General features: G+C 46.2%; 50 protein-coding genes, 3 tRNA genes and 1 pseudogene (2 of these 54 only partly in view). 27 read left to right on the top strand and 27 right to left on the bottom strand.

Annotated elements, in window-relative coordinates; genetic code table 11:
• Nucleotides 1-834, bottom strand: partial view of a DMT family transporter gene (locus Q335_RS0105915; protein WP_028357840.1) — the 5' portion only. It extends 99 nt beyond the left edge of the window; the window shows 834 of its 933 coding nt (coding positions 1-834); it begins with the start codon at nt 832-834; its stop codon lies off the left edge, out of view.
• An 85-nt stretch (nt 835-919) separates the two neighbouring features.
• On the opposite strand from Q335_RS0105915, the gene Q335_RS0105910 reads away from it, so the two are divergent.
• The 3 genes from Q335_RS0105910 (at nt 920) to bamC (ending at nt 3,681) form a co-directional block, all read left to right on the top strand.
• Nucleotides 920-1,543, top strand: a complete 624-nt coding sequence (locus tag Q335_RS0105910; protein WP_028357839.1) for an L-threonylcarbamoyladenylate synthase — start codon at nt 920-922, stop codon at nt 1,541-1,543.
• Nucleotides 1,544-1,630: 87 nt separating this feature from the next.
• Nucleotides 1,631-2,530, top strand: coding sequence for a 4-hydroxy-tetrahydrodipicolinate synthase (dapA, locus tag Q335_RS0105905; protein ID WP_038369435.1), 900 nt, complete (start codon nt 1,631-1,633; stop codon nt 2,528-2,530).
• Nucleotides 2,531-2,550: 20 nt separating this feature from the next.
• The gene (bamC, locus tag Q335_RS0105900) at nt 2,551-3,681 is read left to right on the top strand and encodes an outer membrane protein assembly factor BamC (protein ID WP_028357837.1); all 1,131 of its coding nucleotides are present in this window, start codon (nt 2,551-2,553) and stop codon (nt 3,679-3,681) included.
• A 115-nt stretch (nt 3,682-3,796) separates the two neighbouring features.
• Here the strand turns inward: bamC and Q335_RS09470 are convergent, their stop codons facing one another.
• Nucleotides 3,797-3,988: a hypothetical protein gene (locus tag Q335_RS09470; RefSeq protein ID WP_038369434.1), complete on the bottom strand. Its 192-nt coding sequence runs from the start codon at nt 3,986-3,988 to the stop codon at nt 3,797-3,799.
• Nucleotides 3,989-4,161: 173 nt separating this feature from the next.
• Between Q335_RS09470 and gdhA the strand changes: the two genes are divergently transcribed.
• Complete coding sequence (gene gdhA / locus Q335_RS0105890) at nt 4,162-5,517, top strand: NADP-specific glutamate dehydrogenase (protein WP_028357836.1); 1,356 nt, start codon at nt 4,162-4,164, stop codon at nt 5,515-5,517.
• Between the two features lie 435 nt (nt 5,518-5,952).
• On the opposite strand, the gene accD is transcribed toward gdhA, so the two are convergent.
• From accD to Q335_RS0105870, 4 genes are all read right to left on the bottom strand, one after another.
• A complete protein-coding gene (gene accD, locus Q335_RS0105885) occupies nt 5,953-6,822 on the bottom strand; it encodes an acetyl-CoA carboxylase, carboxyltransferase subunit beta (protein ID WP_028357835.1) in 870 nt (289 codons plus the stop codon).
• A 9-nt stretch (nt 6,823-6,831) separates the two neighbouring features.
• Nucleotides 6,832-7,659, bottom strand: a complete 828-nt coding sequence (trpA, locus tag Q335_RS0105880; RefSeq protein ID WP_028357834.1) for a tryptophan synthase subunit alpha — start codon at nt 7,657-7,659, stop codon at nt 6,832-6,834.
• A 2-nt stretch (nt 7,660-7,661) separates the two neighbouring features.
• Complete coding sequence (trpB, locus tag Q335_RS0105875) at nt 7,662-8,876, bottom strand: tryptophan synthase subunit beta (RefSeq protein WP_028357833.1); 1,215 nt, start codon at nt 8,874-8,876, stop codon at nt 7,662-7,664.
• 91 nt (nt 8,877-8,967) lie between these two features.
• Complete coding sequence (locus Q335_RS0105870) at nt 8,968-11,304, bottom strand: RelA/SpoT family protein (RefSeq protein ID WP_028357832.1); 2,337 nt, start codon at nt 11,302-11,304, stop codon at nt 8,968-8,970.
• A 68-nt stretch (nt 11,305-11,372) separates the two neighbouring features.
• Between Q335_RS0105870 and Q335_RS0105865 the strand changes: the two genes are divergently transcribed.
• Complete coding sequence (locus tag Q335_RS0105865; protein WP_028357831.1) at nt 11,373-11,870, top strand: flavodoxin family protein; 498 nt, start codon at nt 11,373-11,375, stop codon at nt 11,868-11,870.
• A 15-nt stretch (nt 11,871-11,885) separates the two neighbouring features.
• Here the strand turns inward: Q335_RS0105865 and pncB are convergent, their stop codons facing one another.
• Entirely contained in the window at nt 11,886-13,082 is a 1,197-nt protein-coding gene (gene pncB / locus Q335_RS0105860; RefSeq protein ID WP_028357830.1) for a nicotinate phosphoribosyltransferase, read from the bottom strand.
• Between the two features lie 179 nt (nt 13,083-13,261).
• On the opposite strand from pncB, the gene fdxA reads away from it, so the two are divergent.
• From fdxA to nth, 5 genes and pseudogenes are all read left to right on the top strand, one after another.
• Nucleotides 13,262-13,585, top strand: a complete 324-nt coding sequence (gene fdxA / locus Q335_RS0105855; protein WP_028357829.1) for a ferredoxin FdxA — start codon at nt 13,262-13,264, stop codon at nt 13,583-13,585.
• A 65-nt stretch (nt 13,586-13,650) separates the two neighbouring features.
• Nucleotides 13,651-14,412, top strand: a complete 762-nt coding sequence (locus tag Q335_RS0105850) for a ferredoxin--NADP reductase (RefSeq protein WP_028357828.1) — start codon at nt 13,651-13,653, stop codon at nt 14,410-14,412.
• A 50-nt stretch (nt 14,413-14,462) separates the two neighbouring features.
• Nucleotides 14,463-15,686: pseudogene (locus Q335_RS09465) on the top strand (polyhydroxyalkanoate depolymerase); the annotation flags it as partial.
• Nucleotides 15,687-16,145: 459 nt separating this feature from the next.
• Nucleotides 16,146-16,820: an electron transport complex subunit RsxB gene (rsxB, locus tag Q335_RS0105840; RefSeq protein WP_028357827.1), complete on the top strand. Its 675-nt coding sequence runs from the start codon at nt 16,146-16,148 to the stop codon at nt 16,818-16,820.
• Nucleotides 16,821-16,832: 12 nt separating this feature from the next.
• The gene (nth, locus tag Q335_RS0105835; RefSeq protein WP_028357826.1) at nt 16,833-17,519 is read left to right on the top strand and encodes an endonuclease III; all 687 of its coding nucleotides are present in this window, start codon (nt 16,833-16,835) and stop codon (nt 17,517-17,519) included.
• A gap of 61 nt (nt 17,520-17,580) precedes the next feature.
• Here nth and sstT (Q335_RS0105830) read toward each other — a convergent pair whose 3' ends face one another.
• From sstT (Q335_RS0105830) to clpS, 4 genes are all read right to left on the bottom strand, one after another.
• Nucleotides 17,581-18,795: a serine/threonine transporter SstT gene (gene sstT / locus Q335_RS0105830; RefSeq protein ID WP_038369433.1), complete on the bottom strand. Its 1,215-nt coding sequence runs from the start codon at nt 18,793-18,795 to the stop codon at nt 17,581-17,583.
• A gap of 316 nt (nt 18,796-19,111) precedes the next feature.
• Nucleotides 19,112-20,335 carry a serine/threonine transporter SstT gene (gene sstT, locus Q335_RS0105825; protein ID WP_028357824.1) on the bottom strand — a complete coding sequence of 408 codons (1,224 nt, stop codon included), beginning with the start codon at nt 20,333-20,335 and terminating at the stop codon, nt 19,112-19,114.
• A 115-nt stretch (nt 20,336-20,450) separates the two neighbouring features.
• Nucleotides 20,451-22,865, bottom strand: coding sequence for an ATP-dependent Clp protease ATP-binding subunit ClpA (clpA, locus tag Q335_RS09460; RefSeq protein WP_084493554.1), 2,415 nt, complete (start codon nt 22,863-22,865; stop codon nt 20,451-20,453).
• An 11-nt stretch (nt 22,866-22,876) separates the two neighbouring features.
• A complete protein-coding gene (gene clpS / locus Q335_RS0105815; RefSeq protein ID WP_028357823.1) occupies nt 22,877-23,182 on the bottom strand; it encodes an ATP-dependent Clp protease adapter ClpS in 306 nt (101 codons plus the stop codon).
• A 222-nt stretch (nt 23,183-23,404) separates the two neighbouring features.
• On the opposite strand from clpS, the gene Q335_RS0105810 reads away from it, so the two are divergent.
• The 3 genes from Q335_RS0105810 to Q335_RS0105800 all read left to right on the top strand — a co-directional run bounded on the left by Q335_RS0105810 (nt 23,405) and on the right by Q335_RS0105800 (nt 24,643).
• Complete coding sequence (locus Q335_RS0105810) at nt 23,405-23,638, top strand: cold-shock protein (RefSeq protein WP_028357822.1); 234 nt, start codon at nt 23,405-23,407, stop codon at nt 23,636-23,638.
• Between the two features lie 94 nt (nt 23,639-23,732).
• Nucleotides 23,733-24,281, top strand: coding sequence for a DUF192 domain-containing protein (locus tag Q335_RS10130; protein ID WP_084493553.1), 549 nt, complete (start codon nt 23,733-23,735; stop codon nt 24,279-24,281).
• Entirely contained in the window at nt 24,278-24,643 is a 366-nt protein-coding gene (locus Q335_RS0105800; RefSeq protein ID WP_028357821.1) for a hypothetical protein, read from the top strand. Before Q335_RS10130 ends, Q335_RS0105800 begins: the two co-directional genes overlap by 4 nt.
• A gap of 98 nt (nt 24,644-24,741) precedes the next feature.
• Here the strand turns inward: Q335_RS0105800 and xseA are convergent, their stop codons facing one another.
• The gene (gene xseA, locus Q335_RS0105795) at nt 24,742-26,154 is read right to left on the bottom strand and encodes an exodeoxyribonuclease VII large subunit (RefSeq protein ID WP_028357820.1); all 1,413 of its coding nucleotides are present in this window, start codon (nt 26,152-26,154) and stop codon (nt 24,742-24,744) included.
• Between the two features lie 484 nt (nt 26,155-26,638).
• Here xseA and lpxK point away from each other — a divergent pair, with 484 nt between their 5' ends.
• From lpxK to rpsT, 7 genes are all read left to right on the top strand, one after another.
• Nucleotides 26,639-27,718 carry a tetraacyldisaccharide 4'-kinase gene (gene lpxK, locus Q335_RS0105790; protein WP_028357819.1) on the top strand — a complete coding sequence of 360 codons (1,080 nt, stop codon included), beginning with the start codon at nt 26,639-26,641 and terminating at the stop codon, nt 27,716-27,718.
• Nucleotides 27,719-27,883 (top strand): Trm112 family protein, encoded by a 165-nt coding sequence (locus Q335_RS10340; RefSeq protein ID WP_156929891.1) that lies wholly within the window; start codon nt 27,719-27,721, stop codon nt 27,881-27,883.
• A gap of 9 nt (nt 27,884-27,892) precedes the next feature.
• On the top strand, nt 27,893-28,684 hold the full coding sequence (gene kdsB, locus Q335_RS0105780) for a 3-deoxy-manno-octulosonate cytidylyltransferase (protein WP_028357818.1): 792 nt from the start codon (nt 27,893-27,895) through the stop codon (nt 28,682-28,684).
• Between the two features lie 65 nt (nt 28,685-28,749).
• Complete coding sequence (gene adk, locus Q335_RS0105775) at nt 28,750-29,403, top strand: adenylate kinase (protein ID WP_028357817.1); 654 nt, start codon at nt 28,750-28,752, stop codon at nt 29,401-29,403.
• A gap of 30 nt (nt 29,404-29,433) precedes the next feature.
• Nucleotides 29,434-30,192: a 3-hydroxyacyl-CoA dehydrogenase gene (locus Q335_RS0105770; RefSeq protein WP_028357816.1), complete on the top strand. Its 759-nt coding sequence runs from the start codon at nt 29,434-29,436 to the stop codon at nt 30,190-30,192.
• 50 nt (nt 30,193-30,242) lie between these two features.
• Complete coding sequence (gene murJ, locus Q335_RS0105765; RefSeq protein WP_028357815.1) at nt 30,243-31,859, top strand: murein biosynthesis integral membrane protein MurJ; 1,617 nt, start codon at nt 30,243-30,245, stop codon at nt 31,857-31,859.
• Between the two features lie 503 nt (nt 31,860-32,362).
• A complete protein-coding gene (gene rpsT, locus Q335_RS0105760; protein ID WP_028357814.1) occupies nt 32,363-32,629 on the top strand; it encodes a 30S ribosomal protein S20 in 267 nt (88 codons plus the stop codon).
• A gap of 102 nt (nt 32,630-32,731) precedes the next feature.
• Here rpsT and Q335_RS0105755 read toward each other — a convergent pair whose 3' ends face one another.
• The 5 genes from Q335_RS0105755 to Q335_RS0105735 form a co-directional block, all read right to left on the bottom strand.
• Nucleotides 32,732-33,601: a metal ABC transporter permease gene (locus Q335_RS0105755; RefSeq protein ID WP_028357813.1), complete on the bottom strand. Its 870-nt coding sequence runs from the start codon at nt 33,599-33,601 to the stop codon at nt 32,732-32,734.
• Nucleotides 33,601-34,470, bottom strand: coding sequence for a metal ABC transporter permease (locus tag Q335_RS0105750; protein ID WP_028357812.1), 870 nt, complete (start codon nt 34,468-34,470; stop codon nt 33,601-33,603). Before Q335_RS0105750 ends, Q335_RS0105755 begins: the two co-directional genes overlap by 1 nt.
• Nucleotides 34,471-34,472: 2 nt before the next feature.
• Nucleotides 34,473-35,381: a metal ABC transporter ATP-binding protein gene (locus tag Q335_RS0105745; protein ID WP_051532328.1), complete on the bottom strand. Its 909-nt coding sequence runs from the start codon at nt 35,379-35,381 to the stop codon at nt 34,473-34,475.
• Nucleotides 35,371-36,270 carry a metal ABC transporter substrate-binding protein gene (locus Q335_RS0105740; RefSeq protein WP_028357810.1) on the bottom strand — a complete coding sequence of 300 codons (900 nt, stop codon included), beginning with the start codon at nt 36,268-36,270 and terminating at the stop codon, nt 35,371-35,373. Before Q335_RS0105740 ends, Q335_RS0105745 begins: the two co-directional genes overlap by 11 nt.
• Before the next feature lie 213 nt (nt 36,271-36,483).
• The gene (locus Q335_RS0105735) at nt 36,484-36,780 is read right to left on the bottom strand and encodes a DUF3579 domain-containing protein (protein WP_028357809.1); all 297 of its coding nucleotides are present in this window, start codon (nt 36,778-36,780) and stop codon (nt 36,484-36,486) included.
• Nucleotides 36,781-37,012: 232 nt separating this feature from the next.
• Between Q335_RS0105735 and argF the strand changes: the two genes are divergently transcribed.
• A complete protein-coding gene (argF, locus tag Q335_RS0105730) occupies nt 37,013-37,969 on the top strand; it encodes an ornithine carbamoyltransferase (protein ID WP_028357808.1) in 957 nt (318 codons plus the stop codon).
• 673 nt (nt 37,970-38,642) lie between these two features.
• On the opposite strand, the gene Q335_RS0105725 is transcribed toward argF, so the two are convergent.
• Both Q335_RS0105725 and icd read right to left on the bottom strand, forming a co-directional pair.
• Nucleotides 38,643-38,718: transfer RNA gene (locus Q335_RS0105725), tRNA-Val, on the bottom strand.
• A gap of 541 nt (nt 38,719-39,259) precedes the next feature.
• The gene (icd, locus tag Q335_RS0105715) at nt 39,260-40,516 is read right to left on the bottom strand and encodes an NADP-dependent isocitrate dehydrogenase (protein ID WP_028357807.1); all 1,257 of its coding nucleotides are present in this window, start codon (nt 40,514-40,516) and stop codon (nt 39,260-39,262) included.
• 152 nt (nt 40,517-40,668) lie between these two features.
• On the opposite strand from icd, the gene Q335_RS0105710 reads away from it, so the two are divergent.
• The 4 genes from Q335_RS0105710 to Q335_RS0105695 all read left to right on the top strand — a co-directional run bounded on the left by Q335_RS0105710 (nt 40,669) and on the right by Q335_RS0105695 (nt 44,149).
• Nucleotides 40,669-41,103: a DUF1841 family protein gene (locus tag Q335_RS0105710; RefSeq protein ID WP_028357806.1), complete on the top strand. Its 435-nt coding sequence runs from the start codon at nt 40,669-40,671 to the stop codon at nt 41,101-41,103.
• Nucleotides 41,104-41,159: 56 nt separating this feature from the next.
• Nucleotides 41,160-43,886: a M16 family metallopeptidase gene (locus tag Q335_RS0105705; protein ID WP_028357805.1), complete on the top strand. Its 2,727-nt coding sequence runs from the start codon at nt 41,160-41,162 to the stop codon at nt 43,884-43,886.
• A 68-nt stretch (nt 43,887-43,954) separates the two neighbouring features.
• Nucleotides 43,955-44,042 (top strand) — tRNA-Leu (locus Q335_RS0105700).
• 16 nt (nt 44,043-44,058) lie between these two features.
• A tRNA-Ser gene (locus Q335_RS0105695) sits at nt 44,059-44,149 on the top strand.
• Between the two features lie 129 nt (nt 44,150-44,278).
• Here Q335_RS0105695 and Q335_RS0105690 read toward each other — a convergent pair.
• Nucleotides 44,279-45,613: a short-chain fatty acid transporter gene (locus Q335_RS0105690; protein WP_211248247.1), complete on the bottom strand. Its 1,335-nt coding sequence runs from the start codon at nt 45,611-45,613 to the stop codon at nt 44,279-44,281.
• Nucleotides 45,614-45,815: 202 nt separating this feature from the next.
• Nucleotides 45,816-45,941 carry a hypothetical protein gene (locus Q335_RS10410; protein WP_281172902.1) on the bottom strand — a complete coding sequence of 42 codons (126 nt, stop codon included), beginning with the start codon at nt 45,939-45,941 and terminating at the stop codon, nt 45,816-45,818.
• A 268-nt stretch (nt 45,942-46,209) separates the two neighbouring features.
• On the opposite strand from Q335_RS10410, the gene Q335_RS0105680 reads away from it, so the two are divergent.
• Both Q335_RS0105680 and pntB read left to right on the top strand, forming a co-directional pair.
• A complete protein-coding gene (locus Q335_RS0105680; RefSeq protein WP_028357803.1) occupies nt 46,210-47,754 on the top strand; it encodes a Re/Si-specific NAD(P)(+) transhydrogenase subunit alpha in 1,545 nt (514 codons plus the stop codon).
• Nucleotides 47,755-47,757: 3 nt separating this feature from the next.
• Complete coding sequence (gene pntB, locus Q335_RS0105675) at nt 47,758-49,140, top strand: Re/Si-specific NAD(P)(+) transhydrogenase subunit beta (RefSeq protein WP_028357802.1); 1,383 nt, start codon at nt 47,758-47,760, stop codon at nt 49,138-49,140.
• A gap of 40 nt (nt 49,141-49,180) precedes the next feature.
• Here pntB and narI read toward each other — a convergent pair whose 3' ends face one another.
• The 6 genes from narI to Q335_RS0105645 all read right to left on the bottom strand — a co-directional run.
• The gene (gene narI / locus Q335_RS0105670; RefSeq protein WP_028357801.1) at nt 49,181-49,876 is read right to left on the bottom strand and encodes a respiratory nitrate reductase subunit gamma; all 696 of its coding nucleotides are present in this window, start codon (nt 49,874-49,876) and stop codon (nt 49,181-49,183) included.
• 8 nt (nt 49,877-49,884) lie between these two features.
• Nucleotides 49,885-50,526, bottom strand: a complete 642-nt coding sequence (narJ, locus tag Q335_RS0105665; protein ID WP_038369430.1) for a nitrate reductase molybdenum cofactor assembly chaperone — start codon at nt 50,524-50,526, stop codon at nt 49,885-49,887.
• Nucleotides 50,527-50,534: 8 nt separating this feature from the next.
• A complete protein-coding gene (narH, locus tag Q335_RS0105660; RefSeq protein ID WP_028357799.1) occupies nt 50,535-52,091 on the bottom strand; it encodes a nitrate reductase subunit beta in 1,557 nt (518 codons plus the stop codon).
• An 11-nt stretch (nt 52,092-52,102) separates the two neighbouring features.
• Nucleotides 52,103-55,807 (bottom strand): nitrate reductase subunit alpha, encoded by a 3,705-nt coding sequence (locus tag Q335_RS0105655; RefSeq protein WP_028357798.1) that lies wholly within the window; start codon nt 55,805-55,807, stop codon nt 52,103-52,105.
• Nucleotides 55,808-55,856: 49 nt separating this feature from the next.
• Entirely contained in the window at nt 55,857-57,074 is a 1,218-nt protein-coding gene (locus tag Q335_RS0105650) for an MFS transporter (protein WP_038369429.1), read from the bottom strand.
• 138 nt (nt 57,075-57,212) lie between these two features.
• Nucleotides 57,213-57,671 carry the 3' portion of a response regulator gene (locus Q335_RS0105645; protein WP_028357796.1) on the bottom strand. It continues 192 nt past the right edge of the window, so 459 of the gene's 651 nt are visible here — the last part of the coding sequence; its start codon lies off the right edge, out of view; its stop codon occupies nt 57,213-57,215.

Genomic DNA, 57,671 nt, shown 5'->3' with positions numbered 1-57,671 from the left:
CGGGCTAGAAGCCTCGTGGATGGCAAACCAAGCAATAATGGCGGCCACCACCGGAATTAAGGCAGTAAATGTGGCGGCTCTTGCGGCGCCTAATAGCTCGATCGATTTACTAAAAAAGTATAGCGCCAAAATAGAAGAACCTAGCCCTTGATAGAGGATTTGCACCAGCACTGGCCAGAAGCTGACATTAAAAATATGGGCTCCCTTGACCGCAAAATAAAGCGGTGAAAACAATACCGCCGATAAGACGCCCACAATAGCGGTGGCATGCCAGGCACTCAAGCCATAGCGTTTGACCGTGACGGTGTAATTGCCCCAAATAAAACCACAAATCAAAAAAGGCAAATATAAACTAAAGGAAATTTGCCCTTTAAAGACGTCTTCGAGTGTAATAACAACAATGCCAACAATGATCATTATGGCGCCAAATAATATGGAGGATCTGATCTGCTGACGCAACCACAACACACTAATCAGCAAGGAAAAGAAAATCATGGTGCCTGGTACCAGCGTCGCATATTGCCTGACTGGTTGATCTTGCAGTCCCCAAGCAAGCAATAAAATATAGGGAGCCCCAATGCCCGTAACTAAATAAATATAGCCATACCAAGGGACTTTTTTGTGATTATATTTGAGCAATATTGGCAACATCAGAATGCCAGCCGTGGCAAAGCGTAAAAATGTAATATCCCAAAAGTCCAAACCCGTGCTTGCGTCTTGACCTATATGCGTAATGGTCGGAAACGAGCCCCATATCAGAGCAGAAAGTAGACCACAGACGGTTCCTAACAAGAGATGGCTTTGCTGCTTTGGTTGGGTATGGGTGACAGACATAGGGCGTGATAATTGACAATTATGAGTGAAGATCTACTATAGTAGATAACCTGTGTAAATCCCTATTTTTTCATAGCTTGAAACCATGAGTATTCTTTTTGACCTACATCCAGATAACCCCCAATACCGCTACCTCAAGCAGGCCGCACAACTGCTACAAGATGGTCATGTATTGGCAATACCCACAGACTCTAGCTATGCCTTAGTTTGTCAATTAGATAACAAAGACACGGCCAAAAAACTGCGTACCCTACGCGGTGCCAATGAGCAACATCTACTCACACTGATGTGTAAAGACTTATCGGAAATCGCAAAATACGCCAAGGTGGATAACCAGCAATACCGCCTCCTCAAAGCAGCGACTCCAGGTCCTTGGACGTTTATTTTGCAGGCCACCAAAGATGTCCCTAAGAAGGTCTCCCATCCGTCCCGCAAGACCATTGGGATTCGTATCCCGAACCATAAAGTCGTCTTAAAATTACTCGACGTCTTGGGCGAACCGTTGGTGTCTACCACGTTTATGGCGCCCGATGCCGAACTCCCCTTTACTGAGGCAGGCGAATTTATGGATGACTACAAAAACGACATTGCCGGCATTATCACAGCGGGGCCCTGCCAACCACAGGGCACCACTGTTGTCGATCTGACCAGCTCACCTTACGAAGTAATACGACAAGGTTTAGGCGATCCTCACCGTATCGGTCTCTAAAGGTAACCCCTAGTTCAGTAGTTACAAAAAAATTTTAAAATATCGTGTAAACTGGTCAATTAATTAGTATTTACAGCAGGATTCATTATGGTAGGTCAAGCTAACATTAACTTCAAAGGCAGCATTCCCGCCTTAATTACGCCGATGTTTGCCAATGGGGAGGTTGATTACGATTCATTTCAAGCCCTTATTGATTGGCATATACAAGAGGGTTCAGATGCGCTTGTGATTGCCGGTACCTCCGGCGAATCGCCTACTGTTAGTGTCGAAGAACATATCCACCTTATCAAAGAAGCCGTGGAGTATGCTGCAGGCCGTATCCCTATCATTGCGGGCGTGGGCGCTAATTCCACCAAAGAAGCCATCCACCTCCAAAACAACGCCTACGACGCTGGCGCTCAAGCTGGGCTCTCGGTGTGTCCTTACTACAATAAGCCAACGCAAGAAGGCATGTATCAACACTTCAAGACTATTGCCGAGCACAGCCCCTTACCCACCCTTCTTTATAATGTGCCAGGTCGTACTGTGGCCAATATGTCTAACGACACTATCTTACGTTTGGCAGAGATTCCTAATATCATCGGTATCAAAGAAGCTTCGGGCGATATCGCGCGTTTAGGTGATTTATTTTCCCGCAAGCCTCAGGATTTTCAAGTGATCAGCGGTGATGACCCTACGGCAGCGGCTTTGATTCTGTTAGGGGGTCAAGCCAATATTTCCGTCACGGCCAATGTTGCCCCCAAACTCATGCACCAACTATGCATGGCAGCTAGCCAAGGCGATATCGCCACGGTACAACGTCTCAATAACAAACTTTCTCCCCTAAATTCGGCTTTATTCTGCGAAGCCAACCCTATTCCTGTAAAATTTGCCTTGTACAAAATAGGTAAAACTGCCGAATTAGGCTACCGTTTGCCACTTTGCCAACCTTCCGAGCAAAGTCAGCAAACAATCATCAAAGCCCTTGAAGCAGTTGAATTACTATAAATATCCAAAGGATTTTTTCAATGAGCATGAAATCACGTTTTGCCGTTACTGTGTTAGGCGCGGCAGTTCTATTATCTGCGTGTAGTAGCACCGATGACATCCTTGGCTTTGGCGAAGAGCAAGTCGACTACAAAAGCACCGTTCGTGGCGATCCACTCAGTCTGCCACCGGATCTTTCCAAAGCCCAGATTAATCCGCGTTATGATGCAGGTGCAGTGGCTTCTGCCAATGCGTATGCTCAAGCTAGCAAGGATGCCGCGAAATCGGCCCAAAATAGCTCAGCCGTTTTGCCTGAATCAGGCGATGTACAAGTGCTCAGAAGTGGTTCAGATCGCTGGTTAGTCATTAGCAGGGATCCTAAGTTTGTCTATAACAAAGTGATTGAATTCTGGAATGAGCAAGGGTTTACGATCAACGAGGATAATCCGACTGCCGGTATCGTCAGAACGGACTGGGCCGAAAATCGTGCCAAAATCCCAGGTAACTTTTTACGCCGCGTGGTCGGTTCCCTCATTGACTTGGTCTCTGACAGTGGCGAGCGCGAGCGCTTTACGACGCGTTTAGAGCGCGCGAATGGCAAAACTGAGGTGCACATCAACCATGAACGCATGGTTGAGACCCCTATGGACCGTGACGGTAATGAATTCAAATGGTTACCAGCCAAAGAAGATCCAGGTCTCAATGCCGTTATGATTGCGCGCTTTATGCAATATCTCGGTATCAATCAAGACAAGGCAGCGGATCAAGTGCGTCAAGCCAAGACTGTACAAACCCTACAAGTCTCCAAAAACATTGATTTTGATGCCAGCAAAGACGGCCTAGTTACCTCCATTGCGGCACCAGAAGCTTGGCAACGTGTCGGTAATGCATTACAAGCCGCTGGTTTTACTGTTGTCAACCGTGACCAAAGCAAGGGCACTTACGAAGTGCGTTATCTTGATACCGATAACGGCGTAGTACGCAAGGCCGGCAATATCTTTACCCGTATGTGGGGTAGTAATGGTAACCTCAGTCCAGAGGTCTATACCATTCACGTCCGTAATGACGGTGCCCAAACGGTCATTACAGCAGATAATCTTGCCAAAGAAGATCAGGCTTCAGCCACTTCTACTGCACGCCGTATTTTGCGAGTCGTGGCTGAGAAATTCTAATTCTTAGTCACCTCGATAAACCTGTTACCACGGGTTCACTACAAGACACCCCCAACATGCGATGTGGGGGTGTTTTTTTTGGCTCTTTAAGACACTGAAAAAGTGCTCCACCTAATCACAGTTTGTTATTTGGTTTTTTGGGTTGACGTTTAAGTTCAATGAGTGCAACAACCATGCCTAAGAGCACCACAAATAATAGCGCCATAATAAAAGCGATTAATACATTATTGATAAAGACCCACAACACAAGACTGAGTAATAAAATCGTTACGATAGGTCGCTGCAGTAGTTTTTTTAGGAGTCGCATGGAGGCAAGATAGCTTAGACGTCAAGAAACGGTCATTTTAAGGTAATTTTATGGTAAATATAGATAGCTACTAGTAGAAATCCTAGGAATCATCAATAACAAAAATTTCTGTTCTTTTCTACTATAGTATATTAATGAATGATTATTATTAACCTAGATTTACTGGAAATTCTATGAGCTATTTATCCGACGTATACGAGCGTTTTCAACGCACGAACAAAAACGAAACTGAATTTTGTCAAGCTGCCAAAGAAGTGTTGGATTCCTTAGACATCCTCTTCCAAAAAGAAAACAAATACCAAAAAAACGCCATTCTTGAACGTATTGTAGAGCCTGAACGCTTAATTACTTTCCGTGTGGCATGGTTTGACGATGCCGGCAAAATCCAAGTGAATCGTGGTTTCAGGGTGCAATTTAATTCTACCTTAGGTCCATACAAGGGCGGTTTGCGGTTTCACCCAAGCGTTAGTGCCAGTATTATTAAATTTCTAGGTTTTGAGCAAATCTTCAAAAATGCCCTGACCGGTCTACCTATTGGTGGCGCTAAAGGCGGCAGTGATTTTGATCCTAAGGGCAAATCCGATGCCGAAATCATGCGTTTTTGTCAGGCATTTATGTCCGAACTTTACCGCCATATCGGCGCTTGCATTGACGTCCCCGCTGGCGATATTGGCGTGGGTGGTCGCGAGATTGGTTATCTCTACGGCCAATATAAGCGCTTAACGGGCTTATACGAAGGCGTGCTCACCGGCAAGAAACTCTTGTGGGGCGGTTCACTAGCGCGTACAGAGGCCACTGGCTACGGTTCCGTGTATTTTGCCCAAAATATGCTCAAAGACCGTTATCAAGACTTTGAGGGTAAAACGGCCGTCGTCTCTGGGGCCGGTAATGTGGCTATTTATACCATCGAGAAGCTGCAGCAATTAGGCGCCAAAGCCGTTACATGTAGTGATTCTCGTGGCTTTATTTACGACGAACAAGGAATTGATCTAGCCACCCTCAAAGAGCTCAAAGAAACAGGCACCAACCAAAGCCTAGAGGATTACCTCCAAAAACGCCCACATGCTAAATACACGGCAGTCAAAGACTACCGAGAAGGTCGTAATGAGGTTTGGTCTGTACCTTGCGATATTGCCTTCCCAAGTGCCACCCAAAATGAATTAAACCAAGAAGACGCTAAAGAACTTCTCAAAAATGGCTGCACCCTAATTTCAGAAGGTGCCAATATGCCATCAACACCAGAAGCGGTTGATGTCTTTTTGGATGCGGGCATTATGTATGGGCCAGGCAAAGCGGCCAACGCTGGCGGTGTCGCTGTGAGTCAGCTCGAGATGGCACAAAATGCCTCTATGCTCAGTTGGAGCTTTGATGAAGTCGATAACAAGCTTAAAGAGATTATGGCAAATATTTACCAACAAGCCGCTAGCACCGCTGAAGAGTTCGACAAGAAACACAATCTTGTTGTGGGTGCCAATATTGCGGCCTTCCGCAAAGTGGGAGACGCCATGATTGAGCAAGGGGTTTATTAATATCTGCCTTGCTTAAGTGTTAAAGACATGAAGGGTCTTAGCGCCATTCATGTCTTTAATAGCATTAGTTAACGTTAGTTAACATTTAATTTGCTTAATTTATCTTAACTTACCATCATTTGACTTTATTCTTCCTTTATTTGTCTTTATTTAGCTTTAGTTAGTTATCGCTGGCTTGTAATAGAACATCCCTAACTTTAATGTTGTGAAGTGCTGTGAGCGCCTTAAGACTGTAGATGCCACTTAAGTCGCAACGATAGTTTGGCGATATCACTGCCTATCGAGAATTTTGGGCAAGTCACGGGGTTTTTATGAATACAAGCCCCGCTCCTGCCTTTTGCACAGAATCGTAGCCCATGGTAGCCTGGCCTTTTTCGAGTGCACAAAAAAACCGCTTCTCATAGAAGCGGTTTTTTTCAAATCAATGAGTGACCATTATTGAACATTCTCTAAGTTTTGACGCGTCAAAATACCGATGAGATGAGCAATTTCGCTACGCATATCTTGGCGTTCGACCACCATATCTAGCGCGCCTTTTTCGAGCAAGAATTCGGCACGTTGAAAGCCCTCTGGCAATTGCTCGCGCACAGTCTGCTCAATCACGCGTGGTCCCGCAAAACCAATTAGTGCTTTGGGCTCAGCCATGACGACATCGCCCATAAATGCGAAACTCGCAGACACCCCCCCCATGGTAGGATCAGTAAGCACGCTAATAAACGGTAGGCCGTTTTTGGAGAGGCGCGTTAACATCGCCGTTGTTTTGGCCATTTGCATCAAAGAAAATAAACTCTCTTGCATACGCGCGCCGCCTGACGCAGCGACACATACAAAGGCCGTGCGGTTCTCGATTGCATATTCGACGCCACGTACAAAGCGTTCACCCACCACAGAGCCCATAGAGCCCCCCATGAAACCAAACTCAAAGGCAGCCACAGTCGCCGGCATGGCCATAATATGACCGCTCACGACAACTAAAGCGTCTGTCTCTTCGGTTTTTTTGACGGCTTCAGCGACGCGTTCTGGATATTTGCGAGAATCTTTAAATTTGAGTGGATCGGCTGAACGTAGATCGGCACCAATTTCTACCCTACCCTCTGGGTCAAGTAAATAGTCGATGCGTTGACGAGCGCTTAAGCGCATATGAAAACCGCATTTAGGACATACATGCTGCGTACTATTGAGCTCATCACTATAAAGTGCAGAGTCACATCCAGGACATTTGACCCAAACACCCTCGGGGACGCGACGATTATTGCCTTCAGTTTTGTTAATTCGTGGTGGTAAAATTTTGTCTAACCAGCTCATGATAATCCTTTAACGAATGGTTTCTAGACCCTGACGTATCTCGGCAAGCCAAGCGGCGGCAGCCGCCACGGCCTCATGCTGCACGCCCGTTACGGCAGAGTCACCCACAGCCTGGTGTAAGGTCTGGATTAGCTTACTACCGATCACGACGGCATCGGCACTGGTAGCAATCGATTTGGCGCTAGCAGCATCACGTATACCAAAACCGACACCGACTGGAATATTGCAATAGTGTTTGATGTGTTCAACGCGCTGTTGAACTTCTTCGATATTTAGAGTTGCAGCCCCTGTGACCCCCTTGAGTGAGACATAGTACAGATAACCACTGGCAAGTTGTGCTACTTGTTTGATGCGCTCGTCTGTAGAGGTGGGTGTCAATAAGAAAATAGGCGAAATATCAGCTTGCTGCAGCATCTCTTTGAAGTCGCCATATTCTTCGGGTGGATAGTCTACGACCAGTACGCCATCAACCCCGGCTTGTGCCGCCGCTTGTGCAAACTGCGCTTGTCCCATGGCCTCGATAGAATTCGCGTATCCCATTAAGACCACTGGTGTTTTTTGGTCTTGTTGACGAAACTCTGCTACGACCTGCAACACCCCTTTGAGGGTCATGCCAGCAGCCAGTGCACGCTCACCAGCGGCTTGAATGACGGGGCCATCGGCCATAGGATCACTAAATGGGATCCCTAACTCGAGAATATCAGCCCCAGCCTTGACCAACGCATGCATAAGCGCAATCGTCGTTTCGGCATTAGGGTCACCACAAGAGATATAAGGGATCAGCGCGGCGCGTTGGCCACATGCAGTAAACGCCTCTTGAATGCGTTGAATTGACATGGTTATACCTCGCTATCTAAATCAATATGACTATATTCGGCAACGGTATGCATGTCTTTGTCACCACGACCTGAAAGATTGACTAAGATAATTTGATTGTTAGACAATTGCGGCGCGAGTTCCGCGGCATAGGCCAAGGCATGGGCTGATTCTAGTGCCGGGATGATGCCCTCGAGACGACAACAATCATGGAAGGCTTGGAGCGCCTTATCATCGTTAATCACTTGGTATTCAGCGCGCTGAAGCTCTTTGAGCCAGACATGCTCAGGACCTACGCCAGGGTAATCCAAGCCTGCGGAGATCGAATGCGTGTGCATGACTTGACCATCCTCATCTTGCATGACCATGGTACGGTTGCCGTGTAATACCCCGACCTGACCACGGTTGATTGAAGCTGCATGATACGGAGTATCGATCCCTTGACCGCCGGCCTCAACACCGACCAGTTTGACTTCGGGGTAATCAATGTAAGGATAAAAAATCCCCATGGCATTCGAACCGCCACCTACACAGGCAATCACATAATCCGGTTGTTTACCTGCTTCTTGCGGCATTTGCTCGATACACTCGAGACCAATGATTTTTTGGAAATCACGCACCATTTCAGGGTAAGGTGCTGGACCGGCCACCGTGCCAATAATATAAAAAGTATCATCCACATTGGCGACCCAATCGCGCATAGCTTCATTGAGTGCGTCTTTGAGGGTTTTGGAACCTGATTCTACGGGTACGACCTTGGCGCCTAAAAGACGCATACGATAAACGTTACTGGCTTGACGACGTACATCTTCGCTACCCATATACACGACACACTCAAGTCCATAACGCGCCGCTACGGTCGCTGTGGCCACGCCGTGTTGACCAGCGCCCGTCTCGGCAATAATCCGAGTTTTGCCCATGCGTTTAGCCAATAGAATCTGACCAATACAGTTGTTTACTTTGTGGGCACCGGTATGATTGAGATCCTCACGTTTGAACCAGATTTGTGCACCGCCAAGCTTTTTTGACCAATTTTTGGCGTAATAAACAGGACTTGGACGACCTACAAAATGCTTAAGCTCATAAGCATATTCTCGCTGAAATTCTGGATCGTCCTTGTATTTATTAAAACCTTGGCGCAATTCCTCTATGGCATGTGCCAAAGTCTCTGAAATAAATTTGCCACCATACTGCCCAAAGTGACCCCTCTCATCGGGGTATTGGTATTTGTCTGCCATGTTTATGCCTTCAAGCGTGTTTGTAGTGTGTGCGTCAACTTATGCACTGGTAACGAGTTCGTTATAAAGCTAATCGCTTATTTTACCTAAGTTAGGCACGTTTCGCTGAGATAACGTCAGGAATTTTCAAGATCGAGGCAATAGCTTTGCGTAGTTGCTCACCGTCAGTAATTTCGACGGTAAATTCGAGGTAGGCGGTGGTTTGCTTCGTTTGAGTATGCGTGCCAATCATGTTGATCTTGATCTTAGAAAAAATCTCAATCATATCGCGCAACAAACCTTTGCGATCTTGAGCCACCACCTGAATTTGCACAGGATACACGGTATCGCCTGTATCGCCCCAACTCACTTCGATAATACGCTCTGGATGCTTTTGTTTGAGTACCTTGAGTGCACTACAATTCTGGCGGTGAATAGAAACACCTCGACCACGCGTGACAAAGCCACTAATGGCATCTGGAGGAGCGGGCAAGCAGCATCGCGCCAACTGCGTCATGAGTGAATCGACCCCAACCACTAAGACGCCATTTTTGTTTTGAGTGGTGGGTTTTTGTTGGTTGATTTGCCAGACGTGTTCCTCAACCTCATCGCTCTCTTCTGGGGACTCAGGTTCCTTAAGAACACGCGCAATATTGCGTAAGCTAAATTCGTCTTTTGCTACCGCTACATAAAAATCATCGGTGCGTGCAAAGCCGAGTTTTTCTGCCAGTTGTTCTAAATTAATGGCCGTCTTACCTAGGCGCTGCAATTCTTTTTCGACCTGCTCTTGACCGCTGTTGATGCGCAACTGTAATTCGATGGCATTGAACCAGAGGCGAACTTTGGCGCGTGCTCGTGGACTGCCCAAATAGCCCAACTGCGGATTTAGCCAATCTCGCGAAGGACCTCCCGATTTGGCCGCGACGATTTCGACGGTTTGACCAGTCTTAAGCGGCGTGTTCAGGGCAATAAGGTGGCCATCGACCTTAGCCCCTCGGCATCGATGTCCTAAGTCAGTATGCAGGTAATAGGCAAAATCGAGTGCTGTACTTCCTTCGGGCAATTCCATGACCTTGGCTTGCGGTGTGAGCACGTATATCCGCCCTGCCGATGGTTTCGGCTTGGTGCGTGGCTGTGCTGCTGTCGCCGCCTGAACGGCGGAGTTCCCTGATTCTGCATGACTAGCATTGCTTTGGCTACGATTTTCTGCTTGCTGAATCTGCTTTTCGAGATCGTCTTTACTCTCTACGCCTACTTCTTTGCGCCAAGTTAATAATTGCCGCATCCATGAAATCTGTCGATCATACAAGCTAGAGGCGGTGGTCTGACCACCCTTAGCGCCTGACTCCTTGTAGCGCCAATGCGCTGCCATACCATATTCGGCAAACTCATGCATTTGTTGCGTACGAATCTGCACCTCAAAATTACGCCCTTGATCATCTTGCACCACCGTGTGCAAAGAACGGTAACCATTGGGTTTAGGGCGCGCGATGTAATCGTCGAATTCGTCGATGACCGGTGTCCAGTGTGAATGCACCATGGCCAAAGCACTATAGCAATCCCTTTCGTTGGCCACGATAATACGAATCGCCAACAGGTCGTATAACTGCTCAAACTTGAGGTTTTTATTTTGCATTTTGTTGTAAATGCTATATATATGCTTGGCGCGTCCTGCAATATCGGCTTTGATATGCAAATCCTCTAAGTTTTTTTCGAGACTTTGCATAAAATCAGCCACCATACGCTCGCGCTCAATGCGTTTGCTCTCGAGCTTATGGGCAATATCGTGATAAATATCGGGTTCGGTAAATCGAAAAGCCAGATCTTCAAGTTCCCATTTGATTTGCCAAATACCCAGCCGATTAGCTAAGGGGGCATATATAAAACGCGTCTGTTCGGCGACGATGCGAGGGCATGGTAATTTACTCTCGCTATACCAACGTAGACTCTGTAGGCGCGAGGCCAAGCGGATCAAGACAATACGCAGATCCGCCGCCATGGCTAAGAGCATTTTGCGTTGCATTTCTTGCTGGGTTTTACCTTGTTCGGGGGTGGCGTTATCGGCATAACTGGTAGCGGCCCCTACTTTGATGAGGGCGCGTCCCCCCTCAACCAAGTTATAGACTTCGAGACCGAAGCGCTCGATGATTTCGTCGCGAAAAGATTGTTGTTGATTGGGACTGGATTGACCACTTGGCAAGGTGGCCACAATCGCTGCAATAAACGAAATCACGTCCATTTGCAGTGAGGCCAGAATATTGACGACACCGGTAGCGTGCCGAATGCACGGCTCTTTGGTGTAGATAAACTCATTATTCATAAGGGGTTCGGCCCAATCGACGGCCTCCTTGAGCGCTTGCTTCTCGGCATGATCTAAATTTTGGCTGACATTCTTAAACCATTCTGCGCTAAAGTGATATTGAGTTTGTTGGTTATTATGTTGCACCATACTGACACGAACCTTTGTCTGACTACTCTCTATATTCTAACTTTTTGCATTGTCTCGCAAATTAAAATATGACGAAAAAAACATTGCTGATTATTTACCATAGTCGCACAGGTGCGGCTAAGGCGGCTGCGCAAGCGGCCTATGAGGCCGCCTTGGCTTGTCGACAAGAACTGCAGAACGAGCACCAAGTACGATGTCTAGAGGCGAGCCAAGTCGACGCTAGCGATATGTTACAGGCCAGCAGTTATTTATTTTGTGCGCCAGAAAATCTCGCGGCCTTAAGTGGCACCATGAAGGAGCTCTTTGATCGCTTGTATTATCCGCTATTGGGACAAATTGAAGGCCGCGAATATGGGCTTATCATTACGGCTGGCTCTGATGGGACTGGCGCTTGCCGGCAAGCACAGCGTATTTGCCAAGGCTGGCGCCTACAACTGCAAGTGCCTCATCTGATTATCAATACGCATAGTCAGCATGCAGCAGAGATTCTCGCGCCCAAGATACTCACACCCTCCCAAAAAGCGCAGGCGGCCGAAGTAGGCGCTACACTTTATGCCTGGCTCTAGCTCAAAACCGTTGACTTAGGGACGAAGTGGCGGTCGTTTGGCATCCGGTACATCGAAGACATAACGTAAATACTGAAGGTATTCTTCGTCGTCACACATGGTCTTGTTGGGTTCATCGGAAATCTTGGCGACGGGTTGACCATTACAACGAACCATTTTCATGACGATTTGTAGCGCCTCGGGGCCGACATCATTGGTTAAATTAGTACCGATGCCAAATGAGACCTTGCAGCGACCAGCGAATTGTTTGGCGATCTGTGCAGCCAATGGAAAATCCAGACCATCTGAGAAAATAAAGGATTTTTGGCGTGGATCAACGCGATTTTTTTGGTAGTGCTCGATGAGTTTTTCGCCCCACTCAAATGGATCGCCAGAGTCATGACGGCAACCATCAAAAAGCTTACAAAAATACATATCGAAGTCACGCAAGAAGGCATCAAAGCCATAGACGTCTGAGAGCGCAATCCCTAAGTCACCTCGATATTCCATCGCCCATTTTTCGAGGGCAAACGTCTGAGAGTCGCGCAAACGTGGCCCCAAGGCTTGACACGCCTGTAAGTATTCGTGCGCCATCGATCCCATGGGGACGGTTTTGTAGTTTTTGGCCAGCAAGACATTACTGGTGCCCAAAAACGCCGGTTGGCCCTGCTCAACCAGCGTCTTAATGACTTCTTCATGCCAGGCTCTGGAGAAACGGCGACGGGTACCATAGTCAACAAACTTAAAACCGCCCGGTACGTCCAGTTCATGTACGAGTTTGATCTTTTGTTGGAGACGATGTCGGGCCTCGTCAAAGTCCTGATCGGGATAGGTATTGCGAGTGTAGACCTCGTTGACAATCGCTAAGACCGGGATCTCGAACATAATGGTATGTAGCCACGGCCCCTTGACAGTAATGGCAATTTCATTGTCGGCTTCACCTTCGGTGACGGTAATGCATTTTTCGGGGAGATGAAATAAACCCAAAAAATCGACAAAATCACTTTTGATAAAGCGCAAGCTACGCAAATATGCCAACTCGTCTTCGGTGAAATGCAAGGTGCATAAATGCGATATTTCTTCGCGAATCTGCGCAATAAATGGCCGCAAATTGACGTTGGGTGTGCGACATTTGAACTTGTATTCGACTTGTGCTCCTGGGAAATGATGCAAGGTTACCTGCATCATACTGAATTTATACAAGTCGGTATCTAAAAGTGAATTAATAATCATTATCGTTTAAAAAGTGCATGAAACAATTGAATACATTACAGCAAGGCATGGTTTTTTGGGGTCAATAACCATTATATTAGTTAAAATATAAGTTTAAATTATAGTAACTACTGATATGTTTATTAGTGATTATCCTAGGATTCTTGAATGCCTAGTGCTTGATCACTTTGGAGTAAGAAATGACCCATGTTGTCTCAGAAAACTGTATTAAATGTAAATATACAGATTGTGTAGACGTTTGCCCAGTTGATTGTTTCAAAGAAGGGCCTAATTTCTTGGTAATTGACCCCGACGAATGCATTGACTGTGCCGTCTGTGTGCCGGAATGTCCTGCCGATGCGATTTTTGCCGAAGAGGACTTACCCGCCGATCAAGAACAATTTATTCAGATCAACGCCGACCTGACACCGACTTTTACGACCATTACCCGTTCGCACGAACCGCTAGAAGACGCTGATGATTGGAATGGTAAAACTGACAAATTGCAATACTTAGAGCGCTAAGCGCTAAGTTCTATCGTCTTGGTACAGGTAGGCACCTTGCCCCTCACCTCACTAAAGCTATTTTTATGACTGTCAATTACACCGAACAAAAAGTCATCGCTATCCATCAATGGATCCCTGGCAAATTATTTAGCATACGAACCACGCGCGACGCCGATTTTGAATTTAAACCTGGTCAATTTGCGCGTATTGGTCTTTGCTCCGAAAATGCCACCGAACCTGACATTTGGCGTGGTTTTTCTATGGTCAATGACAGTCATAGCGACTATTTAGAATTTTATGTTGTGGTGGTGCCCGAAGGACAATTTAGCCCTAAATTAGCACAATTGCAGGTCGGTGACTCGCTCTATATTAATAAAACGGTATTTGGCTTTTTAACCATCGATCAATTCCCTCAAGGTGGTACACTATGGTTATTAGCCACAGGTACCGGCCTTTCTGCGTATTTATCTATACTCAAAGACCCTCAAACCTGGCAATTATTTGATCACGTGATCTTGTGCCATGGTGTCAGAGAGATTGCAGAATTCACCTATTTGGATCAAATCCAAAGCACCGCCAAACAATGGCCTGAGCGTTTTGTCTATTTACCCATAGCCACCCGCCAAGCGCATCTCGATTATCCACAAGCCCGGCTTACCGAACTCATTAGCAATGGTAAGCTTGAGCAATTAGCGGGGCATCCACTGGATCCAGAGCAAGCGCGGGTCATGTTATGCGGTAACCCAGAAATGCTCAAAGACGCACGTAAATTATTATCTGACAAAGGTTTTGCAGCAGGTAGACGCGGTAATATAGGTACCTTGGCCGCCGAAAAGTATTGGTAGTTCCCTAGATTGGTAGTTTCCCTCTAACTAACTTTCGAAAAGGTTATCTCATGCTTTACTACGCCATGCACGATATTGGTCAACAATTTTGGGCACCTCTGAGCGGTTATGCAAAGTACACCGCCAATCTCTTTAGTGATCCCTTAAGTCCTTTTTTCTACCTCCCGAGTGCGCGTCGTATTGCCGCGGGATTTGAATTATTACATCGCTTTGGCCGCGCCTACGAAAAACCAGAATGGGGTTTTGATGAAGTCCACATCAACGGCAAAGCCGTCAAACTCAATATAGAAACCACGATTAGCAAGCCATTTTGTAAGCTTTTACATTTCAAACGCGAACAATCAAAACGGCCTGATGGCGATCCTGTGGTCCTGATCGTGGCACCATTGGCAGGTCATAACGCCACCCTATTGCGTGATACAGTGCAGACCATGGCATCGAGTTTTGATGTGTATGTCACCGATTGGGTCAATGCACAAATTGTCCCTACTAGCGAAGGCACATTTGATCTCTCGGACTACGTCCAGTACTTGCTTGAATTTATTGGCTATCTTGGTCCTAATCTACATATCCAAGCGGTTTGTCAGGCCACTGTTCCGGTCATGGGAGCCGTATCGCTACTTGCGAGTGCAGGTAAACACGATCAAGTCAAGAGTATGATTTTGATGGGCGGTCCGCTAGATACTCGCTTGTCACCGGGTCAGGTCAATAGTCTTGCGACCACTAAGTCCTATCGTTGGTTCGAAACGCAGATGATCCATCCGGTACCAAGCCGCTATCCAGGGGCTGGTCGACTCGTCTATCCGGGCTTTATGCAACATATGGGGTTTGTGGCGATGAATCCCGACTCGCACCTCAAGTCTGTGTATGATTACTTCTTAGACTTGATGCGTGGCAACGAAATGGCAGCCGAAAAGCACCGCAAATTCTATGATGAATACAATGCAGTGATTGATCTGACGGCTGAATTTTATTTAGAGACCATCAAAAAAGTCTTCCAAGAGTTCCATCTACCCCGTGGTATTTGGGAGGTACGTGGTCAATTAGTCGAACCCGCCAACATTAAAGATACGTATTTAATGACGATCGAAGGTAAGTTTGATGATATTACGGGTTTAGGCCAAACCATGGCAGCGCATAGCATGTGTAAGCAAATCCCATTACAGCATCAACAAACCTATCTCGCCGAAAAAAGCGGTCACTATGGGATTTTCTCAGGCAGTCGTTGGCGCAATGAGGTCTTCCCCACTGTGGAAGCCTTTATTGAACAAGCGCAAGCGGGTCAAAACTTACGTCAGGGCTTTCATGATAGTGAGCAATTGCAAGCAGCGCTACACAAAACGCATGCGGCTCAGCATGCGGCGAATATGGCCGATAACGCTATTGATAAAACCAATGTCGAGACCGAGACTGCTACCCAAGCATCTAAGCCGTCACAAAACACTGGTTTGACACAGACCGAGTCTGCCTCTGCCACCACGACTAGGACGGCAGATAAGTCCCAAGATCACGATCCAAGTGTACAAACTGTGCCAGACAGTCATTCAACTCGAGCGCAGACGCACCCTGAGCGTGCAGGCGGTTCAAGCTTCAAGAGCACTCAAAAATCGGCCAGCAAAAAAAGCAGTAAATCAGTGGCTAAAAAAGCCCTCAAGACGAGCCACAAAAAACCTCTTTAAGCCGATTTAACTTAGGATCAAGACACCTCAAGCCATTGGAGTAAACACATACGAATGTCTGATTTAGTTTTACAAATAGACGCCTTGTTACCGCAGACCCAATGCACGAAATGCGGCTATCAGGGCTGTCTGCCTTATGCCGAAGCCATTGCGCAAGGGGAAGCCATTAACCGCTGCCCTCCCGGTGGCCAAGCAGGCGTCAAACAATTAGCTCAGTTGCTAAGTCGCCCAGAATTACCTCTGAACACCGAGGAATGTGGCGAGCATCAGCCCTTACAAGTGGCGGTCATCGATGAAGAACACTGTATAGGCTGCACGCTCTGTATTCAGGCCTGTCCCGTCGATGCTATTTTGGGCGCCAATAAATTTATGCATACGGTCTTGGCAGATGCCTGTACCGGCTGTGATCTGTGCGTGGCTCCCTGCCCTGTGGACTGTATTAGTATGATCGCGGCCGAAAAAGACACATGGACGAGCGCCGATGCGACCAAAGCTCGCCTTCACCATCAGCAGCATCTGCAGCGCTTACAAGCGCAAGAAGATGCGGAATTAGCCCGCTTGCGTCAGGCCAGTATCAAACTTCACAGCCAAGCAGCGTCTACGACAAGCTCAACGTCTAGCCATCCTACTCCCAGCGAGAGCAGCGCGATTGACTCAGCTCAAGCTCGTAAAGAGGCGATTGCGAATGCCTTGGCACGAGCTCGCGCGCGCCGGCAACACGTCTCTTAAGGCAACTCGGGTATGAATCAAGAGAAACGCAAAGAAATTTTTCGGCGTTTTGCATTAGCGAATCCCAATCCGCAAACTGAATTACAGTACAGCAATAATTTTCAGTTATTGATCGCGGTGTTATTGTCCGCGCAGGCGACGGATGTGTCAGTGAATAAGGCCATGGCGCCTGTCTTTTTGACGGTCAAAACCCCCGCGGATTTACTGGCGATGGGTCTTGAGCGCTTTACGCAAGCCATTAAGAGTATTGGTCTTTATAAAAATAAGGCCAAAAACGCTCTTAAGACGGCGCAGATTCTGCAACAAGACTATCAGGGCGAAGTGCCTGCTAGCCGCGAAGCCCTCGAAGCCCTACCAGGCGTCGGACGAAAAACGGCCAACGTTATTCTTAATGTCGCCTTTGGACAAGCCGCGATGGCGGTTGATACACATATTTTTAGGGTGTCTAACCGCACCGGCATCGCCCCAGGAAAAAATGTGCTTGAGGTTGAACAAAAACTCTTGCGCTATATTCCTAAGGAATATATTTTGCGCGCGCACCATTGGCTTATCCTACATGGCCGTTACGTTTGTGTCGCGCGCACGCCTAAATGCCCTAGTTGTGGTATTGCGGATCTATGTGACTATAAGCACAAGACGCCGCTGATAGCCCCCAAAAAAACCACAAAGCGCCATAGCAAAGCCGCCCAACATTCATAAACATTGGGCGGCGTAATAAGTCAAAATGCAGCGTCTGATCTAGATTGAACTTAGATACTCGTTAGGACTTTTGACGCGCACCTAAGTCGGCGGCCGCAGTAAATAACACATCGGTGGAGGAATTGAGCGCGGTCTCGCAAGAATCCTGGATCACACCAATAATAAAGCCAACTGCCACCACCTTCATGGCCGTGCCATTATCAATACCAAAGAGGCTGCATGCTAGCGGAATCAGTAATAATGATCCCCCTGGCACACCAGAGGCACCGCAAGCCCCAATGGTCGCGATTAAACTCAGTAAGATGGCAGAACCAATATCCACATCAATGCCCATGGTATACGTCGCCGCCAAACTTAACACGGTGATCGTAATCGCCGCACCCCCCATATTAATATTGGCACCGATAGGAATAGAGACTGAATACGTGTCTTCGTTGACGCCAAGTTTTTTGGCAAGATTCATATTGACAGGGATATTAGCGGCCGAACTGCGCGCAAAGAACGCGGTCACACCACTTTCAAACAAGCATTGGAATACCAATGGATAAGGATTGCGGCGCAGGCAGAAGAACACTAATAAAGGATTGACGATCAAGGCAATAAAGGCCATGCATCCGACCAGTACTAAAATAATCCGCAAATAAGAATACAATTCATAAAAGCCCGTCTCTGCCATGGTGGTTGCCACAATACCAAACACACCAAAAGGCGCCAAACGCACAATAATGGTCACTACATTCGCAATCGCTTGAGCGGCATCTGCCAAGACATTTTTTGTGTCGTCAGAGGCATGACGGAACGTCAATCCCAGTAACACGGCCCACACTAAAATACCGATGTAATTAGCCTCGACTAAGGCATGCACAGGATTATCCACCATATTCATAAAGAGCGTCTTGAGTACCTGTGTCAAACTGCCTGGCGGCGTATTATCTAGGTTTTGGTCCACTAAGGTTAAGGCCGTTGGAAAGATGTAACTTGCAAAAACTGCCACTACCGCAGAAAAGAAGGTCCCTAAAAGATACAAAATAATAATGGCACGGATATTAATTTGTGAGCCCTTTCGATGCTGAGCAATCGCCGAAATCACAAGAATAAAGACTAAAATAGGTGCCACCCCTTTGAGCGCACCTACAAATAAATTCCCTAATAAGCCCACCGAGCCAGCGAGCTCCGGTGAAATAGAAGCCACGACAATACCAAGTAGCAAGCCGATGACAGTTAACAGCACTAAACTCGCATGGGTATACCAATGCCAGAGTCGTTTTATGAACATAAAGATCCCCTTTTAAGATTATTCGTTTGGGCAAAGTCAGAGCAAAGCGTTGTCTAAAAAACATAGCACCCTTTGCAAACAACTTGTTGCTATTTTTACACGTGTTACATTATTTTTCGACTAATGTTAACACCTAAGTAACATTACCAGTGTATGACTTATAAAATCAATAGCGCCACTTCGGCTACTGGCGCTAGCCACAACGATACTGATTTCTGTTATTGCCTTAACCTCTCGAGAACCTCTAACCACTAAAAACCCCAAGCTAAATCGCTTGGGGTGAGGACAATGGACTTACTATTAAATGCGGCTCAACTTATAAAAGCCCTTGTTTGCGACGCGCTCCCATATCGGCGGCGGCAGTAAATAAGACATCGGTGGAAGAATTTAGCCCTGTTTCACATGAATCTTGAATCACACTGATGACAAAACCAACGGCCACGACTTTCATGGCAATATCGTTGTCGATACCAAACAAACCGCAAGCCAGTGGCGTGAGTAATAGGGAACCGCCCGGTACACCCGATGTTCCGCAAGCGCCTACACTGGCAATCAAACTTAATAAAATGGCTGAACCCAAATCCACATGAATGCCTAAGGTATGCGTGGCGGCCAAACTCAAGACAGTAATGGTGACCGCGGCGCCCCCCATATTAATCGTCGCCCCAATAGGAATGGAGACCGAATACGTGTCTTCATGTAAGCCTAATTTTTTGGCAAGATTCATATTGACAGGGATATTGGCCGCCGAACTTCGCGTAAAAAAGGCCGTCACACCGCTCTCTACTAAGCATTGCAACACTAAAGGATAGGGATTGCGACGGATACAAGCAAACACCAGGATTGGATTGACGATTAAGGCAATAAACACCATACAACCGACCAAGACGAGAATTAAGCGCAAATAGGAGAGCAATTCATGAAAGCCGGTCTGGGCAATAGTAGCCGCCACGACACCAAACACGCCAAAAGGCGCTAAGCGAATAATAATCCCTACGACCTTGGTGAGGGCTTCGGCGCCATCGGCCAAGACATGCTTGGTTGAATCAGAGGCATGACGAAAGCAAATACCTAACAACACGGCCCAAACCAAGACGCCGATATAATTGGCCTTAACAATGGCATTGACGGGATTATCGACCATATTCATAAGTAAGGTTTTGAGCACTTGGGTCAGGCTCGTCGGTGCTGTGTTTTCAATGGTGCTATTTAATAAGGTTAAGCTTGTTGGAAACATAAAACTTGCACAAACGGCCACAATGGCGGCACAAAAAGTGGCAATGGCGTACAAGGCGATCACGGATCGAATATTGATTTGAGTGCCTTTTTTGTGTTGTGCAATGGCGGACATCACTAACACAAAAACTAAAATTGGCGCCACACCTTTGAGTGCGCCAATAAACAGATCGCCCAAAATACCGACTGAAATCGCAAATTGCGGTGCAACATACGCTAGGGCCACCCCTAGCAGTAAACCGACGGCAATCATAACGACTAAACTGGACTTAAGATAGGCATTCCAGACTTGCTGCAAAAACATACTAATTCCTTTTCTACTTAAGCACGGTTACAAAAAACAAAAAAAATAGCACCCGTGCTATTTATTCGGGCGCTATTATGGCACTTCCGTAGTAGAAAGGCGATTGATGATTACACTAATAGACCATGTCGGTTTTTTTGGATTTGGACTTGGCCGAGGTTTTGCGAGAATCTTTTTTGCTCGATTTTTTAGCCGATGGCCGCGTGGTTTTTTTGCTGGATTTAGTGCTGGCAGAATTGGTCGTCGATTTTTTGTGAAAATCGAGCTTAGTCTCACCATTGGCAGAAATATCCACGACGACATTACCCCCCTCAGCCAGACGACCAAAGAGTAACTCCTCAGCCAAGGCTTGGCGGATCTTATCTTGGATAATCCGTTGCATAGGACGCGCGCCCATCAGTGGATCAAAACCATGTTTTACAAGATAATTTCGTGTCGCCTCAGTAAAGCTAATTTCTACATTTTTGGTACTTAATTGTTTTTGCAACTCAGCCAGGAACTTATCGACCACTTGTAAAATAATCGCTTGATTAAGGGGCGCGAAACTAATAATAGCGTCCAGTCGATTTCTAAACTCAGGGGTGAAGGTACGTTTGATCTCGTTCATTTCATCGCCCACTTGACGACGATTATTAAAGCCAATACTGCTGCGGTTAAGTACTTGCGCCCCCGCATTACTGGTCATAATCAAGACAACATGGCTAAAATCAGCTTTACGGCCAAAGCTATCCGTCAAGGTGCCATAGTCCATGACTTGCAGTAAAACATTAAAGACGTCTGGATGGGCTTTTTCGATTTCATCGAGAAGCAGCACACAATAAGGATGCTTATTGACGGCCTCAACGAGGAGCCCTCCTTGGTCATGACCGACATATCCCGGAGGCGCGCCAATCAGACGCGACACCGTATGTGCTTCCATGTATTCGGACATATCAAAGCGCAATAACTCTATGCCCAGTAAATTGGCTAATTGTTTGGCAACCTCGGTCTTTCCAACCCCGGTAGGCCCCGTAAACAAGAAGGAACCTATGGGCTTTTCGGCTTTTATCAGACCCGCGTAGGACATTTTCATGGCAGCCACCAAGGCTTGGATAGCCTTGTCTTGACCATAGACTAAGCCCTTGAGATCGGCCTCTAGCGTTTTGAGCTTGGCAATTTCACTGCTCGCCACTGACGCTTGTGGAATACGGACCATTTTGGAGATGACGGCTTGCACTTCGGCCTTGCCAAGAACCTTGCGACGTTTGGAAGGCGCTAATAAATGCTGTGCGGCCCCCGTCTCATCGAGCACATCAATCGCTTTATCGGGTAAGAAACGATCGGTAATATAGCGCGATGACAGTTCAACCGCTGCTTTGATAGCCGCTTGCGTATAACGCACTTTATGATGTTTTTCGAATCGATCTTTGAGACCGTTCAGAATGGCGATGGTTTTTTGCTCTGAAGGTTCGGTAATTTCGACTTTTTGGAAGCGACGCGATAAGGCATGGTCTTTTTCGAAAATACTACGGTATTCTTTGTAGGTAGTAGCGCCCATGCAACGCAGTGCGCCGGAGGATAAGGCCGGTTTCAGCAGGTTACTGGCGTCCATGGTGCCACCCGTCGTCGAGCCAGCTCCAATAATCGAGTGAATCTCATCGATAAATAAGACACTATCGGGTTGTTGTTTAAGTTGCTTAAGAATCGCTTTGAGGCGCTGCTCAAAATCACCGCGGTATTTAGTACCTGCCAATAGCGATCCCATATCCAGTGCATAGACCTTGGTTTTGGCCAATAATTCCGGTACTTGTCCGTTAATAATGCGCTGTGCTAGCCCTTCAGCAATGGCGGTTTTGCCCACGCCTGCCTCACCTACGAGCAAGGGATTATTCTTGCGGCGCCGACAAAGTACTTGGATCACACGTTCGACTTCTTGCTCGCGACCAATCAGCGGGTCCATCTTATTTCTGGCGGCCAATTGGCTTAAATTCACCGTAAATTGCTCTAACGGCGAACGGGCTTTGTTGACAGGGTCAGGATCTGGCTCCGGAGTATCGGCTTCATCCGCCTGATGCTCAAGCTCAGCGTTAGGTTCGGGACGTAATTTGGAGAGATCGATATCAGGTTCAGGCAGATGCACAATGGTATATTCCAGAACATCGCTGAGATTAATACCTTGATTGCCAAGAAAATAAGCGGCAAAAGAGTCTTTTTCTGAGAGCACTGCGGCCAATAAATGCGCACCGTTGGCTTGCGGTTTCTCATCGGCACTCATGTGCATGACAGCCTTCTGGATGACGCGTTGGAAACCAAGCGTTGGTTGTGGCTCAGTCTCATTGTCATTCATTTCTGGCGTACTTGAAATAATAAAACTCACCAGACGGTCACGCAGTACATTGATATCGGCGCCAAGAATTTTGAGCGCTTTGGCGGCAATCTTATTGTCGAGTAAAGCCAGCAATAAATGCTCAAGCGTCACCATCTCGTGTCGATGAGCTCTAGCCGTCGCATAGGCTAGGTGAATAGTTTTTTCTAATTCTTGAGAAATCATGCGCGTACTCTTTAGTCAATTGGTCGACAAGAACATTGTAATGGTTGCCCATGGTCAGCCGAGAAATTCAGCACCAGGCTGACTTTAGTCTGTGCAATATCATAAGTATACACACCACAAATCGCTTCGCCTTTGGTATGTACTTCTAGCATAACAGAGCGTGCCTTCATCATGTCCATCGCAAAAAACCGCTGTAACACTTCTTCGACAAAATCCATGGTCGTGAAATCGTCATTGTGTAAAAGCACAGCATACATAGGTGGCGGTTTGATGGTGGTCGTGACTTTATTTTTTTGAGTGTCCTTAACTGTAGTCATATTGCTTTTATATATATCTATATTGCTTTATATAAGTTAAAAATACAAAAACCCGTATAAACATGGCTTTTTTGCAAAAGTACCACTAATGGTTGTTGACAATTCGTAACTTTGCACGCATTATTGTTAATGAGTGATTAACAATTGCTCATTTCAGACCTTAGAGTAACACTTTTGTTACTCTAACGATTATAAATATATCAGCAAATTAAGGGCAGTAGTATGTCAGAAGTAAACAGCAACAACGAACAAAAACAACTTGGCACTGTTAAATGGTTTAACGACGCTAAGGGCTTTGGTTTCATCACACCAGAAGCAGGCGGGGAGGACTTGTTCGCCCATTTTTCTTCAATCCAAATGAGCGGTTTCAAAACTCTCAAAGAAGGTCAAAAAGTAAGTTTTATCATTACTGATGGCCCTAAAGGTAAACAAGCCTTAGACATTAACGCCGCTTAATACTTCCTCTTATATTTTCACAAAAACCCAAATTTCTCAATTTGGGTTTTTGTGTTGCTGATTTTTGACATACTTCTTCACCCCTCTCTTTAGTATGCGGCGGTTCCCTGCTTGCCCACGATTAGCGTCGTGGTCACTGGCTAGATTTTATAAATTTTGGCTGAGCGTACACTTTACGTGCTTATTCGCGGGAACCGCCCATGCGCTTGCAGCATCACCTACCCCTACTACCCCTACGGCACCCCCGGCCACAACCAGTACGACTGACCTGCCTTATTACACCTTATGGGTCGCTGATCAAGCGCTCTCCGTGCAATTGGCACGCACGGCCAAACAACGCAGTGATGGCTTAATGTTTCGTAAGCAGCTGGATCCAGCGCAGGGCATGTTATTTGTGTATGTGCGGCCACAAGCACTCTGTTTTTGGATGAAAAACACCACTGTGCCCTTATCGATCGCCTATATAGACGCCAATCTGAGGATTCAAGCCATCTTTGATTTACAGCCCCTTAACGAAGAGACTGTCTGCAGTCCTGCACCTAGCCAGTACGCACTCGAGGTACCTCAGGGTTGGTTTACATCTCGAGCTATCGAGGCCGGTGCTACAATTGTTTTACCTCAATTTTTAACTGGATCATTATGAAAACACCGATTCTATTCGCTAGCCTGGCACTGTCGCTAAGCGCTTGTGTTTCTGCCAATCATACCTCCGATGGTTATGTCAAAACTATCGATCAAACCACCACCCAACCCGAACCTAATCTTGTCGCGGAGTGCCTGAAACGCAAAATTCAAAGTGTCTATCCCGCGGGTAATATGCGCGCTAGCACTGCCAATTTATACGAAGGCAAAATACCCTCTGACAATCCAGATCGCCCATTGGCGCGTATCACTGTCGATGGCTACGCCATTGGCAGCGGCCGTTCTCAACGCGCGCAATTAATTGTTTATCAACCGCAACCTGTGGATCAAGAGATTACCGTCCTGCTTAAATCCTGCCTCTAAGCACTCATTATTCAGAGTTATTGAGCCAAAACCGCTAGGCGTGTTGTTGTGACCCTAACGGCCAGATTTGGCATCGCCCCAAAAGCATATACAGGTTTTTAATTGTCGACAGTGACCCAACGTTGTGCATCTTGTAATTGCAAGCGCAGACGTTGCTCTGGAGCCAAACGTTGCGCCTCGGTCACCACTTGACCCTGCTCATCATAAACAATCGCATAGCCTCGCTGTAACACCGCATTGGGGCTAAGTGCCTGCAACTGTCGCCGTAGCGTTTGCAAGCTTTCGGTATGCCACTGATGAGCATAGCGCATATGATGTTGTAAACGCTGTCCTAGATAATTCAGCGTTTGCTTTTGCCCTTCTAACAGCCCTTGCGTCTGTGTTAAGGCTTGTTGTCTGAGTTGCTGCAAGCGTTGTTCTAGAGACGTCAAGCGTTGTTGTGCTTGCTCTAAGGATGGCTGTAAATATTGGATTTGTTTTTGTTGCCATTGCAAGCTGTGATTTTTTTGCAGTAAAAAGTGCTCAATGCTTTGTTGTAAATGGCTTTGAGCAAATCGCAGCGATTGTAGCGCCTGCCCTAAAAGTTGCTTAGGTGACAATAAACGACCTGCCTGACTATCTAAGGTCATGGCTTTGTAATCCAATAAACGACGCATGCGGTTTGGGATCGTCTGGGCATAATCTTGCAGTCGCTGTCTAAGCGCAAAAATAGGTTCAGTGACTAGCTCAGCCGCCGCCGTCGGCGTTGGCGCACGCACATCTGCCACAAAATCGGCAATCGTAAAATCAGTTTCATGGCCCACACCACTGATAATCGGTAACTCGCAAGCCGCTATTAATCGCGCTAGTGCTTCATCATTAAAGCACCATAAATCCTCCATACTACCTCCGCCCCGTACTAACAGCAGCACATCGACATCACGGCGGCTCATGGCCTGCGCCAAAGCCTCCATCATGGAGGCCGCGGCGTTCGTACCTTGCACTAAGGCAGGATAGAGGTAGATATCCAAATGTGGTGCACGACGTTTGAGTGTTGTCAGCACATCTTGCAACGCCGCCGCCTGCAAAGAGGTAATAATTCCTAGCCGCTGCGGTAGTCGGGGTAAGAGGCGTTTGCGGCTAGCATCTAAAAGTCCTTCTTGTTGCAGTTTAGACTTAATCCGCTCGAATTCGGCATATAAATCGCCGCGCCCAGCGGGTCGCATTTGTTGCACGACTAACTGAAACTCGCCCTTGGCTTGATATAGGGTGGCTTGCGCCAAGACCTCGACTTGAGCGCCCGTACGTGGGCGAAAACTCAAGCCCATTGCTTTGCTACGAAACATCACTGCGCGCACTGCAGCCCTATCATCTTTGAGGACAAAGTAACAATGACCTGATGCCGCTTGCGTGAAACTTGAGATCTCGCCACTAATCCACATCGGGTCAAGATGGTCATCAAGGCACGCACTGACTGTTTGGTTGAGTTGCGACACCGTTAAGACTGAGGGCACTAAAAAGTCCTGATTCATAGATAAAAACTATAAAAATTTACTTGTTATTAAGTTTCTGCATTTGAGTTTTACACACATCGTTATTTTTGCGTATTTGTCTAGGAGAATTAGGGGTTTTAGCGCATTTTTATCAAGCCAATCTTTAAGTAAACAGTATAACCAATTGATTTATATAATATTTTTTGAAATATTTAAAATTGGTTAATTTATAACCAGTAGCGGTCACAGCTAGTAACTACGCTGTTAGTGAGTCGTTTATTCACAAAGTTATGCACAGAAATTGTGCTTAACTTTAACATTACTGTCACATTAAAAGTTATGCACAACACTAAAACACTGGCCATACCATTAGGTACTGTTGGGTACTGTTCGATTAGGCCAGCATAGAGTCGCATAAATTTTCTAAAAACGTTTACACTATCGCATCATTATCGCATACTCACTCGACTAAAATGGACATCATGGTCAATGACTTTTTTGGCCACCTTCTTGAGTTACCTCTATGAAAAAAACCTCAGGTCAACCTTCCCGTCACGATTTTGTGCAACAGCAATGGCAACATAAAACCTGCCTAAGTACATGCCTATTGCCATTTGCTTGGCTGTATATGAGTATCCAAGGGCTGCGGCGCAAACTTTACGACTGGGGACTTAAATCCTCATATCGAGCACCTTGTCCCGTGATTGTAGTTGGTAATATTTATGTTGGTGGCACAGGCAAGACCCCCACCGTCGTGGCACTTGTCAAAGCCTTACAGGCCCGTGGTTGGCAGCCCGCCATTATTAGTCGCGGCTATGGCGTAAAACTCGGTGCCCATGCCCGCAGCGCCTACCAACAAAGCGCTCGCCCGGAGTGCATTGGCGATGAACCCAGCCTGTTAGCCCAATACGCGCCGATTGCTGTGCACCCTGACAGAAAAAAAGCGATTCGCCAAGTTTTTCAGGATTATCCACACACGAATGTCATTATTGCCGATGACGGCTTACAACACTTAGCCATGCAACGCGATCTTGAACTGGTGATTCAAGACGAGCGTGGCATTGGTAATGGCCGTGTCCTGCCGGCCGGTCCCTTACGCGAATCGAAGCAGCGCCTGCAAGACGTCGATTTTGTGATCACTAACAAAAACCATCTCAGTTCGCACCCAAGCCCCAACGCGGTGAGTAGTCGAGCGACCAAGCCGCTGCATTTGACCATGCATATCCAAATCGATGAAATAGTGCATCTAGTCACAGGTCGACGTTTGCCTGTTTCACAATGGTTACAAGAATATGGCCATAGTGCGAGTGATCTATGCGCTATAGCCGCCATTGGCAACCCTCAACGTTTTTTTAGTAGCCTTAAAGAGGCTGGAATCAGCGCTGCAGAACAGCGCTACTTTGCGGATCACCATGTTTTTAACCAAGAGGAGCTACAACAAATCCCGCAAAGTTTAATTGTGATGACCGAGAAAGATGCCGTAAAATGTGCTCAATTTAATGATCCTCGGCTTTGGTTTGTACGCATTAGTAGTCAATTCAGCCGCTCAGATTTTTTTGATATAGTAGAAAACAAACTTAATACTCACCAGAAGGAAGCGTAAATGCACCCCGCCATTCTCAAAACCATGGTTTGCCCACTCACTAAGGGGCCACTTAAATTTGACAAAGACCATAATGAGCTGATCAGTGAGCAAGCCAAATTGGCTTTTCCTATCGAAAACGGTATCCCTATTATGTTGCCCGAAAAAGCTCGCAAACTCGACTAACACGCCGCTATGACCCCTAAGTTTATTGCTATCGTACCGGCTCGCGCGGCTTCTACTCGTCTTCCCAACAAGATGCTCGCGCCGCTCGGTGAGCATCCTTTAGTAGTGCATACGGCGTTACGCGCCTTACGATCGAGCGCCCAAGAAGTCTACGTGGCCACTGATGACCCACAGATTTATGAAGCGGTGGCGGCTGCTGGTATTCAGGTTCTGATGACGCGCAACGACCATCCTTCTGGCACCGATAGACTGGCTGAAGCGGTACAACAACTCGACCTTGATGAACAGACGATAGTGGTCAATGTCCAAGGCGATGAGCCCTTTATTGATCCCGCACTCATTGATCAGGCCGCCCTTTGCTTACACCAACATAGTCAAGCATCGATAGCCACCTGCGCCTATCCTATTGCTAGCTACGAGCAATTATGCAATACCGATACCGTCAAAGTGGTTTGCGCGCAGAATGGCCAAGCCTTATATTTTTCTCGAGCTCCGATCCCATGGAGTCGAGAGGCCTTTAAACAAGCCCCCGCACAATGGCCCGAAGATATCCCCGCCTATCACCATATCGGTTTGTATGCGTATCGCACTCATTTCCTCAAGAAGTTTCCGCAACTGCCACAAGGTCAGCTCGAGCGTCATGAGTGCTTAGAACAATTACGGGCACTTGAACAGGGTTATCAGATACAGGTATTTATCTGTGCCACCCCACCCGCGCCAGGTATTGATAATGCTCAAGATCTGGCCAAGGCACGCGATTATTTTGCTCAACTCAAGCATCAACAATCACAAGTAAAATAGTTTGGTTTACTATATAAAGTGATGTCTAGACAACAATAACTATTATTCGTTAATTTGGAGAATTTATGCGTATTATCCTTTTAGGTCCACCAGGAGCAGGCAAAGGTACTCAAGCCACTTTCATCACAAAAAAATACAATATTCCACAAATTTCAACGGGTGCCATGTTGCGCGCTGCCATCCAAGAGCAGACGGAGTTGGGGCGCTTAGCCAAGCAAGTCATTGAAAAAGGTGAACTCGTCTCCGACGATATTATTATTGGTCTAGTCGAAGAGCGCATCAAACAAGACGACTGCAAAAATGGTTTTTTATTTGATGGTTTTCCTCGCACCATTCCACAGGCGCAAGCCCTAGTCGATCGCCATATCAACATTGATTATGTCATCGAAATCGCGGTTCCAGATTCCGAGATTATCGAGCGTATCAGCGGTCGCCGCGTGCACCCTGCCAGTGGTCGCAGCTATCACATCAAATTTAATCCACCCAAACAAGAAGGTTTGGACGACGAAACGGGTGAAGCCTTAGAACAACGCGACGACGACAAAGAAGAAACCGTTCGTAAACGTCTCGAAGTCTACCAACAGCAAACCCAACCCTTAGTTGATTTTTATTCTAAACTTGCCCAACAACATCAGGCCGACGGCCCTGTCTACAAACGAGTAGATGGCACTGGTCCTGTCGACACGATTAGTCAACGTATTACAGAAGCTTTGAGTTAATCACCCACCCGCTCAAAAAGGAGGTACTGTATGGAAATTGCTAACAAGGTCTTTATCGTCACTGGTGGCGCCTCAGGTCTGGGTCAAGGCACCGCCAAAATGCTTGTCCAAAACGGCGCTAAAGTGGTGATTGCCGATGTCCAAGACGAAGCCGGCCAAGCCACCGCCAAAGAGCTACAACAAACCTTTGTACATTGTGATGTCACCCAAGAACAAGACATCCAAAAAGTGATTGCCGCGGCGCAACAGCAAGGGTCTATTTTTGGCTTAGTCAACTGTGCAGGCATTGCTCCTGCGCAACGCACTGTTGGCAAAAAAGGTCCGCATCAATTGGACTTATTTCAAAAAGTGATTAGCATCAATCTTATTGGTACCTTCAATATGATCCGCTTGGTGGCGGCTCAGATGCAAGGCAATGAGCCCGAAGCCACTGGCGAGCGCGGCGTGATTATCAACACAGCTTCAGTCGCTGCCTACGAGGGCCAAATCGGTCAGGCGGCTTACTCCGCCTCCAAGGGGGGCGTGGTCGGCATGACATTGCCGATTGCACGTGACTTGGCCAGTAGCGGTATTCGTTGCGTCACCATTGCCCCGGGTATCTTCGCCACTCCGATGATGTTTGGTATGCCACAAGAAGTTCAAGACTCTCTCGCGGCCGATATCCCTTTCCCCAAACGTTTAGGCAAACCAGAGGATTATGCCAAACTAGTCCAGAGTATCATTACCAACGAGATGCTCAATGGCGAAACCATCCGTCTGGACGGGGCCATTCGTATGCAACCCAAATAATCCCAAACTAAGCACCATCAGGCCTGCAGTCGGCAGGCCTTTTTAGTTGTATGAGTCTATTTAAATCAGCCGCTACCATTAGCGGCCTTACTTTATTATCACGAATCAGCGGTTTGGCTCGTGATGTTGTGATTGCGCGCACCTTTGGTAGTAATGCCTTAACCGATGCATTTTGGGTCGCTTTTAGAATTCCCAATTTGCTCAGACGCCTCTTTGCTGAGGGCGCTTTTTCACAAGCATTTGTGCCAATATTGGGCGCGCACAAAGAAAAATACAGTGCTAACGAGGTTAAAACTTTAGTCGATCATGTCACGCTGGTGCTCGCCTCCGTGCTCTTACTCGTCAGTATTTTGGGGGCCATCTTCGCTCCGGTGGTCGTTTGGATCATGGCCACTGGCATGGAGCACAGCCAAGACAGTCACAGTCCCTTCGCCTCAGCGGTTTGGATGACCCGTGTCATGTTCCCCTATATCTTTTGTATGTCTTTGGTGGCTCTGGCCTCGGGGGTGCTTAATACCTGGCGCAAATTTGCCATCCCTGCATTTACGCCCATATTGCTCAACCTATCCATGATTGCTTCGTGCTTCTTATGGGTCGATTATTTTTCTGAGCCGATCTACGCCTTGGCCGTGGGGGTGATGATCGGTGGCGTTTTACAATTACTGGTGCAATGGCTGGCTTTACACAAGATTGGGATGTTACCACGCCCACACTTACGTCTTAAAAGCGCCTGGAGCAACCCCTATGTGCGCCGTATTATCAAGCAAATGGGGCCCGCGACATTGGGCGTGTCAGTGGCACAAATCTCTATTCTTATTAATACCAATATCGCCACCTGGCTCCCGGATGGCAGTGTTAGTTGGTTATCCTTTGCGGATCGCCTCATGGAGTTTCCTACCGCCTTGCTAGGTGTTGCCTTAGGGACAGTATTACTGCCCAGTTTATCGGCGGCCTATGCACGCGATGACAAGCAACAATACAGTCATCTCATGGACTGGGGGTTGCGACTTGTCTTCATTCTGGGATTGCCCTGCATGCTGGGTCTAGCCCTACTGGGCAATGGCTTGGTGGCTACCCTCTTTAACTACGGTGCCTTTAAGGCCCAAGACGTAGCACAAACGCAAACCGCTGTTTTTGCCTATGGATTTGGCTTATTAGGGATTCTAAGTGTCAAAATTTTGGCGCCCGGTTTTTATGCTAAACAAGATATTCGCACACCGGTCAAAATCGCTATTTTTGTCTTACTTTGCACACAGCTCATGAATCTGCTGTTCGTACCGCTTTTCAAGCACGCGGGATTAGCCTTATCTATCGGCCTGGGCGCCACCCTTAATGCGCTTTGCTTATATCGTGGTCTGCGCAAAAGGCAGATTTATTTACCTAGCGCTTCTTGGTTACGCTTTTTTATGCAAATCATTCCCGCTCTACTCGCGATGGCCGTCTGGTTATGGTGGTGCGGTCAGCACATTGTCTGGACTCAAGAAGCTCACCACGGTTGGTTATGGCAATTGAGCGCACAATGGCATTATTTCGGGTCTCTGAACTTTGTGATCTGGCGTTTGCTCCTTTTATTTGCGGTCATTGTCAGCAGTGCTGTGCTGTATTTTATTGTCATGAGCTTTTGTGGTATTAAAGCTAAAGACTTGTTGCGCCGCCAGAGCCGCTAAAGGCCTTAGCAGTCGCGTTTTTGAGCGTTTAGACGATTGCTTTAGTCATCAATAAGCGCTTGTTTAATCTCGAAAATATGGTACAATTTAAATCTTTATTAAATTATAGTGCCTCTAAAATTAGAGTACCTTTAAAGTTATAGGACTTATAGTTATAGGACTTATAGTAGGTTTCTAGCATAGAGGCGTTTTAAGCATTAATTTTAAGCATTTATAGCAAGAAATAGCAAAAATGCTTTAGTAGTTAATAGCAAAGTGGGCTAACTTACAGTAGTTGAAGTCGTTGAGTAACTGAGTAGTTGGCCTGTGATTCATTATATTGTTGGCTCTTTTTAGTTCACGATAGCATTATCTAATATCAGGGTGTGTGAGGGAGTGTTTTTGTGAGTCCTTAACTGAATGAGGGCATAGCAAATTGGATCACAAAGATAGACTATAACCTTGAGCTGCCGGATCGGTGCAGCTCCCCCTTAAACAGAGAAGAATTCAGGAAGCTAAATCATATGGCAAATACTAATCAAGCACGTAAACGTGCACGTCAAAACATTGCTCGTAACAAACACAACTCTAGTTTACGTTCTTTAATGCGCACTTCTATCAAGAGCGTTCGTAAACAAATTGAAGCTGGCGACCAAAGCAAAGCAAACGAAGCCTTTGTCAAAGCCACTAGCGTTATTGATCGCGTAGCGGACAAAAATATCATCCACAAAAATAAAGCGGCTCGTCACAAAAGCCGTTTGGCTGCCGCTATCAAGGCAATGACTGCCTAAGCGCTAGGCAATTTCGTCAGATTCTTCTCCAAAAAGCTGCGTTTGCGACGCAGCTTTTTTTGTATTGGCTCGGGCTTGAATCACCAAACATGTCGTTAGCTCTTAGGTTTTATGCACGGCTGGTAAAGCCACTGTTTGCTTTTTAGTAAATAGGTTCTTGAACGCCTTACCGAGCATTATTAACAAAAATACCAACGCATGCACCACTACAATCATCGGTCCTGTGTCTGCATCTAAATAAAAGCTTAAAAACACGCCTAACACGGCCGAACTGACCGAAATCAGCAAGGCCGTCCAGAGCATAGGAGCAAAGCGCTTGCACAACATATAGGCACATGCGCCGGGGGCAATTAATAAAGCGACGACGAGAATCACCCCCACCGCTTGCATGGCGCTGACAATGGTCAAGGACAATAAAGTAAGCAAGGCATAGTGCAGAAAACGCACCGATAGGCCACAAACACGCGCATGGCTGACATCAAAACAAAAAAGCATGAAGTCCTTCCATTTGAGCACAAGCACTGCCAATACCACTAAGGACAAGACAATAGATTGAAGCAATTCTGCTTTGGGGATACCGAGTAAGTTACCAAAAAGAATATGACCTAAGTGCTGATTGGTTTTGATACGGACAAATAACACGATGCCCACCGCAAACATACCGGAAAAGACAATGCCCATGGCGGTATCTTGCTTAAGCCTGGATTGCTGAGTGAGGAAACCTGACAAGCTCGCACATAGCAAACCTGCCACAAATGCGCCCAAGGCCAAGGGCAATTGCCACACAAAAGCCAGCACAATCCCTGGCAATACGGCATGTGAAATAGCATCCCCCATTAGGGACCAACCTTTGAGTACTAAAAAACACGATAAAACAGAGCATACAGCAGCGGTTAATACGGCCACGAACAGGGCCTGGCGCATAAAATCCAGCTCTAAAGGGAGCACAAAAAATTCTTGTAAGAACGACATTATTTCTCCCCTGCTGGTGACTGTTCTGCTTGCTTTAGCTGACGCCAGTGTTGGCTATAACCATATTTAGGGGCAAACAAAAAAGCCAAGACAAAAACGGCTGTTTGAAGGGTGACAATCGTACCACCCGTGGCGCCGTTAAGGAAGTAACTAAGATAAGCGCCTATACCACTACTCAAAACACCTATCACCATGGCAATAGCAATCATTCGTGGAAATTTATCAGTGAGTAAATAGGCCGTAGCCCCTGGTGTAATCACCATCGCAATGACGAGAATGGCGCCGACGGTTTGCAACGCCGCCACCACACTCGCACTTAGTAAGACAAAAAACAACACCTTATAAATGATTGGCCTAATGCCAACGGTCACGGCTTGCACTTCATCGAAAAATACCAATAGCATAGAACGCCAGCAAAACAGCATCACGCAAGCCGTCACTCCCGTAATGATGACAATCTGCCAAATATCAGAATCAGCAATGCCCAGCACATTACCCATAATAATGGTTTGAATCTGAATCTGACTGGGATATAGCGAAATTATCAGCAAGCCCGCGGCAAAAAATGAGGTGAAAATCAAACCAATAATGGTGTCTTCTTTGAGGCGAGTCACGGCACGTATCCATAAAATAGAAAGCGCCGCCAGTAACCCCGAAAAAAATGCACCAAAAGCAAAGGGAAAGGATAAATGATAAGCGAGTGCAACCCCCGGTACGACTGAGTGCGATAAGGCATCACCTATTAAAGACCAACCTTTGAGAATTAAAAAGCAAGACAGCAATGCACAAATACCACCGACGGCCATGCTTACCCATATGGCTTTGTACATAAAGTCATAACTAAAGGGTTCTAAAATCAAGTGCCACATAATTACTGCCTTGGTTTTTTGGGTGGATAAATAAATTGGCCAATGGGTTTATTTTGTTTATCACGCCCGTAAAAGACAGCCGCCCTTTCGTCGTCGGTCAAGACAGTCACTAGACGCTCATCATCATCGTCATGTAAATCTCTGCCACCTAAACTCAAATGACGCAACACACCACCAAAGACTTGGCTGAGATTTTCTTTGGTAAATACTTCTTGTGTCGGGCCATGCAATAATACCGTGCGATTAAGCATGGCGACTTCATCACAAAACTCGGGAATCGTTCCGAGGTTATGCGTTGAGATCAAAATTAAATGGCCTTCATCGCGCAAATCAATGAGCAAACGCATAATCGCATCTTCGGTTTTGACATCCACACCCGTGAAGGGCTCGTCTAATAAAATAATATTGCTTTCTTGAGCCAAGGCACGTGCCAAGAATACGCGTTTCTTTTGGCCGCCAGACAGTTCGCCAATTTGTCGCTGAGCTAAATGCTCTACCCCAACACGTTGTAGTGATGCGTGGACTTTTTCTAGATCGCCTGCCTTGGGGCGGCGCAGCCACCCCATATGACCATAGCGCCCCATCAAGACCACATCTTGGACGGACACAGGGAACTGCCAATCGACCTCTTCGTTTTGGGGTACATAAGCGACTAAATTCTGCTTGAGAGCGGCTTTGACAGTAAGACCATGGATGGCAATCTGCCCTTTTTGGGGGCTGACTAAACCCATAATGGACTTAAACAAGGTCGATTTACCGCTACCATTGACGCCTACAAGCGCACAAATAGAACCCGTATGTAGGCACAAATTTACGTCATAGAGCGCCACATGGCCATTGAGATAGCGTACAGCCACATCTTGGATGGCAATTCCTAGAGGTGGCTGTGGATTGGGATGATTATTGAGCATGCGCTTCAAAACCCTTAACGATGGTACTGACTGTCGTGTTTAATAAATCTAAATAAGTTGGCGTAGGCCCATCACTGGCTGAGAGTGAGTCTACATAAAGGATACCACCGTACGCTGCACCGGTTTCTTTGACTACTTGTTTCATGGGCTTACTAGAGACAGTGCTCTCGCTAAATACAACAGGAATGTGGTGTTGACGCACCGTATCGATGACTTTTTTGACTTGTTGCGGCGTGCCTTCTTGTTCAGAATTAACCGGCCAGAGATAAAGCTCTTTGAAGTCATAATCACGCACTAAATAACTAAACGCCCCCTCACTCGTGACTAACCAACGCTTGCCTTGCGGCACACTAAGCAGTTTTTGCTTGAGTGGCTCTGCCATGGATTTGATTTTTTGGGTGTATTGCTGAGCATTGTGATTGTAGGTGTCGGCATGATCGGGATCATACTTAATCAGTGCCTTGCGGATATTATCGACATAGATTAAAGCGTTTTGCGGAGACATCCATGCATGTGGGTTAGGATCGCCCTTAGCCTCACCATTTTGAATATTGATTGGAGTAATCCCCTCGGTGACGACGACGCTTGGACGATCTTTGATATTGGCATAAAAACGCTCAAACCATTTTTCGAGGTTTAAACCATTATGCAAAATTAGGTCCGCTTGCTGCGCCTTGAGGATGTCTTTGGGTGTCGGTTGATATTCGTGAATCTCAGCCCCCACTTTAGTGATGGACTCTACATCGGCGGCATTGCCTGCCACATTTTGGGCAATATCTTGAATCACCGTAAAGGTCGTCACGACTTTGAGCTTGTCTTTGGCATGAGTAGGCATCGCTGCCACTAATAAACTAGCGGCCACACTCGCCACCAATAATACTTTACGCATAAAAGCACCTATTTGTAAAAATTAACGGAAAATAGCAAGCCAGGTGGATCTGTCTTGCATCCCGTAATTATTACATAAAATGATAATGAGACTTATTATTATTTGATACTTTGTATAAAATTTGTCGTATATATACAAAAAAAGCAAACTTAAGCTTAAGTTTGCCTAGAAATTTGGATTTAAACAAGTGCTTTATGGCTTTGTGCTGAGTATTTAGGCGGTGTTCGAGTCTGCGTCTTGGTTCTCGATCAGACGCAACTCATTATCAGATGCGAAATCCATCAAGAATTGCCACGCCTTAGGTTCAAAGTCCTTGAGGCGGTAATCCACGACCACCGCTCTCACGCCTTCATAAAAACTAGGCGTACAGTAAGGCGAATACGCTAAATGGCTAATTTTGAGACCTGGGGGTTGAAATTGCGACATGACCCCTGCCAACCGTTCCGCCCAGTCACTGGGGCGAAACCGTTTGCCACTTTGGGTTAAACCTTGGATGATTAATTTTTGCACGCGATTAACCTGCTAGTAATTCACTGAAAATTAGCGCTGTAGACCGAAATTATTTTTCTGTGCTATGCTAAAAATTGAATATGAAGCCCTCTAGCCTAATCAAACCATGATAGGCTAAGTGCTCCAAAAAGTTGTTGGCATCCTCAACCATTTATAGCGTTTTGTTATGGTTAGTCGTTGAAGATGTTTTGCTAAAGACCCTATTGTAAACCATTTTATTAAAGAATTCCTTATGGACAGCACATTAGCTAATGGTAAACCCGAGTCACGCTCTGCAATTCGGCATTTCTTGAGACTAGATGACTTCAGTGCCGCAGAGATAAATTACGTACTAAATCGTGCTCGTTTTCTCAAACAAAAATTCAAAAACTACGAGCCGCATATGCCTTTGCATGACCGGACCTTGGCAATGATTTTTGAAAAAGCCAGTACTCGCACTCGTGTCTCTTTTGAGGCGGGTATGTACCAAATGGGCGGCGTGGTCATTAATTTGACCTCGAATGATTCGCAGCTCGGGCGTGCAGAACCCATCGAGGATACAGCTAGAGTGATTTCTCGCATGGTGGATATCGTCATGATCCGTACCTTTGAGCAAACACGTCTCGAAAAATTTGCTGAGCATTCGCGCGTACCTGTGATTAATGGTTTAACCAATGAGTTCCACCCGTGCCAAATTCTGGCGGATTTATTAACCTTTATTGAGCACAAAGGCGATATCAAAGGCAAAACCATCACTTGGATCGGTGACGAAAACAATATGTCTTACACTTGGTTGCAGGCGGCACGTTTACTGGACTTTAAGCTGAATGTCTCTGCACCACAGGGCTATCAATTACAATCTGACCGTATCAGCGCCGCTGAGCGCGCTCACCTAGAAGAATTTGATGATCCAATCGCGGCCTGTAAAGAGGCGGATATGATTACCACCGATGTCTGGACCAGCATGGGCTTTGAAGAAGAAAACGTCAAACGTAAGGCGGCTTTCAAAGATTGGCAAGTAGATCAACGACTCATGCAAGCGGCCAAGCCTGATGCCCTCTTTATGCATTGCTTACCGGCTCATCGCGGCGAAGAAGTCACCGCTGAAGTCATTGATGGCCCACAAAGTGTGGTGTGGGACGAAGCCGAAAATCGTCTGCACGCCCAAAAGGCGCTCATGGAATTTTTATTAGTGGGTGAATGTAAATAACGTCAGTGATGGCTTATGAGATGGTTTATAGATGGTCTATAGAGGACCTATACTGAGCCCAGCAAGCTCCCAAAGACCACTCCTAGTCACTTTATCGATTAATCCTAACCATTAATGCTATACCTTAATTCTTACATTACGCGCAGCAACTACTCCTAGCGATGGATCCAAGCCACAAAACCCCGCCTTCATAGAAGAGCAGGGTTTTGTGATTTTATGGTTTATATTTATGACTGGAGGATTATGACTTCATACTTATTATATGGCGACTGGCGACACGGAGAGTATGAAATGACTGGAGTATGCGGGTAAGCATACAGGTCATGCGATCGAGCAGCTCACTAAATAGTGATTAATAAGACAGTGGATAATATTAGTTATTATTCAATTTCGCCCACACAACTATATATGCAACAATACATAGCAACTCGATAAGCAACGATATAAGCTAAATATCGCACTAAGCACTTAGATAAAAAGAGAAAACCCCTCAAAAAGACAATAAAAAAGCGAAAACCATTTGATTTTCGCTTAAACACAAAGAATTCTGTTGTATAGACTACTTAGATTTATTTTTTAGATTTTTATTTCTGTAAATTTATTCTGTGATTATTCTGACCTGATGAAACTATCTTAGTCTTTATTTTCTGCTCGCTTGCTCTTTAGCATCTGATGGTGGGTGCTACAGGGGTCGAACCTGTGACCTACGCCTTGTAAGGGCGCCGCTCTACCAACTGAGCTAAGCACCCATCGTGCTAAAAATATTATTATATGTGTGTTTTTAAGGTTGTGCAAGCTTTTTTTCCAAAAAATCACTATTTTCTTTAAATTTTTTTGGCAAAAACATTATTTGTGGCTTTTTTTGAACATTCATCAGTGTTAGGCATCAATAAATCTTGATGTACTCTCAATGCTTGGTTAGCCAATCACACAGCCTGATACCCATAAGTATTAATAAACGTGCCTAAACATGACATTTTTAAGTGTTTGCGGCGTATAACCTTAAGCCGTCGTTAACACGCAAGTATCGAAGCCTCTTGTGTACCTTTTGCACCCCGCTATAGAACTGGCCCTAGGCTCAAGCCACATGATGCAATAACAAATTTTATGCTTCCCCATCCGTGGCGACAAAGCTTTACGCAGCCTAGCGGTGGGCGGCAAGCTCACTAAGTGCTTAATTAGCCGACATAAATAATACAAAGAAATAATACAAGACAAATAAAAAAGCCGAATGACTTGTCATTCGGCTTACTGTAAGTGACTAAGCTTGATGTCTATACATCAAAAGACTTACATATTTTCGATCATGACCTCACCGAAGCCTGAGCAGCTAACTTGCGTAGCGCCTTCGAGGATACGAGCAAAGTCATAAGTGACTTTCTTAGAAGCAATTGATTTGCCCATAGATTCGATGATGAGATCAGCCGCTTCGGTCCAACCCATGTGACGTAACATCATTTCGGCAGAAAGGATTTCTGAACCTGGGTTGACGTAGTCTTTGCCAGCATATTTAGGGGCGGTACCGTGGGTAGCTTCGAACATGGCGACGGTATCAGAAAGATTAGCACCCGGAGCAATACCAATACCCCCTACTTGTGCAGCCAGCGCATCGGAAATGTAGTCACCATTGAGGTTGAGTGTAGCCACAACAGAGTACTCGGCTGGACGTAATAAGATTTGTTGTAGGAAGGCATCGGCGATTGAGTCTTTGATGATGATCTCTTTGCCAGTTTTAGGGTTTTTGAATTTGCACCAAGGGCCGCCATCGATAAGTTCAGCACCGAATTCTTTTTGGGCTAAGGCATAAGCCCAATCACGGAATGCACCCTCGGTGTATTTCATGATATTGCCTTTGTGGACAATCGTGACGCTACTACGGTCTTCATCGATTGCGTATTGGATGGCTTTGCGAACTAAACGCTCAGTGCCTTCTTTGGAGACTGGTTTAACACCAATACCAGACGTTTCTGGGAAGCGGATTTTGTTGACGCCTAATTCATCTTGAAGGAATTTGATGAGTTTTTTGGCGTTATCAGATTGGGCTTCGAATTCGATACCGGCATAAATATCTTCAGAGTTTTCGCGGAAGATCACCATATCGGTTTCTTCAGGCTTACGAACAGGTGAAGGCACACCCTTGAAATAACGCACAGGACGTAAACATACATAAAGGTCAAGTTGTTGACGAAGTGCCACGTTAAGAGAGCGAATACCTTTGCCCACTGGTGTAGTCAATGGACCTTTGATAGAGACAATGTATTCACGTACAGCTTCGAGGGTTTCTTCTGGTAACCAAACATCAGAGCCGTAGACTTTGGTAGATTTTTCGCCTGCGTAGACTTCCATCCAGTGAATTTTGCGTTTACCATCGTAAGCTTTTTTGACAGCGGCATCGACCACTTTGATCATGACTGGAGTGATATCGGCACCTGTACCATCGCCTTCGATGAAAGGAATAATCGGTTGATCAGGAACGTTTAAAGAGAAATCATCATTAACTGTTATTTTTTGGCCTTCGCTTGGCACTTTAATATGTTGATAGGACATAATTACTCCATAATTCATTGAATGAAAACATATAAGTAAGCAAAACAGTGCACAATATAGATTGGACTGTCTTAAGTCTTATATATGATTTCATATAGTTTACAATACAAAGTCCATTGACACATTAAACCTGAAAATTTACCTATAAATAAATGGCTTTATTTAATCCTAGTCGTGACCAAGTTCGCGAGTTCTTTATAAATGCCTGGCACAAAAGACAAAAAAGGCAAGTGCTCAGTCCTATCGAGGATATGGCCGTCACTATTATCGAAAAGCATCCCGAGTACCATGCCTTACTAGAAAACAAAGATAGCCAGCACCTTGATTTTTCGGTCGAACAAGGTCAGATGAATCCATTTTTGCATTTATCGATGCATTTGGCGATTTACGAACAGCTACAAGTCGATAGTCCAAAAGGCATTTGCGATATTTACAAACAATTAGTCGCTAAAAGCAATGAGCATACGGCGATTCACGAGATTATCGAAGCTCTCGGTCAGGTCATATGGGAAGCCCAACGTCATCAGGCGCCTCTGGACAATGAACGCTATCTTGAACTACTCAGACAAAGGTTGCGTCGCCATTAACACCTGAACACGAATTGCCACAAGCAATCATCTGGATTGCTTTTTAGAGTCTAATTATGATGAATTCAAGCGCCCAATCCTCTGCCTCTTCTCACGAACCTAGTTTTATCCGTAGTATTGAAGGGGTTGAGGAATACACCTTAAACAATGGTTTACAGGTCCTGTTAATCCCTGATCAGGACAAGGCCACAATGCTAGTGAATATGGTGTATAAGGTGGGTGCACGACACGAGCAAGCCGGACAATCCGGTATTGCGCACTTTTTGGAGCATTATTGCTTTAAAGGCACCGCTAAATATCCAGAGCCCTTACAGAGTTTTCAGAGTCGGGGGATTCAAGCCAATGCCTCCACCAGTTTTGACCGAACCAATTTTTATGCGGTCTTTGCGGCCGAAGAAGAGAATCTGGACTGGTATTTAGGTTGGCAAGCCGATCTCATGCAAAACCTCAAGATTAAGCAGCAAGACCTAAAGACTGAACTTAAGGTTATCCTCGATGAAAAGGCCAACAATCACAATCATCCCTTGGTGGTATTAGCCGAAAAAATGCACAATATGGTGTTTGCTCAACATCCCTATGGCAGACCCATGATTGGTTCAAATTTTGACCTCAACCGCATCACCTCAAGCCAAGTCAACGATTTTTATCAACGCTATTATCGTCCTTATCATGCCGTCTTAGTGGTAAGTGGACAGTTTGATCCACAAACTGCCTTAGCGCTGATTATGAAACATTTTGCGGCGATTCCGGGCGCCACACGGAATGAAACCTCGCACACGCTCCCTCCCTATACTAATGAGAGAATCCAACGGGGTGAACGTCATGTTATTTTGCGGGGACCCGAAGAACAGTCATACATGATGTTCATGTATTTGCAACCACCCGCCGCCACCAGAGAGGCGGTGTGGCTTCGTCTAGCCGTTGATATGATCACCGAAGCGCCTTCGGGTCCACTTTATAAGGAATTCGTGCTTAAAGGCCATGTCAATGCCAGTATTGGTCAAGTGCAGTGTTACCACGACTATAGTTTGGCCTCCTTTACCCTGGTTCTCAATCAGGATGCCAAGCGCCGCAGGGTTTACAACAAATTACAACATTTACTTGAACATTCGGCTGCTTATTACTTTACCCAAAAGCAACTGGATCGTGTGCGTAAGCAATGGCTCAACCAATGGCGCCAATTATTCAATGATACGATCAATTTAGGTTTAGGCCTGACAGAAGCGATTGCCACAGGGGACTGGCGTTTGTTCTTTTGGGAACGCCAAGAAGTTGAAGGCGCCAACTTAGCGGATATTAAGGCCATTGTGGGCAAGTATTGGTTAGCCAGTAATCGTAATTCAGGGCAATTTATCGGTCAGTCGATTGCTCCCGTCAAATTTGTACCGTTTATTGCACCGCCCAATATCGAAGAATTGCTACAGGACTTTGAGGGCCAAACGCAAGCGCCGCAAAATTCAGCATTTGATAGCAGCATTACGAATATTCAGCGGCAAACTATCGTCAAACAACACGAGCTACCGCAGGGCAAGATTAAATTTGCCATCTTACCGAAAGAAAATCGCGGTCAGTATGTTTATTTAAGTTATTGTTTATTGGCGGGGCAAGCAGAAGATTACCGTAACCAAGCACTGGTGCGCGAATTTGCTGTGGAGCTGTTGTATGCGGGCACCACCTCTCTGAAACGCCAAAAACTCTATGACCGCCTCGATAAATTAGAAGCACTGTTAAATTTTCATGCCGAGAACAATAGTCTGGTGGTGAGCTTGCATTGCCCCGTAGAGCGCTTGGCCAAAGCTCTTAAATTGAGCTTTAAGATCATTCGTGACGCTAATTTTGATGAAGAAGAACTGCAGTTAGCCAAACAAAAAAATCTGGCGATGTTGCAAGCGCAAAAATCCAATCCAGCCTACCTGATGCAAAATACGCTCGAGCGTCATTTTTATCAATATGAGAAGCTTGACTGTCGTTACTCGCCAACCATTCAAGAAAAAATCGATCGCCTTGAAGCCCTCACCCGTCAAGAGTTGCTTGACTTTAAAGACAAATTCTACGGTGTTAATCGGGTCTTGGTGAGTGCTGTCGGTCCTCTAGATCCCAAAGCTGTGCAGCAGTTATTTATCGATGAAATGAAGGATTGGCCAGCCGCCCTGCCCTATCGTTTTATACCGATAGATGTGCCACACGTCAGCAGTAATTTTTATTATATCCAGACGGTTAATACCGAAAATGTGCAATATTTAGGGACTCATATCTTTGGGATTGATAGCGCCGGCCCTGATTATGCCCCTTTATTATTGGCTAATCATATTTTGGGCGGTGGTCCAGGCTCTGTGTTGTGGCGTGATATACGCGTTGCCAAGGGCTATTCCTACCATATAGAAAGCGAACTCAGCCCAAGTCACAGAGATCAGCGCTGTGGCTGGAATCTAAATGCCAGTTTTGCTATAGAGGACTATCCCGAGGTGTTGGACTTAATTAAGCAAAGTATTGATAGGTGTGCCCAGCCTCACGAAATCACCCAAGAGCAATTGAATTCGGCACGCCAAGACCTCCTCAAGCAATTCAGTCTGCATCGTGCTAATGACAGTATTTTGAATTTAATCATGATGCGCAACCTAAAAAATCATCACTGTTTTGATTGGCAAGCGCAGCTCGAAGAGAACCTTCAACGCTGCAGCTTAGCCGATGTACAGCGTTGCTTTAAACGGTATTTACAGAGCGCTTTCTTGTCTGAGGCCGTCGCGAGTGACTTTCAACAACACTGTCATTTAAAAACGTAAGTTTTTACAAAAAATTCTAGACAAGCTTTAAAAAATCATGCTATAGTTACAAACTTAATGCTTTAAGTGCACTCGTGGTGAAATAGGTAGACACAAGAGACTTAAAATCTCTCGGGCATTGCGCCCGTGCCGGTTCGATTCCGGCCGAGTGCACCAGTGGCAAAACTTATAAGGAAGCTTGGCAGAGTGGTTGAATGCACCGGTCTTGAAAACCGGCGAGGGTTAATAGCCCTCCGTGAGTTCGAATCTCACAGCTTCCGCCAGAATTTTAAGTGATATTTTTAGCCCTTGGTGACTTCATCAAGGGCTTTTTGTTTGACGGTTTTCGAAGTGCGGATGGGCTGTTTATAAAGTTGTGACACATAAAAGTCAATGACTAAGCTACCCTATCTTTAGTACATGCAATAAAACATCCCTGCGATCACCACTCCTGATAACAACAACACCAAAACACAAAACCCCATGATATCCTTGGCCTTGAGTCCAGCAATCGCTAAGGCTGGTAACGCCCAGAAAGGTTGAATCATATTTGTCCACGCATCGCCCCAGGCCACGGCCATGGCGGTTTTGGCCTGGTCTAAGCCCAAGGCTTGGGTCGCTTCGATCATGATGGGCGCTTGCACTTGCCATTGCCCACCACCACTAGGAATAAAAAAGTTCAATACACCAGCACTCATAAACGCCAATGTATAAAAATTGCTCTCCGTCGAGATACTCAGCAAGGCATGCGTGATTTGTTGTGCCAATCCTGAATGCACCATCATGCCCATCAATCCGGCATAAAAAGGAAATTGAATTAGAATGGGACCCACACCGGCAGCCGCTTCTTGCACGGCATTAATATAGCTTCGCGGAGTTTTGTGCAAAATTAAGCCTACAAATAAAAATATAAAATTCACTATATTAAGATTCAGGGCATTAATGACGCTGTTTTTTTCGATGAAATAATAAATAACATAGACAAGCCCGACAATGCCAATCAGGTAATTAAGGAAGACACTATGTTCAAGTCTCTGGGCGGGACTAAGTGCAGACTTGTTATCGGCGACTTCAGGGGCAGGCTCCTGCAGCAATTGACGATCAATAATAAAGCGCTCTTGAGGCCGCGGGTGCATAAAATAATTTAAGGCCGTAATGGCGAGCACCACGACCATCACTAGTAATAGGTTTTCATAAGTAAACACAGTGCGTGTCATAGGAATGACACCAATTTGCTTTACAAAATTATGATCTGACGTCGCAATCGTGAGCGGAATCGAGCCCGCTAAGCCACCATGCCAAATCAAAAAGCCTGAATAAGCACTTGCAATCAGCAAACGATAATCAGTATCCTGGCGTTGCCGCGCCACCTCTTTGGCGAGCAACACTCCGATTACCAAACCAAAGCCCCAATTAATCCAGGACGCCAACATCGCTATTAAGGTCACGAGAATAATAGTGCCGCCCGCCGTTTTTGGCAGATTGGCTAAGCGATACAATAAGCGCCGTACTGGCAGACTTTTGGCCATTACATGGCCTGTCAATAAGACCATAGCCATTTGTAAGGTAAAGGCTAGTAATTGCCAAAATCCGTCCCCAAAATAATGAATCATTTGCAAGGGTGTAGCACTTGTGCTCAGCGAAGCCAGGCATAAAACCAATAAACTAAGCAAAATGACAAAAATCAATGGATCAGGTAAATAGCGTTCCATCAGACGCGTCGATAAACGAGTAAGAATGCGCAACATATTGTGCCCCCTCAAAATGACTGTCAATAACACCCTATTTATACTTGTTCCAAACGCATTCTTATATGCTTATTACCCCTAGTGAAGCCTGTGATTGGCGCTTTTATTGAGGGACTTGTAGACACAAAAAAACCTAGGCGCGGCGCCTAGGCTGAGTCATGAGGGTTCTTGCGCTTAAGCGAATAGCTAAGCCTGTGGTGTGTTAGAGCTTGCAAGCATCACCGCAATCATTATCGACCTCATACTGAGATTCTTGCTCTAACACTTGCTGACTATAGTCTTTTTCTTCGTCAATAATTAAGTGGTCCAAATCAAATTCTTCATCCATTGGCTGACTCCTTAGCGGGTGTTTTGTCGAATAGTGATAGTGGTTGATTATAACAAAGCCTCTTTGGTCTGAAACCTCGTGTGCTTGTCTGCCAACAGGCGAGATATCCCTAGATATAAATAATAATCATTCGAAATAAAATTTGTTTTATATAGCCAAAAGTCAGTCCTTAAAAAAGTTTATGCTACAGTAAAAAGTTATAAATGTAAGCAATTGTAGGCATTTATCGTAACTTTATTTAGCTGATAACAGTGATGGAGTGAACACTATGATCATCGGGATTCCCAAAGAATCAACACAGGCCGAGACTCGGGTGGCTGCCACCCCCAAGTCCGTGCAGCAGCTCATCAAACTGGGCTTTGCCGTCGCCATAGAAAAAGACGCTGGTAGTCGCTCGAGTTTTACAAATGAAGCGTACGAGCAAACCGGCGCCGATCTGGTAGACAGCGATCAAGTTTGGCAATCTGACATTATTTATAAGGTCAATGCACCCACTGACACCGAAATTGAAAAAATCAAAAGCGGCGCGACCTTGGTGTGTTTTATTTGGCCAGCACAACATGCAGAACTGTTGCAAAAACTCCAAGCCAAGCACATCACAACGCTGGCGATGGATATGGTGCCACGGATTTCCCGTGCTCAATCCCTCGACGCGCTCTCTTCCATGGCGAATATCGCGGGCTATCGAGCCGTCGTAGAGGCCTCACATGAATTTGGTCGTTTTTTTACGGGACAAATTACGGCAGCTGGCAAAGTGCCACCCGCCAAAGTGTTGGTTATCGGTGCTGGGGTCGCGGGACTCGCCGCAATTGGCACCGCAGGTTCTCTCGGTGCGATGGTACGAGCTTTTGATACACGCCCAGAAGTCGCCGAACAAATCAACTCCATGGGCGCCGAATTTCTTGAGGTGGATCTCAAAGAAGAACAAGACACCTCAGACGGTTATGCCAAGCAGATGAGCCAGGCTTTTATTGATGCCGAAATGGCCTTATTCCGTGAGCAGGCTCAAGAGGTCGATATCATTATCACTACCGCCTTAATCCCTGGAAAACCTGCCCCAACATTAATTACGGCCGACATGGTGGCGGCCATGAAGCCCGGTTCAGTGATTGTTGACTTGGCTGCGCAAAATGGCGGCAATTGCGAACTTACTCAAAAAGATCAACGCCTAGTGACTGAAAATGGCGTCACTATTATTGGTTATACCGATATGGTGAGCCGCTTAGGTGCGCAATCTTCTACGCTGTACGCCACCAATCTGGTCAATCTCAGTAAGTTGTTATGCAAAAACAAAGACGGAGTGATTGAGATTGATTTTGATGATGTGGTGTTACGCAATATGACCGTAGTCAAGGCTGATGACATCACTTATCCGCCACCCGCCATCAAAGTTTCTGCTGCCCCCAAAAAAACCGCCAATGCTAATACCCAGGCTCAATCAGAGCGCGCTCAGCAGAGCAGTGCTCAGCCCTGCCCTCTGAAATACGGCGCCGCCGCTGTGGCCGCGATTTTATACATTTGGTTAGCACTGGTGGCTCCTGCTAGCTTTATTTCCCACTTTACGGTGTTCGTATTGGCCTGCATTGTAGGTTACTTTGTGATTTGGAATGTCTCGCATTCCTTACACACACCGCTGATGTCAGTGACCAACGCCATTTCAGGCATTATCGTGGTGGGCGCCCTCAGCCAAATCGGTAGCGGTGGGTTTATTACCTTCTTAGCCTTTATCGCGGTGTTGGTCGCCTCCATCAATGTCTTTGGTGGATTTACAGTGACTCATCGCATGTTACAAATGTTCAAAAAGGGGCAATAACAGATGTCTTCAGGATTAATCACATCAGCATATTTATTAGCAGCCGTCTTGTTCATTTTAAGTCTCTTAGGACTTTCCAAACAAGAATCCGCTAAGCGCGGCAATTGGTATGGGATAGCGGGCATGGCAATTGCCTTGATAGCCACTATTTTTAACCCTGATGTACAGGGTATCGGCTGGATCATACTAGCAATGGTTATAGGCGGTGCAATTGGTATCTACTTTGCGCGCAAGGTAGAAATGACCCAAATGCCAGAGCTCATTGCGGCACTCCACAGTTTTGTTGGTTTAGCAGCGGTATTTGTGGGATTCAATACCTATATGGATCAAGAAGAAGTCGTGGGGGTGATGCAAAGCATTCATCTGATCGAAATCTTCTTAGGGATATTTATTGGTGCCGTAACCTTTACAGGGTCTTTAGTGGCTTTTGCTAAATTACAAGGGCGTATTTCCAGCAAACCGCTCATGCTGCCGCATCGCCATAAGCTAAACCTTGGTGCCTTAGTATTGGCGTTTTTATTGCTATTAATATTTGTCAACGTTGAGGGCGGCTCTACCTTTGCGCTGCTACTCATGACGCTGATTGCGCTTGCCTTTGGTTATCATTTGGTGGCGAGTATCGGTGGTGCCGATATGCCAGTTGTGATTTCAATGCTTAACTCTTATTCAGGTTGGGCCGCAGCGGCAGCAGGCTTTATGCTCTCTAACGACTTATTGATTGTAACGGGGGCCTTGGTGGGATCTTCTGGTGCTATTCTTTCGTACATCATGTGCAAAGCCATGAACCGCTCATTTGTCTCAGTGATTGCAGGAGGATTTGGTGCCGATGACACTGTGACCAGTGGCAGCGATGAAGAAACCGGCGAGCATACGGCTGTCAGTGCTGAAGACGTCGCCGAAATTCTCAAAGATTCAACTTCGGTGATCATCACTCCAGGCTATGGTATGGCCGTGGCTCAGGCGCAATACCCAGTGGCCGAGTTGGTTCGACAACTGCAAGCCTTGGACATTGAAGTGCGTTTCGGTATCCATCCAGTGGCTGGCCGTCTACCAGGTCATATGAATGTTTTATTAGCCGAAGCCAAAGTGCCCTATGATATTGTGTTCGAAATGGACGAAATCAATGATGATTTCCCAGAGACTGACACGGTATTGGTGATTGGCGCGAACGATACCGTCAACCCTGCTGCCGCTGAAGATCCGAGTAGTCCCATTGCTGGAATGCCAGTGCTCGAGGTCTGGAAAGCCAACCAAGTCGTGGTCTTTAAACGCTCTATGAACACGGGTTATGCCGGTGTGCAGAATCCTTTGTTCTTTAGGGATAATAGCGTGATGTTATTTGGTGATGCGCGCGACAGCGTTGAGCAAATCCTCAAATACATGTAAACAAAAAGGGCATATGACTATGCCCTTTTTTACTTTGAACCTAACGTAAGTGCCGACGAGTCCGCACTAATTGAGGTGAGCGACCCAAATACAAGAGCGTTGCAAAACCACTCCAAATATGCACTAAGCGCGTAAATGGGAAGATCACAAATAGCGTCATGCCCATAAACAGATGCAATTTGAAAATAATATGGGCATGCAAAATCAATTCTGCGGCCCCTGCCCTGAAGGTGACAATATGTTGGGCCCAGGCCATGAGACTAAGCATTTCTTCACCATCCAAGTGCTGCGAAGATACCACGATGGTGCTTAAGCCCAATAGCAAGGTGACAAAAATCCACAACAAGACTAGCTTGTCACGCCAAGTACTATTTTTGGAGACACGTAGCGACGTAAAACGTCTATACATTAATAGTAATATGCCCACTAAAGCACAGAGTCCCATCATGCCCCCTAGTCCCATCGCAAATAATTGCTTGAAGCTATGGGTGACCCCTAAGAAGTCCCAGACCGCCACGGGGGTTAAGAGACCCACTAAATGGCCAAAAAATAATCCCAACACACCGATATGAAACAGCACATTGCCCAATCGTAGATAGTTAGGCTCGAGCAACTGGCTGGAGTCAGATTTCCAAGTAAATTGTTCCCTATCATAGCGTACCAAGCTGCCCAATAAAAAAATCAACATCGCCAAATAGGGATAAATGCCAAAAATATAATAGTGTAAAAAACTCATGATTCACCTCACTGGCTGACGCGGGGTTTAGGATAAAACTGCAGGGTGTGAGTCAAGCCATCGCTTGGCTTTAATAAAGGTTCTACCCCTTCTGCATTCGGACCGAATTTTTGCATGGCTTCGTCCATATCGCGCACCGGCGCCACTTGCAGTGGCAAAGCAGGAACCGTGCTCAAAGCGATCAATACCGTAAAGAGACAGGCATACACCGATTGATCCTGTTCGAGGTTTTGGCCAATATGATGGATGACATGGACAGCGTCATCCAGCATTTCTTGCGCCAATTCCTGAGGGGCCAGTGCTAGAAATTCCAAAAACAAGGGCAAATAATCTGGCAACTCATGCGCTTGTGGTAACACGTCATGGGCCTGATAAACCTGCAATAAATCCACCATAGCCTGACCTCTTTGTCTATCTTCACCATGCAAATGCTCAAATAAATGCAAGCTGTGACGGCGGCCTCGATCAAAAGTCGCCACGTAATTTTCTTGCACAGTGATGATATCTTGCTGCGCTAAATAATCCAGTAAAGGGCTAAGCTTAGCGAAGGCATCAGGATGTTTTTGCTTAATATAGGCACCGATTTCAGGCAATTCCTGTAACCAGCTCGCCTCTGGATAAGTCAATAATATCGATAACACTTTAAACATATGCCCTCCTATAACTGCTCGACCTTGGCTCTCGGTTTTTTACGCATGCCATGGAAAATAATCGGTGAAGTTTTTTGGCGGCCAAATAAGCTGCCTTGACTGACACCACTAGAGCAACCATTACCAAAAGAAAAGCCGCAGCTGCCTTTTTCTTCGAAGGTATTCGTGACTTCTTCTTTATGCGAGGTGGGAATCACAAAACGATCCTCATAATTCGCAATCGCCATGATTTGATACATATCTTGAATCTGCGCCGCCGTTAAATGGAAGTCCTGCAATAACGCTTGGGCCTTGTCGGCACCTTCAATGCTACAAGCACGCATGTATTTACGCATCATAATCATGGTATTTAGGGCGTCTAAAATCGGCGCTTGCTTACCCGCTGTTAATAAATTGGCGAGGTATTCCAAAGGAATGCGTAAGTCTTTGACTTCGGGAATCAACCCATGCTCACCAATGACACCTGCTTCTACGGCTGATTGAATCGGTGACAAGGGCGGTATATACCACACCATGGGCAAGGTTCGATATTCTGGATGAAGTGGGAAAGCAAGCTTCCAATCGACCGCCATTTTGTATACCGGCGATTTTTGTGCCGCTTCGAGCCACTCTTGCGGAATGCCCTGCTCTAAGGCGGTGGCATAAACGTCTGGGTCATGCGGATCAAGAAATAAATCCAACTGCGATTGATACAAGTCTTGACAGTCTGCTACGCTCGCCGCGGCCTCGATCTTGTCGGCATCATACAACATGACCCCTAGATAGCGAATCCGCCCCACACAGGTTTCAGAGCAAATGGTCGGTTCGCCATTTTCAATGCGGGGATAACAAAACACGCATTTTTCGGATTTACCCGTGGTCCAGTTGTAATAGATTTTTTTGTAAGGACAGCCAGATACACACATGCGCCAGCCACGACACTTATCTTGATCAATCAAGACAATGCCATCTTCTTCACGCTTATAAATAGACCCTGAAGGACAACTTGCGACACAGGCAGGATTTAGGCAGTGCTCACATAACCGTGGCAAATACATCATGAAAGTGTTTTCAAAAGCACCATAAATGTCTTTTTGAATATTTTCGAACAATTTATCTTTGGCGCGTTTTTGGAACTCACCGCCTAGATCGTCTTCCCAGTTCGGACCTTTCAGGATTTTGTCAATTTTTTTACCTGTGAGTACTGACACAGGACGCGCCACGGGCTGCGTCTGCATTTGTGGCGCATTTTGTAAATGTTCATAATCGTAGGTAAAGGGCTCGTAATAGTCATCAATACTCAACATATTGGGGTTGGCAAAGATATTGGCTAAGACTTTTAGGCGTCCGCCTTGTTTGAGCTTGAGTTTACCGTTGGCGCCTAAGACCCAACCTCCCTTATAGTGCTCTTGATCTTCCCAATGGCTAGGGTAGCCTGTACCCGGTTTGGTCTCAACATTATTGAACCAGGCATACTCTACGCCATCGCGGCTGGTCCAGACGTTTTTACAGGTCACCGAACAGGTATGGCAACCAATGCATTTATCCAAATTGAGGACCATCCCTATTTGTGCTCTTATTTTCATTCTTGATCTCCTTATACCTTAGCGTCCTGTGTCTCAGTAGCTGGTTCATCGAGCCAATCGACCTTGGCCATTTTGCGCACCACCACAAATTCGTCACGATTGGTGCCGACAGTGCCGTAATAGTTAAAGCCCCATGCTAATTGGGCATAACCACCAATCATATGGGTGGGTTTGAGTACGACACGCGTCACAGAATTGTGAATACCGCCGCGCTGTTTCGAAATTTCAGACCCAGGGATATTGACGATTTTTTCTTGGGCGTGATACATAAAAATGGCGCCCTCGGGAATACGTTGACTGACGACCACGCGTGCCGTGATGGTACCGTTAACGTTAAACACTTCGACCCAGTCGTTATCCACTAAATCGGCTTTTCTGGCATCAATTTCGGAAACCCACACATGCGGTCCCCCACGCGATAGGGTCAACATGCGTAAATTGTCGGAATACGTACTATGAATGCCCCACTTTTGGTGCGGGGTTAAAAAGTTAAGCACGATTTCTGGATGCCCATTGCGCTGATGATTGAGCATTTTGTCCGTAGTTTTTAGATCAACCGCTGGTTTGTAAACGGCAAAACCCTCACCAAAGGTACGCATCCACTGATGATCCTGATAAAACTGTTGACGACCAGTCAACGTACGCCATGGAATAAACTCATGAACATTGGTGTAACCGGCGTTGTAACTGACCTCTTCACTTTCAATGCCAGACCAAGTCGGTGAAGAAATAATTTTGCGCGGTTGCGCCTGAATATCTCTAAAGCGAATCGTGTCGTGTTCTCGTGGTTTGGCTAAATGCGTATGATCAATGCCCGTGACTTGCGATAAAGCTGACCAGGCTTTGACGGCGACGTGGCCATTGGTCTCTGGGGCAAGACTCAAAATCATTTCTGCGGCATCTATAGACGACTGCAATTTAGGTTGCCCTGCTGCCACACCATGGTCTTGGGTTTTGTTAAGTTGCCGCAAAAAATTCACTTCATTTTTAGTGTCCCAATTTATGCCTTTACCACCATTGCCTAGTTTTTCTAACAGCGGCCCCACAGAAGTAAATTTGTCATAAATAGCGCCGTAATCGCGCTCGACCACGGTCATTTGCGGCATGGTTTTGCCTGGAATGGCTTCACACTCGCCAAGTTTCCAGTCCTTAGCATCAAAGGCTTGTGCCAGTTCTTGCGGTGAGTCATGCATTAAGGGCGTCAAGACGAGGTCTTTTTGTTGACCTAGATAATCTTTTGCCAATTCAGAGAATTTAGCGGCTAAGCCACGATAAATGCTCCAGTCGGTTTTGCTTTGCCACAACGGTTGGACCGCTTCACTCAATGGGTGAATGAAAGGATGCATGTCTGAGGTATTGAGATCGTTTTTCTCATACCAGGTGGCGGTCGGCAGCACTATGTCTGCGTACATACAGGTCGTCGACATCCTAAAATCAAGCACGGTCAATAAATCGAGCTTGCCTTCAGCAGCCGGCCTGATTTTGACATCTTTAGGCTTAATACCATGGGCTTCATCACTCATTAAGGCATTTTTAGTGCCTAGTAAATATTTCAAGAAATACTCATGCCCTTTGCCTGAAGAACCCAGAATATTTGAACGCCACACAAACATATTGCGCGGGAAATTTTGCGGATTATCGGGATCTTGACAGGCCATCTCGAGATCACCCGATTGCAATTGCTGGGCTGCATATTGCGCCGGATTTTGTCCTTGCGCTTCGGCCTGACGTGTTACTTCTAGCGGATTGGTGGTCAATTGCGGTGCGGATGGTAACCACCCCATACGCTCAGCCTTGACGTTGTAATCAAGCATGGTGGTCGCCGTCATACTATCCCGGTAGCTTGGGGCGACAATTTCATCCATACCTAATTTTTCGTGGCGCCATTGGCTAGTGTGGCTGTAAAAGAAAGAGGTACTATTCATTTGCCGTGCTGGACGTTGCCAATCCAAACCAAAGGCTAAAGGCGTCCAACCCGTTTGCGGCCGCAATTTCTCTTGACCCACATAATGCGCCCAGCCACCGCCGCTTTTACCAATACAACCACACATCATTAGCATATTGATAATGCCACGATAGGTCATATCCATGTGATACCAATGATTAATGCCTGCACCGACGATAACCATACTGCGACCTTGGGTATCGTGGGCGTTTTGGGCAAACTCGCGAGCCACTTGAGTCACCCGCTCGGCGTTGACACCCGTATGCTGTTGTTGCCAGGCAGGTGTGTAAGGGACTGTAGGATCCATATAATCATCACTCACCCCCTCACCACCGAGTTGCCGATCTATACCGTAATTGGCACACATCAAGTCAAACACTGTTGCCACATAACGTGTTTTGCCTTGACTATCCATGATGCGTTTTACAGGGACATGTTTACGCAAACAGGATTTGACATCATGCCCACCAAAATAATCAAAACTGACAGCTTTGATTTCATCATAATTATGGATCAGTGTTTTTAAGGGTTTAATGGTTCGATCATTAGCGTCTTCGTCACGCAGATTCCACTTACCTTTTTCACCCCACCTAAAGCCGATGGAACCCTTAGGAGTGACGAGATCACCACTGTTTTCGTCGATGACCAACGTCTTCCAGTCAGGGTTATTGACCTCACTTGTAGTTTTCTGCAACTGACTAGCACGTAAATAATAGCTGGGCACAAATTCGCCATTTTTCTCTTCTAGAGTCACTAAATGCGGCATATCGGTATAACGCCGACAGTACTCATCAAAATACTCAGATGGTTTTTGTAGATGGAATTCTTTGAGAATGACATGCCCCATGGCCATGGCGAGTGCCGCATCGGTGCCTTGTTTCGGCGCCAACCAAATATCGCTAAATTTCACCATTTCGCCGTAATCAGGCGCCACAGCTACCGTTTTGGTGCCTTTGTAGCGTACTTCAGTGTAAAAATGGGCATCTGGGGTGCGTGTCATCGGCACATTGGAACCCCACACTAGCAAGTAATTAGAGTTATACCAGTCGGCCGATTCCGCCACATCGGTTTGCTCGCCCCATACTTGTGGACTAGAAGGCGGTAAATCACAGTACCAGTCATAAAATGACATACAGACCCCACCAATCAAGCTTAGGTAGCGAGTACCCGCTGCATAACTAATCATCGACATGGCAGGGATAGGTGAGAAACCAATAATCCGATCCGGACCATATTGTTTGATGGTATAGGCATTGGCCGCCGCGATGATTTCGTAGACCTCATCCCAAGTACTACGTACAAAGCCCCCTAAACCACGCTGTGATTTGTAGCGTTTGGCCAGCTCTGGATTTTGTGAAATCGCTTCCCAGGCTTGGATCGGATCCATGCTTTGGCGTTTCTCACGCCACATCCGCATTAAAGCGCCACGCACCATTGGGTATTTGACGCGTTGTGCTGAGTACACGTACCAGCTATAAGAAGCTCCACGTGGGCAGCCACGTGGCTCGTGATTGGGTAAATCAGGACGGGTGCGCGGATAGTCAGTTTGCTGCATTTCCCAGGTAATCAAGCCATTTTTAACAAAGACTTTCCAGCTACAGGAGCCGGTGCAGTTCACCCCATGCGTCGAACGCACAATCTTGTCATATTGCCAGCGTTGGCGATAGGCTTTTTCCCAAGCGCGATCCTCGCCGACCACAACCCCATGGCCATCGGCAAACTTTTCTTTGGTGTGATTTAAAAAATTCAAACGATCTAAGAAGTGACTCATATTGCAACTCCGTTTTGACTTCTTACGAAATCAGTCTGCGTGGACTGATTTAATTGTTTTTACGAAAACTAAAATGCATCCAAATTAAACTGACGCAAACCGTGCCGTACATCAACATAAATGAACTGGAGCGAATGCCGGTAATATCGGTTAAGGCACCAAATAGAATCGGTAATAAAAAGCCGCCGATACCGCCTGCTAAACCGACAATGCCAGAGACCGTACCGATATTTTCTGGAAAATCATTGGCAATGTACTTAAAGACAGAGGCTTGACCAATCGCTAAGGCAATCGCCACCACAAACAAAATGGCGCTAAAGACATAAACGTTCAAACCGATATAAAACTCGGAGGGACCGTGAATGGTTTGAATCGTCATTTGCGTTTGTGGATAGGAAAGTAAGAAAAAGGCGACCCAGCAGACCCACATAATGCTCCAAGTGACGCGATGGGCCCCAAATTTATCTGAAAGCCAGCCACCCATAGCCCGCAACACCCCTCCAGGTAAAGAAAAGCAGGTGGCGATAAGCGCCGCTTGGGTGAGATTGAGGTGATACTCTTCGACGTAGTAATTCACCATCCATAAAGAAATGCCTACGTAACCGCCAAACACTACGGTGTAATATTGACTGTATTTGAGAACATTCTTGTCTTTGATGAGCTTAATTTGATCCCATAAACTGGTTTGGGAAGTCACCAAATGCGCTTTATTGGTAAAGCTACAGCACCAAAAGATCACCGCTACCACCAATAAAATCGCGGCATACACTACGGGTAAAGCACGCCATCCATAAGCACTAATAATAAAAGGCGCAATAAAAAGGTTAACGGCGGTCCCAGAGACACCCGCCCCAAAAATCCCCATTGCCATGCCTTGACGTTTTTTGTCAAACCATTTGGCGACATAAGGCGTGCCGACAGAGAATGAGCCCCCTACTAAGCCCAACCATAGGCTGATTAACAAGAAGTGATAATAATTATTGGCGTATTTGAGTAAGAAAACAGCGGGAACACAAAGAATCATCAACAAAAACATGACGATTTTGCCGCCGTATTTATCGGTCAGCATGCCTAAAGGCATACGGCAGAGTGAACCGGTGAGGACTGGCATGGCCGTAAGCAGACCAAATTGCGTCGGATTGAGATTGAACTCGTCTTTAATGGGCATGCCCGCCACAGAAAAGATCATCCACACCATAAAACAGGTGGTAAATGAGAGCGTACTGGCAAATAGCACCGAATTCGCTTTTTTTTGAGCAGTCAACATGGTGAGCTCCTGGCAGTTACTAAAAATGCCAGTATAAAAAAAGCCCTCTCAGCTAACAATTAACCCCTTGACTAGGTCAAATCAGCCAAAAGGATTAGTCAGTACTAATTACTATGCATAGGCCTAAACCGTGTGGGCCTAAACTAAACCATGTTCGACGGCATAAATAGCGGCTTGTACCCGACTGCTGAGTTGCAATTTTTTGAGAATATTTTGGACATGCACTTTAATGGTGCTTTCACTGATTTGCAGACCTTTGGCGATTTCTTTATTGCTTGAACCCATGGCTAGCCAGTGTAGAATTTCCTTTTCGCGCTTGGTTAGCGCATCGGGGCCCATAGTCTTTTTTTGGGGATCGCGCTGACGTAACTGCGCCAGCATTTTACTCGTCATCTCTGGCGACAGCACGCTATCGCCTTGAAGCGCGTGTTCTAGACTACTATTTAGGAAATCAATATTGATATTTTTGAGTAGATAACCACTGGCCCCCAGACGCATGCATTCGGCCAAATCCGCTGCATTCTCGGAGACGGTCAACATAATAATGGGGGTTTGGGGTTTAATTTGTAGTAATAAGGGCAACGCTTCTAGACCGTT

The organism is Brackiella oedipodis DSM 13743 (assembly GCF_000621025.1).
Classification (GTDB): Bacteria; Pseudomonadota; Gammaproteobacteria; order Burkholderiales; family Burkholderiaceae_B; genus Oligella; species Oligella oedipodis.
Note: the sequence above shows the minus strand (reverse complement) of the source record. Positions and strands in the feature narration are given on the sequence as shown.

Coding starts and splice junctions, on each gene's coding strand:
- Q335_RS0105755 (WP_028357813.1), bottom strand. CDS start 33,601: ATGTCGTTCTTACAAGAATTTTTTGTGCTCCCTTTAGAGCTGGATTTT.
- Q335_RS0105705 (WP_028357805.1), top strand. CDS start 41,160: ATGATGAATTCAAGCGCCCAATCCTCTGCCTCTTCTCACGAACCTAGT.
- narI (WP_028357801.1), bottom strand. CDS start 49,876: ATGAGTTTTTTACACTATTATATTTTTGGCATTTATCCCTATTTGGCG.
- Q335_RS0105865 (WP_028357831.1), top strand. CDS start 11,373: ATGACGAAAAAAACATTGCTGATTATTTACCATAGTCGCACAGGTGCG.
- Q335_RS0105740 (WP_028357810.1), bottom strand. CDS start 36,270: ATGCGTAAAGTATTATTGGTGGCGAGTGTGGCCGCTAGTTTATTAGTG.
- bamC (WP_028357837.1), top strand. CDS start 2,551: ATGAGCATGAAATCACGTTTTGCCGTTACTGTGTTAGGCGCGGCAGTT.
- icd (WP_028357807.1), bottom strand. CDS start 40,516: ATGTCCTATCAACATATTAAAGTGCCAAGCGAAGGCCAAAAAATAACA.
- rpsT (WP_028357814.1), top strand. CDS start 32,363: ATGGCAAATACTAATCAAGCACGTAAACGTGCACGTCAAAACATTGCT.
- pncB (WP_028357830.1), bottom strand. CDS start 13,082: ATGATTATTAATTCACTTTTAGATACCGACTTGTATAAATTCAGTATG.
- fdxA (WP_028357829.1), top strand. CDS start 13,262: ATGACCCATGTTGTCTCAGAAAACTGTATTAAATGTAAATATACAGAT.
- Q335_RS0105850 (WP_028357828.1), top strand. CDS start 13,651: ATGACTGTCAATTACACCGAACAAAAAGTCATCGCTATCCATCAATGG.
- pntB (WP_028357802.1), top strand. CDS start 47,758: ATGTCTTCAGGATTAATCACATCAGCATATTTATTAGCAGCCGTCTTG.
- Q335_RS0105710 (WP_028357806.1), top strand. CDS start 40,669: ATGGCTTTATTTAATCCTAGTCGTGACCAAGTTCGCGAGTTCTTTATA.
- Q335_RS0105910 (WP_028357839.1), top strand. CDS start 920: ATGAGTATTCTTTTTGACCTACATCCAGATAACCCCCAATACCGCTAC.
- rsxB (WP_028357827.1), top strand. CDS start 16,146: ATGTCTGATTTAGTTTTACAAATAGACGCCTTGTTACCGCAGACCCAA.
- sstT (WP_028357824.1), bottom strand. CDS start 20,335: ATGTTTTTGCAGCAAGTCTGGAATGCCTATCTTAAGTCCAGTTTAGTC.
- xseA (WP_028357820.1), bottom strand. CDS start 26,154: ATGAATCAGGACTTTTTAGTGCCCTCAGTCTTAACGGTGTCGCAACTC.
- gdhA (WP_028357836.1), top strand. CDS start 4,162: ATGAGCTATTTATCCGACGTATACGAGCGTTTTCAACGCACGAACAAA.
- Q335_RS0105800 (WP_028357821.1), top strand. CDS start 24,278: ATGAAAACACCGATTCTATTCGCTAGCCTGGCACTGTCGCTAAGCGCT.
- Q335_RS0105870 (WP_028357832.1), bottom strand. CDS start 11,304: ATGGTGCAACATAATAACCAACAAACTCAATATCACTTTAGCGCAGAA.
- trpA (WP_028357834.1), bottom strand. CDS start 7,659: ATGTCAATTCAACGCATTCAAGAGGCGTTTACTGCATGTGGCCAACGC.
- sstT (WP_038369433.1), bottom strand. CDS start 18,795: ATGTTCATAAAACGACTCTGGCATTGGTATACCCATGCGAGTTTAGTG.
- kdsB (WP_028357818.1), top strand. CDS start 27,893: ATGACCCCTAAGTTTATTGCTATCGTACCGGCTCGCGCGGCTTCTACT.
- Q335_RS0105650 (WP_038369429.1), bottom strand. CDS start 57,074: ATGTTGACTGCTCAAAAAAAAGCGAATTCGGTGCTATTTGCCAGTACG.
- lpxK (WP_028357819.1), top strand. CDS start 26,639: ATGAAAAAAACCTCAGGTCAACCTTCCCGTCACGATTTTGTGCAACAG.
- murJ (WP_028357815.1), top strand. CDS start 30,243: ATGAGTCTATTTAAATCAGCCGCTACCATTAGCGGCCTTACTTTATTA.
- accD (WP_028357835.1), bottom strand. CDS start 6,822: ATGAGCTGGTTAGACAAAATTTTACCACCACGAATTAACAAAACTGAA.
- Q335_RS0105810 (WP_028357822.1), top strand. CDS start 23,405: ATGTCAGAAGTAAACAGCAACAACGAACAAAAACAACTTGGCACTGTT.
- nth (WP_028357826.1), top strand. CDS start 16,833: ATGAATCAAGAGAAACGCAAAGAAATTTTTCGGCGTTTTGCATTAGCG.
- Q335_RS10410 (WP_281172902.1), bottom strand. CDS start 45,941: ATGGATGAAGAATTTGATTTGGACCACTTAATTATTGACGAAGAAAAA.
- clpA (WP_084493554.1), bottom strand. CDS start 22,865: ATGATTTCTCAAGAATTAGAAAAAACTATTCACCTAGCCTATGCGACG.
- Q335_RS0105690 (WP_211248247.1), bottom strand. CDS start 45,613: ATGTTGCGCATTCTTACTCGTTTATCGACGCGTCTGATGGAACGCTAT.
- Q335_RS10130 (WP_084493553.1), top strand. CDS start 23,733: ATGCGGCGGTTCCCTGCTTGCCCACGATTAGCGTCGTGGTCACTGGCT.
- Q335_RS0105745 (WP_051532328.1), bottom strand. CDS start 35,381: ATGCTCAATAATCATCCCAATCCACAGCCACCTCTAGGAATTGCCATC.
- Q335_RS0105750 (WP_028357812.1), bottom strand. CDS start 34,470: ATGTGGCACTTGATTTTAGAACCCTTTAGTTATGACTTTATGTACAAA.
- Q335_RS0105770 (WP_028357816.1), top strand. CDS start 29,434: ATGGAAATTGCTAACAAGGTCTTTATCGTCACTGGTGGCGCCTCAGGT.
- adk (WP_028357817.1), top strand. CDS start 28,750: ATGCGTATTATCCTTTTAGGTCCACCAGGAGCAGGCAAAGGTACTCAA.
- dapA (WP_038369435.1), top strand. CDS start 1,631: ATGGTAGGTCAAGCTAACATTAACTTCAAAGGCAGCATTCCCGCCTTA.
- Q335_RS09470 (WP_038369434.1), bottom strand. CDS start 3,988: ATGCGACTCCTAAAAAAACTACTGCAGCGACCTATCGTAACGATTTTA.
- trpB (WP_028357833.1), bottom strand. CDS start 8,876: ATGGCAGACAAATACCAATACCCCGATGAGAGGGGTCACTTTGGGCAG.
- narH (WP_028357799.1), bottom strand. CDS start 52,091: ATGAAAATAAGAGCACAAATAGGGATGGTCCTCAATTTGGATAAATGC.
- argF (WP_028357808.1), top strand. CDS start 37,013: ATGGACAGCACATTAGCTAATGGTAAACCCGAGTCACGCTCTGCAATT.
- clpS (WP_028357823.1), bottom strand. CDS start 23,182: ATGACTACAGTTAAGGACACTCAAAAAAATAAAGTCACGACCACCATC.
- narJ (WP_038369430.1), bottom strand. CDS start 50,526: ATGTTTAAAGTGTTATCGATATTATTGACTTATCCAGAGGCGAGCTGG.
- Q335_RS0105655 (WP_028357798.1), bottom strand. CDS start 55,807: ATGAGTCACTTCTTAGATCGTTTGAATTTTTTAAATCACACCAAAGAA.
- Q335_RS10340 (WP_156929891.1), top strand. CDS start 27,719: ATGCACCCCGCCATTCTCAAAACCATGGTTTGCCCACTCACTAAGGGG.
- Q335_RS0105680 (WP_028357803.1), top strand. CDS start 46,210: ATGATCATCGGGATTCCCAAAGAATCAACACAGGCCGAGACTCGGGTG.